This window comes from Streptococcus sp. ELY_137, from assembly GCF_058314515.1.
The window spans coordinates 1-57043 of record NZ_JBZFUL010000014.1; the positions used below are offsets into that span (position 1 = coordinate 1).

60 protein-coding genes, 1 tRNA gene and 8 pseudogenes are annotated in these 57043 nt (G+C 41.8%); 11 read left to right on the forward strand and 58 right to left on the reverse strand.

The window, feature by feature from the left end:
• A pseudogene (locus AC4HAO_RS08920) lies at positions 1 to 115 on the forward strand (IS30 family transposase); the annotation flags it as partial.
• Between the two features lie 658 nt (positions 116 to 773).
• Positions 774 to 2033 (forward strand): ISL3 family transposase, encoded by a 1260-nt coding sequence (locus AC4HAO_RS08925; RefSeq protein WP_491093869.1) that lies wholly within the window; start codon positions 774 to 776, stop codon positions 2031 to 2033.
• Positions 2034 to 2092: 59 nt separating this feature from the next.
• Here the strand turns inward: AC4HAO_RS08925 and AC4HAO_RS08930 are convergent, their stop codons facing one another.
• The 6 genes and pseudogenes from AC4HAO_RS08930 to AC4HAO_RS08955 form a co-directional block, all read right to left on the reverse strand.
• Positions 2093 to 2785 (reverse strand): GNAT family N-acetyltransferase, encoded by a 693-nt coding sequence (locus AC4HAO_RS08930; RefSeq protein WP_491093868.1) that lies wholly within the window; start codon positions 2783 to 2785, stop codon positions 2093 to 2095.
• Positions 2786 to 3499: 714 nt separating this feature from the next.
• Positions 3500 to 3700: pseudogene (locus AC4HAO_RS08935) on the reverse strand (replication-associated recombination protein A); the annotation flags it as partial.
• Positions 3678 to 4664, reverse strand: coding sequence for an alcohol dehydrogenase catalytic domain-containing protein (locus AC4HAO_RS08940; protein ID WP_491135160.1), 987 nt, complete (start codon positions 4662 to 4664; stop codon positions 3678 to 3680). The pseudogene AC4HAO_RS08935 and the gene AC4HAO_RS08940, both read right to left, overlap by 23 nt.
• Positions 4665 to 4674: 10 nt before the next feature.
• Complete coding sequence (locus AC4HAO_RS08945) at positions 4675 to 5127, reverse strand: MarR family winged helix-turn-helix transcriptional regulator (RefSeq protein ID WP_491093866.1); 453 nt, start codon at positions 5125 to 5127, stop codon at positions 4675 to 4677.
• A gap of 478 nt (positions 5128 to 5605) precedes the next feature.
• Positions 5606 to 6109 (reverse strand): cyclophilin-like fold protein, encoded by a 504-nt coding sequence (locus AC4HAO_RS08950; protein ID WP_491093865.1) that lies wholly within the window; start codon positions 6107 to 6109, stop codon positions 5606 to 5608.
• The gene (locus AC4HAO_RS08955; protein WP_491093864.1) at positions 6106 to 7080 is read right to left on the reverse strand and encodes an alpha/beta hydrolase; all 975 of its coding nucleotides are present in this window, start codon (positions 7078 to 7080) and stop codon (positions 6106 to 6108) included. The genes AC4HAO_RS08950 and AC4HAO_RS08955 overlap by 4 nt, the downstream gene beginning before the upstream one ends.
• A 148-nt stretch (positions 7081 to 7228) precedes the next feature.
• On the opposite strand from AC4HAO_RS08955, the gene AC4HAO_RS08960 reads away from it, so the two are divergent.
• Positions 7229 to 8098 (forward strand): LysR family transcriptional regulator, encoded by an 870-nt coding sequence (locus AC4HAO_RS08960; protein WP_491135161.1) that lies wholly within the window; start codon positions 7229 to 7231, stop codon positions 8096 to 8098.
• Positions 8099 to 8152: 54 nt separating this feature from the next.
• Here AC4HAO_RS08960 and guaC read toward each other — a convergent pair whose 3' ends face one another.
• The 15 genes and pseudogenes from guaC to essC form a co-directional block, all read right to left on the reverse strand.
• Positions 8153 to 9136: a GMP reductase gene (guaC, locus tag AC4HAO_RS08965; RefSeq protein ID WP_491093862.1), complete on the reverse strand. Its 984-nt coding sequence runs from the start codon at positions 9134 to 9136 to the stop codon at positions 8153 to 8155.
• A gap of 366 nt (positions 9137 to 9502) precedes the next feature.
• Positions 9503 to 10114: a DUF1349 domain-containing protein gene (locus tag AC4HAO_RS08970; protein WP_491093861.1), complete on the reverse strand. Its 612-nt coding sequence runs from the start codon at positions 10112 to 10114 to the stop codon at positions 9503 to 9505.
• A 224-nt stretch (positions 10115 to 10338) separates the two neighbouring features.
• Entirely contained in the window at positions 10339 to 10707 is a 369-nt protein-coding gene (locus AC4HAO_RS08975; RefSeq protein WP_491135162.1) for a hypothetical protein, read from the reverse strand.
• Positions 10708 to 10715: 8 nt separating this feature from the next.
• The gene (locus AC4HAO_RS08980) at positions 10716 to 10997 is read right to left on the reverse strand and encodes a hypothetical protein (protein WP_491093859.1); all 282 of its coding nucleotides are present in this window, start codon (positions 10995 to 10997) and stop codon (positions 10716 to 10718) included.
• 20 nt (positions 10998 to 11017) lie between these two features.
• Positions 11018 to 12754: a lipase family protein gene (locus AC4HAO_RS08985; protein ID WP_491135163.1), complete on the reverse strand. Its 1737-nt coding sequence runs from the start codon at positions 12752 to 12754 to the stop codon at positions 11018 to 11020.
• Positions 12747 to 13217 (reverse strand): hypothetical protein, encoded by a 471-nt coding sequence (locus AC4HAO_RS08990; RefSeq protein WP_491093857.1) that lies wholly within the window; start codon positions 13215 to 13217, stop codon positions 12747 to 12749. Before AC4HAO_RS08990 ends, AC4HAO_RS08985 begins: the two co-directional genes overlap by 8 nt.
• A gap of 25 nt (positions 13218 to 13242) precedes the next feature.
• Positions 13243 to 14517 (reverse strand): annotated as a pseudogene (locus tag AC4HAO_RS08995) (FtsK/SpoIIIE domain-containing protein); the annotation flags it as partial.
• Positions 14518 to 14547: 30 nt separating this feature from the next.
• Positions 14548 to 14723: pseudogene (locus tag AC4HAO_RS09000) on the reverse strand (IS5/IS1182 family transposase); the annotation flags it as partial.
• A 127-nt stretch (positions 14724 to 14850) separates the two neighbouring features.
• Positions 14851 to 15276, reverse strand: a complete 426-nt coding sequence (locus AC4HAO_RS09005) for a hypothetical protein (protein ID WP_491135165.1) — start codon at positions 15274 to 15276, stop codon at positions 14851 to 14853.
• Positions 15266 to 15592, reverse strand: a complete 327-nt coding sequence (locus AC4HAO_RS09010; RefSeq protein WP_491135166.1) for a DUF4176 domain-containing protein — start codon at positions 15590 to 15592, stop codon at positions 15266 to 15268. The genes AC4HAO_RS09005 and AC4HAO_RS09010 overlap by 11 nt, the downstream gene beginning before the upstream one ends.
• A 13-nt stretch (positions 15593 to 15605) precedes the next feature.
• Positions 15606 to 16457 (reverse strand): hypothetical protein, encoded by an 852-nt coding sequence (locus tag AC4HAO_RS09015; protein WP_491135167.1) that lies wholly within the window; start codon positions 16455 to 16457, stop codon positions 15606 to 15608.
• Positions 16458 to 16478: 21 nt separating this feature from the next.
• On the reverse strand, positions 16479 to 17963 hold the full coding sequence (locus tag AC4HAO_RS09020; protein ID WP_491135168.1) for a hypothetical protein: 1485 nt from the start codon (positions 17961 to 17963) through the stop codon (positions 16479 to 16481).
• The gene (locus AC4HAO_RS09025) at positions 17964 to 18350 is read right to left on the reverse strand and encodes a hypothetical protein (protein ID WP_491135169.1); all 387 of its coding nucleotides are present in this window, start codon (positions 18348 to 18350) and stop codon (positions 17964 to 17966) included. It lies immediately after the preceding gene.
• Positions 18340 to 18711, reverse strand: a complete 372-nt coding sequence (locus tag AC4HAO_RS09030; protein ID WP_491135170.1) for a TIGR04197 family type VII secretion effector — start codon at positions 18709 to 18711, stop codon at positions 18340 to 18342. The genes AC4HAO_RS09025 and AC4HAO_RS09030 overlap by 11 nt, the downstream gene beginning before the upstream one ends.
• Complete coding sequence (gene essC / locus AC4HAO_RS09035) at positions 18711 to 23108, reverse strand: type VII secretion protein EssC (RefSeq protein ID WP_491135172.1); 4398 nt, start codon at positions 23106 to 23108, stop codon at positions 18711 to 18713. Before essC ends, AC4HAO_RS09030 begins: the two co-directional genes overlap by 1 nt.
• 588 nt (positions 23109 to 23696) lie before the next feature.
• Between essC and AC4HAO_RS09040 the strand changes: the two genes are divergently transcribed.
• From AC4HAO_RS09040 to AC4HAO_RS09050, 3 genes are read left to right on the forward strand one after another with little or no spacing between them, the layout of a single operon-like run.
• Positions 23697 to 24245 carry a PadR family transcriptional regulator gene (locus AC4HAO_RS09040; protein WP_491093855.1) on the forward strand — a complete coding sequence of 183 codons (549 nt, stop codon included), beginning with the start codon at positions 23697 to 23699 and terminating at the stop codon, positions 24243 to 24245.
• Positions 24246 to 24299: 54 nt separating this feature from the next.
• On the forward strand, positions 24300 to 25013 hold the full coding sequence (locus AC4HAO_RS09045) for an ABC transporter ATP-binding protein (protein ID WP_491135173.1): 714 nt from the start codon (positions 24300 to 24302) through the stop codon (positions 25011 to 25013).
• Positions 25006 to 25716 carry an ABC transporter permease gene (locus AC4HAO_RS09050; protein ID WP_491135174.1) on the forward strand — a complete coding sequence of 237 codons (711 nt, stop codon included), beginning with the start codon at positions 25006 to 25008 and terminating at the stop codon, positions 25714 to 25716. Before AC4HAO_RS09045 ends, AC4HAO_RS09050 begins: the two co-directional genes overlap by 8 nt.
• A 204-nt stretch (positions 25717 to 25920) precedes the next feature.
• Here AC4HAO_RS09050 and AC4HAO_RS09055 read toward each other — a convergent pair whose 3' ends face one another.
• The 4 genes from AC4HAO_RS09055 to AC4HAO_RS09070 form a co-directional block, all read right to left on the reverse strand.
• Positions 25921 to 27270, reverse strand: coding sequence for a dihydrolipoyl dehydrogenase family protein (locus AC4HAO_RS09055; RefSeq protein ID WP_491135175.1), 1350 nt, complete (start codon positions 27268 to 27270; stop codon positions 25921 to 25923).
• A 486-nt stretch (positions 27271 to 27756) separates the two neighbouring features.
• Positions 27757 to 28065 (reverse strand): antibiotic biosynthesis monooxygenase family protein, encoded by a 309-nt coding sequence (locus AC4HAO_RS09060; RefSeq protein WP_491135176.1) that lies wholly within the window; start codon positions 28063 to 28065, stop codon positions 27757 to 27759.
• A 59-nt stretch (positions 28066 to 28124) separates the two neighbouring features.
• Complete coding sequence (locus tag AC4HAO_RS09065; RefSeq protein ID WP_491135177.1) at positions 28125 to 28481, reverse strand: class Ib ribonucleoside-diphosphate reductase assembly flavoprotein NrdI; 357 nt, start codon at positions 28479 to 28481, stop codon at positions 28125 to 28127.
• 9 nt (positions 28482 to 28490) lie between these two features.
• The gene (locus AC4HAO_RS09070; RefSeq protein ID WP_491135178.1) at positions 28491 to 28976 is read right to left on the reverse strand and encodes a MarR family winged helix-turn-helix transcriptional regulator; all 486 of its coding nucleotides are present in this window, start codon (positions 28974 to 28976) and stop codon (positions 28491 to 28493) included.
• Positions 28977 to 29406: 430 nt separating this feature from the next.
• On the opposite strand from AC4HAO_RS09070, the gene AC4HAO_RS09075 reads away from it, so the two are divergent.
• Both AC4HAO_RS09075 and AC4HAO_RS09080 read left to right on the forward strand, forming a co-directional pair.
• Positions 29407 to 29688: an ABC transporter permease gene (locus tag AC4HAO_RS09075; protein ID WP_491135179.1), complete on the forward strand. Its 282-nt coding sequence runs from the start codon at positions 29407 to 29409 to the stop codon at positions 29686 to 29688.
• A 38-nt stretch (positions 29689 to 29726) separates the two neighbouring features.
• Positions 29727 to 29858, forward strand: a pseudogene (locus AC4HAO_RS09080) (ABC-ATPase domain-containing protein); the annotation flags it as partial.
• A gap of 89 nt (positions 29859 to 29947) precedes the next feature.
• Here AC4HAO_RS09080 and AC4HAO_RS09085 read toward each other — a convergent pair.
• The 13 genes from AC4HAO_RS09085 to AC4HAO_RS09145 form a co-directional block, all read right to left on the reverse strand.
• Positions 29948 to 30436: a GNAT family N-acetyltransferase gene (locus tag AC4HAO_RS09085; RefSeq protein WP_004225781.1), complete on the reverse strand. Its 489-nt coding sequence runs from the start codon at positions 30434 to 30436 to the stop codon at positions 29948 to 29950.
• A 114-nt stretch (positions 30437 to 30550) separates the two neighbouring features.
• Positions 30551 to 30874 carry a carboxymuconolactone decarboxylase family protein gene (locus AC4HAO_RS09090; RefSeq protein WP_004227130.1) on the reverse strand — a complete coding sequence of 108 codons (324 nt, stop codon included), beginning with the start codon at positions 30872 to 30874 and terminating at the stop codon, positions 30551 to 30553.
• Position 30875: 1 nt separating this feature from the next.
• Positions 30876 to 31295, reverse strand: coding sequence for a cupin domain-containing protein (locus AC4HAO_RS09095; protein WP_491093851.1), 420 nt, complete (start codon positions 31293 to 31295; stop codon positions 30876 to 30878).
• 150 nt (positions 31296 to 31445) lie between these two features.
• The gene (locus AC4HAO_RS09100; RefSeq protein WP_491135180.1) at positions 31446 to 32078 is read right to left on the reverse strand and encodes a putative quinol monooxygenase; all 633 of its coding nucleotides are present in this window, start codon (positions 32076 to 32078) and stop codon (positions 31446 to 31448) included.
• Position 32079: 1 nt separating this feature from the next.
• Complete coding sequence (locus AC4HAO_RS09105; RefSeq protein WP_491135182.1) at positions 32080 to 33000, reverse strand: amidohydrolase family protein; 921 nt, start codon at positions 32998 to 33000, stop codon at positions 32080 to 32082.
• Positions 32984 to 33442: a MerR family transcriptional regulator gene (locus tag AC4HAO_RS09110; RefSeq protein WP_491093848.1), complete on the reverse strand. Its 459-nt coding sequence runs from the start codon at positions 33440 to 33442 to the stop codon at positions 32984 to 32986. Before AC4HAO_RS09110 ends, AC4HAO_RS09105 begins: the two co-directional genes overlap by 17 nt.
• Positions 33443 to 33514: 72 nt before the next feature.
• Entirely contained in the window at positions 33515 to 34033 is a 519-nt protein-coding gene (locus AC4HAO_RS09115; RefSeq protein ID WP_491135183.1) for an NAD(P)H-dependent oxidoreductase, read from the reverse strand.
• A 1-nt stretch (position 34034) separates the two neighbouring features.
• Positions 34035 to 34325, reverse strand: a complete 291-nt coding sequence (locus tag AC4HAO_RS09120) for a YciI family protein (protein ID WP_491135184.1) — start codon at positions 34323 to 34325, stop codon at positions 34035 to 34037.
• Positions 34326 to 34335: 10 nt separating this feature from the next.
• On the reverse strand, positions 34336 to 35286 hold the full coding sequence (locus AC4HAO_RS09125) for an aldo/keto reductase (protein WP_491135185.1): 951 nt from the start codon (positions 35284 to 35286) through the stop codon (positions 34336 to 34338).
• Positions 35287 to 35666: 380 nt separating this feature from the next.
• A complete protein-coding gene (locus AC4HAO_RS09130; RefSeq protein ID WP_491135186.1) occupies positions 35667 to 36290 on the reverse strand; it encodes an SDR family oxidoreductase in 624 nt (207 codons plus the stop codon).
• A gap of 13 nt (positions 36291 to 36303) precedes the next feature.
• On the reverse strand, positions 36304 to 37101 hold the full coding sequence (locus AC4HAO_RS09135) for an aldo/keto reductase (protein WP_491135188.1): 798 nt from the start codon (positions 37099 to 37101) through the stop codon (positions 36304 to 36306).
• A 17-nt stretch (positions 37102 to 37118) separates the two neighbouring features.
• A complete protein-coding gene (locus AC4HAO_RS09140; RefSeq protein ID WP_491135189.1) occupies positions 37119 to 37580 on the reverse strand; it encodes a flavodoxin in 462 nt (153 codons plus the stop codon).
• 307 nt (positions 37581 to 37887) lie between these two features.
• Entirely contained in the window at positions 37888 to 38328 is a 441-nt protein-coding gene (locus AC4HAO_RS09145; protein ID WP_491093842.1) for a MarR family winged helix-turn-helix transcriptional regulator, read from the reverse strand.
• 149 nt (positions 38329 to 38477) lie between these two features.
• Here AC4HAO_RS09145 and msrB point away from each other — a divergent pair, with 149 nt between their 5' ends.
• Both msrB and msrA read left to right on the forward strand, forming a co-directional pair.
• Positions 38478 to 38915 (forward strand): peptide-methionine (R)-S-oxide reductase MsrB, encoded by a 438-nt coding sequence (gene msrB, locus AC4HAO_RS09150; RefSeq protein WP_491093841.1) that lies wholly within the window; start codon positions 38478 to 38480, stop codon positions 38913 to 38915.
• 48 nt (positions 38916 to 38963) lie between these two features.
• Positions 38964 to 39455 (forward strand): annotated as a pseudogene (gene msrA, locus AC4HAO_RS09155) (peptide-methionine (S)-S-oxide reductase MsrA); the annotation flags it as partial.
• Positions 39456 to 39694: 239 nt separating this feature from the next.
• On the opposite strand, the gene AC4HAO_RS09160 reads toward msrA, so the two are convergent.
• The 13 genes and pseudogenes from AC4HAO_RS09160 to AC4HAO_RS09220 form a co-directional block, all read right to left on the reverse strand.
• Positions 39695 to 40804: a low temperature requirement protein A gene (locus tag AC4HAO_RS09160; RefSeq protein ID WP_491135190.1), complete on the reverse strand. Its 1110-nt coding sequence runs from the start codon at positions 40802 to 40804 to the stop codon at positions 39695 to 39697.
• A 202-nt stretch (positions 40805 to 41006) separates the two neighbouring features.
• Complete coding sequence (locus AC4HAO_RS09165; protein WP_491135191.1) at positions 41007 to 41621, reverse strand: histidine phosphatase family protein; 615 nt, start codon at positions 41619 to 41621, stop codon at positions 41007 to 41009.
• Positions 41622 to 42322: 701 nt separating this feature from the next.
• Positions 42323 to 42928, reverse strand: a complete 606-nt coding sequence (locus AC4HAO_RS09170; protein ID WP_447451237.1) for a histidine phosphatase family protein — start codon at positions 42926 to 42928, stop codon at positions 42323 to 42325.
• Positions 42925 to 43524, reverse strand: a complete 600-nt coding sequence (locus tag AC4HAO_RS09175) for a histidine phosphatase family protein (protein WP_491092975.1) — start codon at positions 43522 to 43524, stop codon at positions 42925 to 42927. The genes AC4HAO_RS09170 and AC4HAO_RS09175 overlap by 4 nt, the downstream gene beginning before the upstream one ends.
• A 490-nt stretch (positions 43525 to 44014) precedes the next feature.
• Complete coding sequence (locus AC4HAO_RS09180; protein WP_491092976.1) at positions 44015 to 44371, reverse strand: hypothetical protein; 357 nt, start codon at positions 44369 to 44371, stop codon at positions 44015 to 44017.
• 560 nt (positions 44372 to 44931) lie between these two features.
• The gene (locus tag AC4HAO_RS09185; RefSeq protein ID WP_491092977.1) at positions 44932 to 45393 is read right to left on the reverse strand and encodes a hypothetical protein; all 462 of its coding nucleotides are present in this window, start codon (positions 45391 to 45393) and stop codon (positions 44932 to 44934) included.
• Between the two features lie 320 nt (positions 45394 to 45713).
• Entirely contained in the window at positions 45714 to 45872 is a 159-nt protein-coding gene (locus AC4HAO_RS09190; RefSeq protein ID WP_491092978.1) for a hypothetical protein, read from the reverse strand.
• A gap of 475 nt (positions 45873 to 46347) precedes the next feature.
• Complete coding sequence (locus tag AC4HAO_RS09195; RefSeq protein ID WP_491092979.1) at positions 46348 to 46641, reverse strand: hypothetical protein; 294 nt, start codon at positions 46639 to 46641, stop codon at positions 46348 to 46350.
• Between the two features lie 74 nt (positions 46642 to 46715).
• Entirely contained in the window at positions 46716 to 47111 is a 396-nt protein-coding gene (locus tag AC4HAO_RS09200) for a hypothetical protein (protein ID WP_491092980.1), read from the reverse strand.
• A 575-nt stretch (positions 47112 to 47686) separates the two neighbouring features.
• A tRNA-Thr gene (locus tag AC4HAO_RS09205) sits at positions 47687 to 47759 on the reverse strand.
• A 240-nt stretch (positions 47760 to 47999) separates the two neighbouring features.
• Positions 48000 to 48137: pseudogene (locus AC4HAO_RS09210) on the reverse strand (group II intron reverse transcriptase/maturase); the annotation flags it as partial.
• A 185-nt stretch (positions 48138 to 48322) separates the two neighbouring features.
• On the reverse strand, positions 48323 to 48709 hold the full coding sequence (gene nmlR, locus AC4HAO_RS09215) for a stress response transcriptional regulator NmlR (protein ID WP_491092981.1): 387 nt from the start codon (positions 48707 to 48709) through the stop codon (positions 48323 to 48325).
• A 300-nt stretch (positions 48710 to 49009) separates the two neighbouring features.
• The gene (locus tag AC4HAO_RS09220) at positions 49010 to 50143 is read right to left on the reverse strand and encodes an LPXTG cell wall anchor domain-containing protein (RefSeq protein ID WP_491135192.1); all 1134 of its coding nucleotides are present in this window, start codon (positions 50141 to 50143) and stop codon (positions 49010 to 49012) included.
• Between the two features lie 331 nt (positions 50144 to 50474).
• Here AC4HAO_RS09220 and AC4HAO_RS09225 point away from each other — a divergent pair, with 331 nt between their 5' ends.
• Positions 50475 to 51122 (forward strand): Pr6Pr family membrane protein, encoded by a 648-nt coding sequence (locus AC4HAO_RS09225; RefSeq protein ID WP_491135193.1) that lies wholly within the window; start codon positions 50475 to 50477, stop codon positions 51120 to 51122.
• A gap of 34 nt (positions 51123 to 51156) precedes the next feature.
• Here AC4HAO_RS09225 and AC4HAO_RS09230 read toward each other — a convergent pair whose 3' ends face one another.
• From AC4HAO_RS09230 to AC4HAO_RS09260, 7 genes and pseudogenes are all read right to left on the reverse strand, one after another.
• On the reverse strand, positions 51157 to 52491 hold the full coding sequence (locus AC4HAO_RS09230) for a GHKL domain-containing protein (RefSeq protein WP_491092984.1): 1335 nt from the start codon (positions 52489 to 52491) through the stop codon (positions 51157 to 51159).
• Entirely contained in the window at positions 52488 to 53816 is a 1329-nt protein-coding gene (locus AC4HAO_RS09235) for a hypothetical protein (RefSeq protein WP_491135194.1), read from the reverse strand. Before AC4HAO_RS09235 ends, AC4HAO_RS09230 begins: the two co-directional genes overlap by 4 nt.
• A 244-nt stretch (positions 53817 to 54060) precedes the next feature.
• Positions 54061 to 54582: a DUF2798 domain-containing protein gene (locus AC4HAO_RS09240; protein WP_491135196.1), complete on the reverse strand. Its 522-nt coding sequence runs from the start codon at positions 54580 to 54582 to the stop codon at positions 54061 to 54063.
• 508 nt (positions 54583 to 55090) lie between these two features.
• On the reverse strand, positions 55091 to 55558 hold the full coding sequence (locus tag AC4HAO_RS09245; RefSeq protein ID WP_447451223.1) for a GNAT family N-acetyltransferase: 468 nt from the start codon (positions 55556 to 55558) through the stop codon (positions 55091 to 55093).
• A gap of 470 nt (positions 55559 to 56028) precedes the next feature.
• The gene (locus tag AC4HAO_RS09250; RefSeq protein ID WP_447451222.1) at positions 56029 to 56397 is read right to left on the reverse strand and encodes a VOC family protein; all 369 of its coding nucleotides are present in this window, start codon (positions 56395 to 56397) and stop codon (positions 56029 to 56031) included.
• 61 nt (positions 56398 to 56458) lie between these two features.
• Positions 56459 to 56899: a VOC family protein gene (locus AC4HAO_RS09255; protein WP_491092988.1), complete on the reverse strand. Its 441-nt coding sequence runs from the start codon at positions 56897 to 56899 to the stop codon at positions 56459 to 56461.
• Between the two features lie 31 nt (positions 56900 to 56930).
• A pseudogene (locus tag AC4HAO_RS09260) lies at positions 56931 to 57043 on the reverse strand (IS30 family transposase); the annotation flags it as partial.

Consider the following 57043-nt stretch of genomic DNA (forward strand, 5'->3'; position numbering starts at 1 on the left):
AAACACCTTATCAGCTATAGCTGATAAGAGAAATAGAATTCCTAGAAAATCTTTAAATTATCAAACCCCTTATCATGTTTTTCTGAGTCAGGTGAAACTGTCCAACTTAATTTGACAATTTAAGATAGATAAATCTGGACCATCAATCTGGTACTTTATTAAAACAGCATCTTAGTATGGCTAAATAGCTGAAGTAAGACAATCCTTCGTAAGCCTAAACACCCCTCATGATTTACCACTCACTTCCAGTTACATCAGGCATCGCTATACCTCCTCAATTCAAACTACAACTGTAGTTTTGTTTACATTTGTAGTTTAAAACTGATATAGCAGAATGTCAAGAATTCTAATCGGTTCTAGACGAGTAAGATCCTAAAAAAGAAGACTAAAACATTTCAAAACGTCTGTCCACTGGCTTTATAGCAGAAATGATTAAAAGAGGTATAATGAAAATCCGCTCCTCATCTAGTCACAAGTCTGTAAAACGAGGATAGCTAGAAAACTCGAAACTGATAATAAAAAATTATTAAATCATACCTTATTTGTTAACAAAGTTCACATGAGCATTAAGCACTGCACTCATTATCAATCAGGTAAATAAAAAGCACTCCTGTTAGCATCTAGTACCCTAGAATCAGAAGTGTTTTTTTATGGCTCTATAATTTCTGTAGTGGGTAACTCCACTTAGGAAGTTATAGGGCTTTTTGAGTACAAAAAAAGTCCCACAAGACTTATAATGAAAAGCATTCAAACAACTCATTAGAAAGACTCTTATGGAACACCTCAATCATACCACACAACTCATCGGAATCAAAGATAAAAATATTACCTTAAATCATGTCATTAAGCACAATACTCATATCGACGTCATGGCAACTCTTGACTATCACCCTCCGAAATGCAGACATTGCAGAGGAAAACAGATCAAATACGATTTCCAAAAGCCTTCTAAAATCCCCTTTATCGAAATTGGTGGCTTCCCTAGTCTCATTCGTTTGAAAAAGAGACGATTTCAATGCAAAGTCTGTCGTAAAGTCACTGTATCTGAAACCAATCTTGTTAAGAAAAATTGCCAAATTTCTGAGATGGTGAGACTGAAGGTGGCTCAGCTATTACTCAACAGAGAAGCTTTAACCCATATCGCTTCTAAGTTGGCTGTCTCTACCTCTACCGTCTATCGCAAGCTCAACCAATGTCATTTCCAAGAGGATTACGCCACGTTACCAGAAGTTCTCTCCTGGGACGAATTCTCTTATCAAAAAGGCAAACTAGCTTTCATCGCTCAAGATTTCAAGACCAAGAAAATCATCACTATTCTCGATAACAGAAGACAAGCAACCATTCGAAATCATTTCTTTAAGTACTCTAAGGAAGCCAGAAATAGGGTCAAAGTCGTCACGGTCGATATGTCCGGAAGTTACATTCCTCTCATTAAACGACTATTTCCTAAAGCTAAAATTGTCCTCGATCGCTTTCATATTGTCCAGCTCATGAGTCGTGCGCTCAATCAAACAAGAGTCCAGATCATGAATCAATGGGATAAGAAATCCCTTGAATACCGCGCTCTTAAATATCACTGGAAGCTCTTTCTAAAAGATAGCCGGAAACTTTCTTTTAACACTTTCTACTCTCGGACTTTTAGAGAAACGCTGACGCCTAAACAATGTCTCAATAAGATGATAGTCAAGCTAGTCCCTGAACTAAAAGGCTATTATGACCTTTACCAGCTGCTCCTTTTTCACTTGCAGGAGAAGAATACCAAGCAATTTTTTGACCTCATCTATGATACGTTACCGTATCTCAATCACACCTTCAAAGTTGCTTTGAACACTGTCAGTCGCTATAAGGATTTTATTACCAATGCCATTGAACTTCCTTATTCTAACGCCAAGTTAGAAGCTACTAACAAACTCATCAAAGACATCAAGCGCAATGCTTTTGGATTCAGAAACTTCGACAGCTTAAAAAAACGCATTTACCTCGCTTTGAACATAGAAAAAGAGAAGACAAAATTTATCTCCTCTCGTGCTTAGCTATAAGTCACCCACTACAGTTGACAAAGAGCCTTTTTTATTTGTTATCTCTGCTATATCTAATCTTGCAGAGATCTTTTCTGTTGGCCGTTGGCATCAAAATTATCGGGTGAGAGCCACCGCTCAAAGCGTACTTTCTGAGCAGGCCATTCCTTATCAAGAATGGAGAACCAATTCGTATCACGGCTGCGTCCCTTATAGACCATGTGCTGACGGAAGGTTCCTTCGAAGGTAAAGCCCAAACGAAGAGCGGCCTGATGCGAACGCTGGTTGAGAGCATCACACTTCCATTCATAGCGGCGATACTGCAACTCTTCAAAGACATAAGACATGGCCAGATATTGAGCTTCTGTCGCTGCGATGGAATGCTGCAAGACCGGAGAATAAACAACACATCCCATTTCAATAGTACGGTTGGCAGGATTGATACGCATCAGAGAAAAGAGGCCGACGACTCTATCCCTTTCTTTATCTCGAATGGCAAAGAAATAGGCATCTGTCTTGTGCGATAAACTCACTAGCCAATCAGACACTTCGTGACGCGTTTCAAAGGGACCAACAGGTAAATAGGTCCAATCTTGTGGCTGTCCATTGGTAACAGCAAAGTCATAGATATCATCCAAATGCTTCTCAACATCCAAGTGCTCCAAGACAACTGTCCTTCCAGTAAGCACCGCAACATCTGGAAAAGCACCGGGAGTGAAGTTCGGGAGAGACTCTCCGATTTTTTGATGAAATTCATTATAAGGCATAGCAGTCCTCCTTATACTAAGATACAAAGCCGTTAAGCGACTCAAAGGAAAATAGGAAAGTCGACGCAGATGCAGTAGGCATCTAGGAGACTTTATCTTTTTCCACAGAGTCGTAGGCGTGTTCAGTTACTAAGATACAAAGCCGTTAAGCACTCCAAAGAAAAATAGGGAACCTGACGATGAATCGCTAAAGATTCAAGGAAGGTGAGTCTTTTTTCGCAGGAGTGTAGGCGTGTTCAGTCGCTAAGATACGGTAGCAACTTGTTATCTAAGAGCTTCGCACTTGATAACTAGGTAACTTGGCTACCTTTCTCCCTCCTCTTTAGAGAATCCATCCGATTTGCTCATCATTATAGCACCCGATCATTAAAAAAACAAGTAACCTCACTAGAAGCGCTGCACCTGTCTTACATTAAGCAGGCCAAGCTTTTAGGGCAGGCAATGCAGATGGTTAAGGAGAAAATGACTTTTAATCTCTTAGTCGACGCGATACCTTTTAGCCGTTATCAAATGATACTTTTGCTATTCCTATTACCGCTACTATAATAGGTTTTGCAAAGGAAAGCGATCTAAATGAGAGCCGTTTCCTTCTACTACCCAAAAATTCGTCGAATGACTGTTTTTCCAATCTTTAATAGAGTTCAAACGCTGTTTAATCCTACTTCTGGCGGCTTATAATAGATGTGACCGTTGATGCCTTTCAGGCCTAGTTTCCAAGGTTGTCTTACCAACATCAGGCGGCCCCCAGAAGATCATCGACGCAATCTGATTGCTATCGATCATCTGGCGTAAAAATTTACCTTCTCCCACCAAGTGTTTCTGGCCGATAAAATCATCCAAAGTCTTTGGGCGCACACAACTAGCTAAGGGGGCAGTCGCTTCCATATCTTGATCAAATAGAGATTTTTGTGTCATTTTGGGCCTCATCTAATAAAACAACATGTTTTCCAAAATTGTGGCTATCATCCATTTGACGATGAATATCTGGAAGGTCTTCTAAGCGGTGAATTCCCGCTGGCTTGACATCAAGCTGATAATAATCAATGAAAGCAAACAGTTCCTCTACAGTCCCTTCATCAACAAGGCCTGAATAGGCCGTTGACAGATACTTATGATTTTGCAGAGCCATAATGGGATCAAAATCTTCTAAAAACCATTTACCACCGAGTTGGCCGACACTTGAAACAATACCAAAAGGCTGCAAGTGACCGAGGCTATCCATAATCGTTGCGGGACCAACCAGTTCCAGTATTTTGCTGTAGGTTTGCTCGGTCTGCAGCTGACCATCCCTATCCTCAATAATATCTGTAAATCCCAGCTCTTTCAACTGGGGCTTTTTAGACAGGACTCTCGTCGTAGCCGTTATGATCATCTGTGGATATTTCGCCTTAGCTAACTGCAAAAAGGCCAGACCTAAACCGCTCGTACCACCACGGACTAGGACGGCATCCTCAGCCTTTAGCTGTAGATTTTTCATCGCCAGAAACGCGGTATAGTAAGTTTCAGGAACGGCAGCTAACCGTGTCCAGTCTAACCTAGTCTCAATAGGATAGATTTGATGATTAGGAACCAACACATACTCTGCGTAACTGCCATCAAAATCTCTGCCCATCTCACCCATAAGTGATACCACCGTTTGCCCAACTGGTAAACGTTTTTCATCGGTCGTTTGCTCTATTAGTCCGACCACCTCTATCCCTAAAATTCTCGGAAAGGTGACACTGGGTGAATAACCCTGCCGCGTAAAGATTTCTGAGCGATTGACACCGAATCCCTTCACCTTAATCAGCGACCAGCCTCTCCTTAGCTTAGGTTTAGAAACTTCCTTTAACTGAAGAACCTCAGGGCCGCCCGCTTTTTCCACAACAAATGCTTTCATAACTTCCTCCTTAGTGCCTGCTGTACCTTTCTTCCTCAGATTCCAGATTATTGAGGATACGTTGAAGATAACCTTCAACAGCCGTAATTTCCTCTTCTGTAAAACCTCGATAAAAGACATCACTCAATTTTTGACTGACAGACTGACCCACTTCTTGCTGACTCCGTCCCAGTGAGGTTGTTTCATAATAGCGCTTGCGCTTGTCACTTTCAGAGGCAAGGCTTGTAATCAAGCCTTGTTCTTCTAAGTGCTTTAGCATCAAGGATAAGCTGCTGGCAGCCAGTCCTGTCACCCTCGCCAAATCCGTTGCTGTTTGGGGCTGCCGCTCCCAGAGAGCAGATAAAATCTTCCCTTGCTCTGCCTTATACAGCGCTCGCTGATCCATTGCGAGATAGCGATTAAACAGTCGCCCATTTAATAATCGTATCTTGAGTGTCAGATATCCCCCATCCTTACCCGGCATTTCCAATCTCCTTTATTTCTATCTAAAATAAGTTAGTCACTTAAAAGCAAACTATTAGGACTAAATTTCTATCATAATTACTTTTATCTAAAACTTATTGCCATTTAAATCATAGTACACAAAAAGACCTTTGTCAAAGATTTACCCAATCAGCAGAACATTGAAAAGGAAACTTTTTCAGCTGTACTAATTTTTCAGAATTCATCAGAACTGCTTTTAATTATCTTATTGATGATAATTTCAACTAGAAAAGGCAACTACTCTCACCCTATGCTAGACCAAACAAATTTTAAAACTTAATAGTAAATATCACATTACAGCTGAAATGCAATTTTTAGTGACTTAAGGTAAGTGGAGCAATTTGTCAGCAGTCTAAAATTAAACGGAATATAGCAAATACCATAAAAATAAGGACTGGAGCCAGTATGGTTCCAATCCTATTTTACTATTTATTAGTTAGGTAAATTTCACAACACCTCTAGTCCTTTAAAGACAAGCTGAGGGTCACCTTTCCTTGCCCCAACTGCTGCTGCAGCTCCTTGCCTGAGTATCCTGAAATGTGACCAAGTTTCGTATAAGACCAGCTGTTAGAACCGTAAAAAATCACCAGTTTATCCCCCTGATAGAGCATGACATCGCCGCTTTCAGCTGTTTGGTTGGTGTCATCGGCTGGCAGAGAAAAAGGCAAATCTCCAACTTTTTCAAAACCGCCGTAATCGGATAGAGAAATTTCGATATCCTTCTGCGATAATTTATCTACTAAGGTGCGAGTAGCTTGATTATCCTCCAATTCCAGAGAAATTGTCTGATTTTTGAGTTTCAGAGTAATGTGATCTGTCATTTTATCCCTTTTCTCTTCTTTGGTCGTACGAGATTGATGCGCCGCTAAATCAGGTTCTGCTGCTTTTTTGGGCTGCTGACAGGCGCATAAGCTGACAGCTACCCAGCAGATGAGACCTAGAGTAAAAAAACGCTTTATCATAGGTTTTCTTTGACAAAATTTTCGATGTCATCAAACGGAATCTTATCCTTTTGGTCATAGAGATCAACATGGCTTGCCCCTTTGACAGTAATCATCTTCTTGTTGTCGCCTTTGAGTTTGGCAAAAGCATCTTTACCCATATAGTAGGAGTGGGCAGCATCTCCATGAATAAGGAGAACGCTATTTCGGATTTCATCGCTGTAGTAGAGAAAACGTGTATTAGCAAAGCTGGTATTGGCTTGAATAGCCCAGCCATCGTTTGAGTTGACACTGCGGGCATGGTAACCACGCGGTTGTTTGTAGTAGGCGTAATAGTCTTTGACAAACTGCGGTGCATCCTCAGGTAAGGGATCCACAACCCCGCCGGCAAGGGCATAGCTGCCATTTTTATAGTCAGCTGTCCGTTGCTTAGCTAGGCTCAAACGTTGTTGGTAACGAGCTTCTTCATTATCTGCATCGTCAAAATAGCCGTTTCCAGCCACTCGCGACATGTCATACATGGTTGAGACGACCGTCACTTTGATGCGAGGATCAATAGCTGCTGCATTAAGGGCAATCCCGCCAAAGCCGCAGATACCGATGATACCGATTTTTTCAGCATCAACCAAGTCACTGGTACTCAAATAGTCGACTGCTGCTTGGAAATCCTCCGTATTGATATCCGGTGATTGCATAAAACGTGGAAAACCACTGGATTCGCCAGTATAGGACGGGTCAAAGGCCATAGCTACAAAGCCGCGCTCTGCCATTTCTTGAGCATAAAGTCCTGAAGACTGCTCTTTGACAGCCCCGAAAGGTCCAGCTACTGCCAGTCCCGGCAATTTACCATTAGCATTCTTGGGAACATATAAATCCGCCGCCAAGGTGATACCAAAATGGTTTTGAAAGGTCACCTTTTGGTGATTCACGTGATTGCTTTTTGGAAAAACCTTATCCCATTCCTGTGTCAGGTTAAAACGTTGTTCAGTCATAATCATTCTCCTTAAATTCTTTGTTGGTAACTATAGTATAAGCCAACAACTATGCCATTACAAATACTTATATTGTATTTATAGAATACCTTTTAAGCATATATTGAATTTTCATGGTATACTAGCTTAGAAAGGACTATGACTAATTATGGATATACGTGTTTTACAATACTTTGTGACCATTGCTGAAGAAAAATCGATTTCCAAAGCCGCCCAGAAGCGTCACATTACCCAACCAACCCTCTCACGTCAAATGAAGGATTTAGAGGAAGAACTTGGTACCCAGCTCCTCCATCGCGGGAGTCGTGAAATAAGCCTGACTGAGGACGGTCATTACCTCTACAACCGGGCCTTAGAAATCCTATCTCTAGTTGATAAAACCACCAACAATCTAGTCGATAAGAGCCCCATCTCAGGGCCGATCGCTATTGGTGCTGCTGAAGGGCGATCTATTAAAATGGTCATCGACCAAGCTAAAGCTTTCCAAGAGGAATTCCCAAATACTAGATTCGATGTGACCAGCGGCAACGCCGATGACATCATCGAAAAAATTAATGCCGGTATCTTGGATTTAGGGATCGTTACGAGAGATGTCAACCATGAACAATTCAAGAGCATGCCTTTGCCATCTCAGGAAACTTGGGGTGCTCTCCTGCCAAAAGCTCATCCATTGGCAAATCAAAAAAGTCTTCAGTTGAAGGATCTTGAGCCTTACCCTCTTATTATCACCAATCAGAAGGAAGCCAGACATTTATTTCTTGAAAGGATTGGGAAAAAAGCAAAGTTGGCTGCTACATTTAATCTCGTTTATAACGCCAGTCTTATGGTCGAGTCTGGTATGGGAATCGCAATTGCTTGGCCCAATCTCGTCAATACTGATAGTCCAACTAGTCCCTTAACATTCATACCGCTTACCGATGACTTACCAGCTATCAGCCTCTACCTGATCTGGAAGAGGCACAGTCAGTTGGCACGAGTTGTTCAAAGCTTTCTGAGCTTCCTCAAAGAAAATCTTTAGATAATTGGAAAAAGCTCGCTTATTTGAGAAATAAGTGAGCCTTTCTTATATATCCTAGATAGCGTCGCCATTCCAGATTGAGTTCTTGACAATGACATAATCAACATGCAGCAAACTCTCCAAATCGCGTCCACCGGCATAAGAGATAGCACTTTGAAGATCCTGCTCCATTTCAAGCAGAGTATCTTTAAGAGAACCTTTCGTTGGCAGAAGAATCTTTTTTCCTTCGACATTCTTGTGTTCACCCTTTTGGTACTCCGAAGCAGAGCCATAATACTCTTTGAAGGTCTCTCCATCTACTTCTACCAGCTTACCTGGGCTTTCGATATGGCCGGCAAATAGCGAGCCAATCATAACCATCGTGGCGCCAAAGCGGATTGATTTAGCAATATCACCATGGGTGCGGATACCGCCGTCCGCAATAATGGGTTTACGGGCGGCTTTGGCACACCAGCGAAGAGCAGCCAACTGCCAGCCACCGGTACCAAAGCCCGTTTTGACTTTAGTAATGCAGACTTTGCCCGGGCCGATACCGACCTTGGTCGCATCTGCACCTGCATTTTCCAGTTCACGAACCGCTTCAGGTGTTCCTACATTACCAGCAATAACAAAGGTTTCTGGCAGCTCGGACTTGATATGCTTAATCATCTTAATGACACTATCCGCATGCCCGTGGGCAATATCAATCGTGATATAATCTGGGGCATCCTCTTTTAAACTGCTGACAAAATCATACTCATAGTCCTTGACCCCAACTGAGATAGACGCTATCAGCCCTTGAGCGTGCATGCGTGCGATAAAGGGCTTGCGTCCCTCTTCATCAAAACGATGCATGATATAGAAATAGCCTTCCCTTGCCAGTAGCTCCGCCGCATCTTCATCAATAATGGTCTGCATATTGGCAGGGACTACGGGGATCTTGAACTGATGTTTCCCCAGAGTTACTGTCGTATCAGCATCGGATCGACTGTCGATGATACATTTATTGGGAATCAGCTGAATGTCTTCATAGTCAAAAACAGGCAAATCATTGTACATAAAAATCCTCTTTCGGCCGCTAAACTGACAGAGGATTTTTGAGTATATCAAAAGGTCATCTTCAGCCTGCAGCATTAATATGATGACCTTCCTATAACTCTGATAGTCGTTATCACTTTCAGAGCATCGCTAGGCAATTGCTTACCCTTCCATCATTATATTATAAAAATATACCTATTCTGTCCAAAAAATAATATTGTAAACGAATAATGTTCGTATTTTGCTTTATTACTAGATTAAACCGACAGAACCTCAATGGTTTGACGAATTCCTGTAGGAAATTTGCCGTAGAAGAGATTAGCGAAAAACAGCACAGGATAGCTTTTTAAAGATTGCACCATTACCTTTTCCGCCGGCTTGAAATAGCTACATATTCGGTGCCTGACCATCGTGGGCAGCCCACTGGCACTCCGTCAGGCTAAAATCTGAGAAAACAGCGGTAAAAGAAGAATCCTCTGGCGAGCAGGCGTAAATCCCGATATGGACAGTGCCTGTTCCCTCGTAGAAATGACAGATCCGCATCTGACGAAAAATCTTGCCATCCTCAGAGCATTCGATCAGAAAATCGCTTTCCCTGCGACTGAGCCGATACCACATACTTTTGATACTTGCCGGAATCTCAGTCGTCGCCCAGTCTGAATAGCCGCGGTTGGTCACCACACTGCCTAAATGCTGAAAATCATCATTCTCATATTCAATAGAACCTTTGATCCAATTTTCACTGTTTTGGTAAAGCACAACCCCACATTGGTCAAAACGATGGTGGCTGTCCGCAAAGGTCGTCTTAACCGTAAATGAAAAATACTGGTCGTCAACTGGCACCAAAAAAACAGGGGCATTATCATTAATAAAGTGATAATAGGTCTTTTGCCAGAGATCTGTACGCGGTGCTGTGGTCACCTCCACGGCATCAGCGGTATAGCTAACATCTGCCGGCTGACCTGTCCAGGTAAAGTCTTTTAAATCAAGTGTTTTCATAAGCCATCTCCAATCAACCACTGCGTCATTCTGGTAACTCTAGAACAGTGCTAACGCGTCTGAACTCTTGTCCTAGCCTCTTTCTTGCTTAGTCTACCACAAAAAATAGAATCTGCGTCCTGCGGACAGAAGTTGACCGCCAAACTTAAGCGGTAAAACTGGAACAACTCCAACTTCTCAGAGTTGATCATCCCTGCGATGTGACTGTGCGACCGTGTGACCGCTCATGTGTCTTGACTGTCGGAATCATCGTTTTGATCTTGGCGGGCTTCCTCATAAATTTTATCGACCTGTTTGTCATAGTCTTTTTTCAATTGAGCTTGCTCCTCATCCAGTTCAGCTATTTCTTGCTGAAACGCTGACTTAAAATCATCGCTAGTAATATCCATTTGATATAACTGACCCTTTGCGTCTGGCGAAAGTTCTATGTCACGCTTGAGAGTGGCTTGGTAAACTTGTTCTTTCAAGTCATCTGTTACCCGCATAAAACGCTGGTAATCCTCCTCTAAGCTGTCTCGTTTGCTTTGAATAGCCTTTAAATCACTTTCATATTGGTCATCAAGTTCCCTAATTTTAGTATTAACCGTTACCATTTTATTCCCTAACTAATCGGATTTCCCAAGGTAGGCTTAGGAAGCTGGATTAAAAAATCCGAAGCCGCCTGAGCCGCTTGACCTTCTAATCCATCCGCAATGTTCTTTTTATAAGTTGAGGCATAATCCTTCAACGCTTTAGCATCTTTATCCAGCGTTGATTTTAAGCTGGTTCCCTTACTTTTGATGGAAGAAGAAGCTGCCGAAACGATAGCTTTAATAGCTGCCCGCTCCTGTTTTTTTATGAATTCTTCTAGTTCAAAATCATCACTTTTTTTCTTTTTTGACATATAGTGTTCCTTTTTTTTCGCTACTGTGAAAGATTGTCAAAAATCTCCCCGGCCTGCTGGTTATCAACCGCTTCGATATTTTGTGCCGCATATATGAGATCTGAGCTAAAGGTATCCATCTGACTCTTATAGGCATCAAGGGCCGACTTAGCCGCCTCTTCTGTCCCCTCATCCCAAACATTGGACATCTCTATCTCAGCTGTCAGCTCTTCAATCTCACTGTCGCTGAGGTGCGCCCCTAAGGCTCTTGACGCCGCTATCGCTGCCTCGGAAATGACCTTAACCTCTTCCTTAACATCGCTGATATGCTTCTTGGCTGCTTCAACTTTATTGTTAATATCTTCCTCAGCCAGCTGGGTCGCCATATAGAGCAACTCTGTCCGAAGCAGGATCCTCTGTGCTCCTGTCGCATTTTTTATCTTAGCGTGGAAACTGTCGATGTTCTCCCGAGACCATTTGATCGATTCAGCTTTGGCGTCTTTGATCAGCTGGCTGTATTCCTCCTGGAAATTGGTCCAGATTTTTTCAATATCCTGCCAATGGACAGCGGCATTGCCAAGAAAAGCGATAAGGTCATCCTGACTGATCCCAAGATTGTCGGCGACTACTTTAATGGTCGCTTGTATCTCGTTCGGCAGCGAAGCGATATCGGATAAGCTGACGCCATCCTTGATTTTCCCAATAATAGCCCCCATACTTTGAGCCACTGTTTGAAATTGATCAGGGCTGAGGTTGACGAGACCGTCAATAATCGTATCAGGCACATATTTTTTTAGCCCCTCGATACTTTCTTTTTCCAGCTTGGCCAAGTCCCGACCCGCCGTCAACAACTCTGGATGATAGCTTTTGGAAGCGATAAGGGGCTTGCCGTCACTCCCCATTTGGTAGGCCCCAAAGTCATGGGAGGAATGGCCATCTATCATACTGGTATATTCCATCGGAACGATCACATGGACGGTTCCCAGCTGTTCCTTATAAGGCTTGTCCCGATTGAGCATACTAACGGGATCAAAGGGATTGACATAGTAGGTGGTTTTACTTCCGAGCTCTTGGATATGTGCCTTACTATAGCCCGCTTTTTGGAGGCTCTTGGTCGCATCGGGCCCATTAAAGAGAACAATCTCATCCACTTTTTGCAGCTCGTCATGGCTCAGTCCCGCTGCCCCCTGAATGGATACCATGGTGCCCAGCGAGTGACCGGTGATACTCATCTGAGCATCAGAGGCTGCTTTTTCATTCAGCTCCGCAATCTTGGCTTTCATGCCTTTGGTGGCTTCTTTGGCTTGGGGAACGATTTTATCCTGTAAGGCAAAGGCCGCATCATTATTTATCCAATCTTCGGGGTGTTTGAAATTTTCTGGGTGCTCCAGACTGGGCTGCCCAAAGCCATCACTGCCCCGTACCGCAAAGTAAGTCTGGTGGGTATCCTGATTGATGGTCTCGTTTTCAGACAGGTAATAGGCATTGTAGCCAGACTCTTTGTCCTCTAAAAGCCCTTTCTGGTCAGGCTGGAGATAGACAATGCCGTCGTTGTTGGGATCGGTACTGTCAAAGTGCTGACCGCCTTGGGTAAGATTTCCATCTTTGTCTCTGGCATCTTGAGAAAAGTTGAATCTAACAGATTTTCCAGAATCAAGTGCCTTTCTCTGGTCCCTATTTAGTTGATTATAAGAAAAATTCTCTGGCCTATTATTATAAGCAGATTCCGCTAGATCTGCATAGAGGTAATTAAAGTTTTCTAAATTCCAGTTACTCAATTTCTTCCCCTCCTATACTAGCTCTATGAAGCAAAAACATACTGCCCATATCAACTGTACCATCTTTTTTCGTCGGTATTGAAAGGGTCCAACCAGAATCCTCAATATCATTTATACCTCCAAAAATAGTGATACTTTCAGTTTCTTCAAACATCCCAGGCTCTTCCCATTGTGTTTCATCCCAAGCAATCTGCACGGATTCGATTTTAGCATTAGATTGTTTCACAAAATCCACAATTTCCTGCTGGTGTTTTTTGAGGTAGGCTAACTGCCGTTCATGTGGTGTCATCTTTTCTTCTCGCTGCTTTTTCTCAGCTTCTTTTGCTTGTTGCTCTCGTTTGGCTTTGACAAAGGCTTCAAAGCGGCTGTTAAAATCATTGGCTACCATTAGAGTTCCTCCTATTCCTGCTAAAATGGCTAGTGTGGCTAAACTGATTAATGTGATCTTGGTGCTTTTCTTCATAAAAGCCTCCTTAGGTTGGTTGCGCTTAGAATGTTTCTTCTGTGAGGTTGCGACTGAGCTTCAATTTATAATAGGTTTTACGATTATGGATATAGGCCTCATCCATGGCTGGGTGCTTTTCTTTAGAATCGTAAGCCTTATCCAAGAAATTCTGATCATTGAGTTTCATACCGATAAAGTGATACTGGCCGTTTTCCTTAAGATACTTTGGCACTGGATTAATGCTCACTAAATAAGAGTAAGTCGTCCCTACTATGATGAAAAAGCCAACTTTCGGGCCTCTCGTCATAAGCACCGCCAACTCGGTCTGGCTTAATCCAGACACTTTCTCATAGCTCTCTAAATCAGGAATAAAGGCGGTACAATATTGGTCCCAGCCATTCGTTTCTCGATTCTTAATTTCTGAAACCATAAAATCCGTCATATCACTCAGAAGAGTCGGATCATTGACATAGTGCGATACCTTTGACTCGTAGTTTTGATAATCCCCGTTAACATCTAGCAGGAGGGCTGTGATCTTCCAGCTTGACTGACTCACAGTCGCGATGAGGCGATCTACCATAAGGCGGATCTGCTCTGAATTATCCGAGAAGACAACGAGGTGCCTGAAGGTAGAAAAATCAAGGGCAATCGTTTCGACTGCTGTCACGTCCAAACCAAGCGGTAAGGCTGGCTTGGCTATGGCATTTTTCGTATCTGCCCGCTCCATAAACTGTGCCAGTGACATTTCTTCTGGAACGATTGGGATTTCTGCAGGTCTGTCGCCCTGCCAGAATTGATCCATTTGGCTAATTTCTTGACGCAATGCTTGAAGCCGTTGGACCGGAGTTGCCCCTCGATGAGAAAGGGCGGCTTGGAAGACCTCAACTTCTTCTATTGTGATAAGTCCTCGACCTGCGATACTTTCCGTAGCCATGGTAAAATGCCCCATAATCGTTTTGATCTCTGACTCATCTGTTAATTTTAAGCTCAGGCGAGTCTTGAAATTGGCCAGTAAGACTGGACGAATAGCCGATAGACGGCCGCCGCTGACCATAACCGTTATCCCCAGACTGTTACCGTCTCTGGCCAGTGTTTGGGTAAAGCTATCAAAATTGTTTCGCAGCTGTTCGGTTTGAATGTCTTTATAGCCTTCGTAGTTATCTATGACGACAACGATTTGGGGCAGGGTTTCACCGGTGACAGCTTGATACATCTCCTTCGAATTGACATGATGACGGTTAAAGAGCCGTTTGCGTGACTGGATTTCCCGCTTCATGAGATCCATAAACTTTGTCAGCTTTTCTTCTTGATCGGAAGTGAGGAAATCAGCCGTGTGCGGTAAGTTTTTTAAGGGGTAAAGAGCGCTCGTTCCAAAGTCAAAACGATAATTCTTTTCCAATTCGTCATAAAAAAGCCAAAATCACAAAGTCCCGTCAACTGGTGTAAAAAATGAGTCTTTGGAACAACAATATTATATAGTCTCCGATAGGGACTAACTTCTAAAGTTAACTGATTATCAAGCACACCATCATCTTAATTTTAGTATAGCAAAAAAGCCATCATTTGATGACTTTTTCAGTGAGCTCCGAATCTTCCTCTCTCATTTAAGTCATAAGCTCCTACAGTTGATAAAAAACTTAATTTAAGATAATTAATTCTGTGTGTAATAAGTAACATTACCCTTTTTATAAGATTTATACCAATAACTGCCTTTCTTTACAAAATTATATTTAATTCTGGCATTATCATCGCTTAGGTATATTTCCCCATCTGATGAGTGATCCATTTGATAATTATTGTTATTAATAACCAACTCTTCTTTTCCTTGTTCATAAACTAATTCTTGCTTTTTGCCATGGTTTATATAAGTAATCTTGTTTTCATTAACCACAAGTTGCACTTTTTCGTCAAGGGAAGCTGTATGTTTTTTAGAATTGGGGACAACTAAGACATAAGTCCCGTTGATTTCTGGATCTTGCTGGATTATAAGCAGCGCCATCAGAATTCCCCAAATAAAAATTGGTATCAGAAGTAAATACCTCTTCTTAAAGCGACGAGGTTTACGCTCACTTTTCAAGATTATTCCCCCTTGTTGTTAATCTCTTATAAGTCATATTTTCAACCAGTTCTTCATACTTGGAAGCAAATTCTTGATAATTTGAATCAACATATCCTAGAAATAAAATTTGCTTTATATCTTCTCTATTAAAGAAATATTCTCCTTCAGTCGTCAAGCCTATTGGAAGAGTGACAGCACCAAAATCAAAATACCCCTCTTCACCATTCACTCTTGTAACTGGAAATTGAGTAATAATCATCAAAGGTATAGAAGAATTATCAAGCATGACCACGGTACCTATAGGCAAGGGCTTATTTTCAATATTCTTAGACATTTTTATGCACTTTCTATTCTATTATTTTAGTTTGTTGAGCGTTTATATAGGCCTCAGCTTCCCTAACAAAAAATAAGTCAGGATTTTCTTTTGAAAGCTTTTGATAAACAGAATAAACCTTACTATCATCACCAAGTAATTTAGCATTCAGACTTTGATAGTATAAAAACTGTAAGTACTGCAACTTGTGGCGATAGGTTTTGTTTTCATCAAAGTAATTATTACTTCTCTGATATCTCAAAATATCATTTAAAGCATCTAACTCGTTTAAAATAGCTAACTTATTATCTTCATCTCTCACTTGAAGATCAACGATAGATTGTCTAATTATGCTATAGTCAATTTCTTGAGAAGAGAAAAAAACCGCTAAACATTGATAATGTAAACAAATTAGTTGGACTTCTGGATGCAGAGTATCTAACGGAAATAGTTTTGATATCTTTGACAGGCATTCTGTAAACTCTCCTTCTAAAAAATCTGTATAGATATTCACTATATCAGCAGACAATTTAACAGAAGGCTTACTGGATTTGCTCGCAATTAAATTATAATAATTCTTATTTTTTTCTAAATCAACAGTCTCGAAAAACACATTTGATAGACTTCGATCAAATATTGGAACCCCAGCCGACGAAAAATACAGTGCCGTGAAAAAGGAAACTAAAAATGGGCCTCCTAAAATAATAGACACAAATAAGGGAATTTTACTTGCCAAATTAAACCTTTGAAATAAAAATATGATAATCAATAAAGTAACAATAACGATATGAGAAATAATCGGGATCGATTGCCGAATTGCAACAATTTTATGTACAGGTAGGTTACTAATTTTAGTAAACCGCCTTTCCTTAGTTAAATTAGTCATTTTTCTCCTCTCATTACTTTATTACGGAGTTACAGGATTAGGGGAATTTGTGAATACAGACGTATCTCCTGTGGTTAGGAAATGATAAATTGCACCCAATTGTAAACCATTGCCTGTCTGATATCCACTTTCATAACTTTGAACAGTCGTCGTAGTATTATCAATTGTTTTGTAAGTATTATGCCTCTGATAAGCTCCCAAAATCCCATTAGAAACATCAGTACTTAATTTCAAGCCATACTCATTTTCATATTTACCTTTCTCACCTTCGCCAGCAGAGAAAGTAATTTCAGGCCACCAATTTTGATTGCTCACATGTCCCAAGCCAATATTCACGCTATATTCATGACCAAAAAGGGAGACTTTGGTTTGTAATGTACCATGATTACCAATTTCCTTTATATTTGCGGATAATAGGTTTAAATCAATACCCACTCCTTCAAGTACACCGTTATTAAAATTAAATTGAAAAATGCCATCTTTACTTGTTTCAGTTAAAGTTGCGTATTTTTGATAAGCTGAATATCCAAAATAATTGTTATTACGGTGATAATACTTCGGTGATTCAATAGTATTTGTTCCGCCTACCCACTCACTATCGCTTTCATTAGAGCTTACACCAACATTTGTACTAAACATCCCCGAATTATATTGATTTACAGTTGGCTGCGGATGCCCGAAATCAGTGTTTCCTGCTGACCTAGTTCCCCCTGGTAAAGCAGTGTTGCTTTGAACTAAGTTAACTTTGCCGTCGTGTCCCATTTGTTGCCCATAAATACGTGATTTCACTTTATCTGAAATCTGAGCATCTGGGTGGTTAACGAGGTAAGTTCGCATCCATACAATATCGTCTGCTGATAAATCTTCGCCATTTTCTGCTTTTGTACGAATGCTCTCATAACTCTCCTTAGAATTTCTTGATTTCATGTGACTATCAACAGTTTTAACCCATTCAGGTGACTTCTTATAGGAGGGAAATTTGTGATTCTTACTGGCAGATTTAAAGTCCTTTCCTATTTGATCAAGTCCTTTATCAAGAGCGCTGGCTAAACTGTCATAGTCGCTATAGTAATTTGAAGTCGCACTTTCAAACTCTCGTAATTTTTCTAGTTTACTTTCTGCTTTCGTTTTGCCATCTTCTGCTGCTTTGTAAGCTGCCGAGTCAGTTTTATGCTTATCCATCGTAGATTGGTAAGTTTTGATTTGATCTTGGAGATCATCTTCATCTAAATCCTCTGAGCAGTAAGAGCTATAAACCATAGGAATTTTAGAAGTCTCTTGCTGGACATAATCAGACAGACATATTCCTCCTTGAATGAGAGGAATCAAAATTGCATCTGCGTAGTTTTTAGCACTTGTATAAGCCTTCCCCTTTAATTCACTCTCATTATAAAATGACATCAAAGCAGACATGGCTTCCTTATAGGCAGAGACACGACTTGTCATATTATTGGTAACAGAGCTAGATTGTGCTGAGCTAGATCCTTGTACCATTTTTAAACCCATCTATTTTTTCTCCTTTTCTTTCAATTTTTCTTCTTCTTCCAAATAAAAGGCCTTAGCTCGCTCCTGCGATAAATAATCAATCTTTTCTTCTAAATTTGTCAGTTTACTTTTTAGCATAGCTTCTTTTTTATCATAAAACTTCCGACGTTCAATGAGGTAATATCTGGTCACTTCTAAAAGATAATCAAATTCTGCTAAGTCGCCGGCACTCATGCCCGTCAAAGGCATCTGATGCAACTCCAATTGATTTTCTTCTAGTTGTTCAAGTTCCTCTTCACGCTTGCGATAAAGACGCTTTTTACGCTCCTCTATTTGTTCTATAGTCCGGTAGGTAGCTGATATTTCAGAAGATAGCTGTTCTACTGTTTTATTTTTTTCATTTTTCATTAGACTTTCCCTTATTTTTCTTAGGTTCAAAGTAACCAGAGGTTTTGTGCTTGGAATTACTTGTTAAATCTGGAGCCTCCGTTAAACTATCAATCCCTGCTCTTGCTTGAGCATCTGCATCCTCAAAGCCTTTAGCAATAGAACCAAGTGTCGTGATAAAAGAATTGAGATGCTCTTGGATTTTTCTAGCGCCAGCATCTTCACCATCAATAACACTACTAGCAGTTGTATTGGCTGTAAACTTGCTATCTTTATCCTTTGTAGTACCTGTTCCGTTGACAGAAGCAATACTGCTTGCAGTTTCTCCGATATTTGTGGCTATCTGAGATGCTGTATTTGAACTACTCTGAATAGTTCCCATTAAAATATCTCCTCTTCTAATAAACTTGTTAATTTCAGCTTATGGTAAGTTTTACGATTATGAATATAAGCCTCGTCCATTGTTGGATGTTTTTCCTGACTATTGTAGATTCTCTCTAGAAAAGTTAGTTCATTTAACTTCATTCCTACCAAGCTATACTGACTATTCTCTTTGAGGTATTTGGGAATAGGATTTGTACTAATAAGATAAGAATAAGATGTTCCAACGATCAGGAAGAAGCCTACCTTTGGCCCTCTTGTTATAATCATAGTTATTTCTTCGATTGTTAGGTTTGATGTCATAACATAACTATCCAAGTTAGGAATAAAGACTATGCAGTAGTCTTTCCAACCTTCTTCTTCACGCTCTTTAATATTAGTGACCATAAAACGAGCCATATCACTAAGCAAATCTGGATGAGTCGCATAGGTTGTAACCTGTGATTCATAGTGGGCATAATCTCCCGTCGCATCTAAAATAACAGTTGCTAGATTAAACCGAGAAGCCTCTACTGTGTCCAATAAACGACTTATCATTATCCTAATTTGTTCACTATTATCTGATAATACCAAAAGATTTTGAAAGCGTGACAGCTTCAGAGCGGTTACCTCAACCGTTTGCATATTAAGACCTAAAGGCAAGGCCATTCCCTGTATAGCTGCTTGCGTATCTTCTCTCTCGAGGAAAGTATCTAAATCAATTTCTTCTGGAACAACAGGAATTGGTTTAGGGTAGTTACCAGTCCATGATGTCGCCATTTCATCAATTTCTTTACGAAGATTGCTAAGTTGTTCAACCGATGTTTTACCCTTACTGAATAAAGCAGCTTGAAATACTTCCACTTTATCATCCCATCGGATCAACCCTTGACCAGAAAGAGTTGCTGATTTAATGTTATAGCTACCCATGATAGTCTTTGTTTCCGATTCATCTGTCAAATTCAGTACCAATCTAGTTTTAAAATTGGCCAGAAGAGCGGGACGAATAGCTGCCAAGCGGCCACCACTAACAATAACAGTGACTCCTAAGCTATTTCCGTCCTTTGCTAGGGTTTGAAAGAAATTATCTAAAGCCACCCTCTGATTTTCTACTTGAATATTCTTGTAGCCTTCGTAGTTATCTATGACGACAACGATTTGGGGCAGGGTTTCACCGGTGACAGCTTGATACATCTCCTTCGAATTGACATGATGACGGTTAAAAAGCCGCTTACGATTCCGAAGTTCTTGTTTGATTAATCCGACAAACTTCATAAGTTTTTCCCCTTCTTCTGAAGTGAGGAAATCAGCCGTGTGCGGTAAGTTTTTTAAGGGGTAAAGAGCGCTCGTTCCAAAGTCAAAAATGTAAAAGTGAACCTGCTCCGGTGTATTTTGCCTGGATAAGTCCATAACGATGGTCTGTAAGAGCGTTGATTTTCCCATCGCTGGGCCACCAAAAATCGCTAAGTTCCCATCGTCCGCTAACTGATAAGTTCCGACCGTTTGCCTTTGTTCACTCGGAATATCGACCATACCGACGATCGCTTCCAGACGGCTGTCGCCTTGCCAGAGGTCTTGGAAACGGTCTGGCCGTAAATCTTGTACAAAAATCTCAGTACTCAACGGCGGCAGCCACGGCTGAGATAGCGGCGCGATCTGCTTTTCTTGCGTCACCTGCTGGATATGCTGGACGACAGCCTCCAGCTCTGTCGGCACTTCACGAATGTTAGTCGCTTCATCGAGTCCGGAAAGATCCTGATTGAGCGCTTCGTACTGCCCTAGGTCATTGATGGCAAAAATAGTCCGATCGTCGATGCCTTGCTCGTCTTTGTCCGGCCGGTATTCCGCCCCTGACCAGGCACTTTGGAAGAGTTCATAGACCTCGTTGTTGCCCACCTGCAAGTAAGCGCGACCGGCTTGGTTAATCGCGGCCGCATCCGGCGTGTGCAGCATCTCCTGTGAATCCGCCTTGTCTGCCACCTTAAGGGCGATCCGAAAGTTGGAGTTGGACCAGATCTGGTCATTAACCACCCCAGCGGGTTTCTGGGTCGCTAGGATCAGGTTAACCCCTAAGGAGCGACCGATCCGAGCGGTTGAGACCAGCTGGGTGATAAAGTCGGGCTGCTCATTCTTGAGCTCCGCAAACTCATCACTGATGATGATCAGATGGGGCAGGGGTTCGGAGACGTCCCCCTGCTCGTACTTCTTCTGATAGGCATGGATATGGTTGACCCCCGCTTCATTAAAGAGGCGCTGACGGCGCTCATTCTCCGCTCGGATAGAGGCCAAGGCCCGCATGGACTGGTTCCCGTCTAAGTTGGTGATGGTCCCTAGGACATGGGGCAGGTCTTTAAAGAGATTGGCCATACCCCCACCCTTATAGTCAATCAGGAGAAAGGCCACCTCGTGCGGGTGGAAATTAACCGCTAGGGAGAGGATATAGGATTGGATCAGCTCCGACTTCCCAGACCCCGTCGTTCCGGCAATCAGGCCATGCGGCCCGTGCGCCCGCTCATGCAAGTCTAGCTTAACATAATCCTCAGATCCTCGCAAACCCAGAGAAACTGCCAGCGACTGGTGGGGAGCGTGCGACTGCCAGCGCTCGAAAATCCCCAGTTCCTCCACGCGATCAACTTGGTACATCTCTAAGAAGGTGACCGCCTCTGGAATAGCCGACTGCAGGGTTTCCAGATGATTGAGGGGCGCCAGACGGCGGCTGATCTGCTCCTTATCGTACCCTTCTGGGAAATGATCCAAGGCAAAGGTCTGTTCCTTAAAGCGCCGCTCTTCCATGACCAGCTCGCCAGTAGCCGGGTCTTTCAGATGGATGACCGTCTGGACATTCTCTGGCAGGGAGCGAATGGTATCCTGCACAAAGATCAGGCTGCAGCCTAAGGCGCTCGGATCTTTGGCGAAGAACTCCATGATGACATGGTCCGTGATCAAGCTGGCCTCCGTCACCAGCACCACATAGTGGGGCAGATAGCGCAGCTCTTGATTGGCCCCCGCCTCTTTTTGTTGGAGCTCACGCTGTCTCAGGGTTTCCATCAGCCGGTTAAGGATTTGATCGCGAGTGCGCTCATTATAGATAAAACCGCGGACGTTGATGTCCTGCAGGGTCGCATGGGGCAGCCAGCGCAGCCACTGCCACTGGTCTTTTTCAGCCTCAGGCATGATCGTAATCACCTGAACATCGTGGTAGGAATGAAAGACGGCCAGCTGGTGAACGAGGAGCTGGAGCTGCTCCAATACGAGCGAACGCTCCCCGACATAGCCGACTGGGCCGTTGGTGAGCGTCGCCACAACCGGCATATTCGTCAAGGTTTTGTGGGCCTCATAGAGGGCAAACCCTTCTTCTTCCAGAGGATCTTTCACCCCTGAGCGCTCCTGCTGCGAGTAGTCAAGGCGGTAGCTGGTCGGCACTTCTCCCAGCCCTAAGCGGTAGGAGAGAAAGTCCTCGTCTTGGGGGATCTTTTCATAAATGCGGCGGGAAAGGGCCTGCACGAGGGTATCCAATTCCTCAATGGCCGGATAGTGATAGAACTGCCAGCGGCGCTGAGTATTCGAGAGCTGGGTCAGCTGGATGGCCTTGTCAGCGAGGTAGGCTCGGTAGGCGGATAGCCGATCCGCTAGGCTCTGCTTGTACTCCCGCTTATTGCGAAAATAGTTCTGAACAGAGAAGATCGCCGTCACGAGACTCATGGCCACAGCCATCAGGATATAGAGCCCCCGCGGCTGAAAGACGGTAATCAAGATGACCACCCCGATCATGACCAAGGGCGGTACCAGCATCCGGAGCAGTTCATTGCGCGGTTTGTTGGGCTCTTTCGGCGGCGCAGTGACCGTTAGCCGGTCCTCATTGAAATGGTAGATCAAGCGCGGCGAACGGTGATAGTCCGGGTAGCCGTCGTAGTATTGGTAAGCGGAAACAGCGACCTCCAGTAAGGTGGCGTTTTGGACAGCACCTGACACCCAGATTTCCTTGGGGAAGACCTTGATCAGACTGTTGCCAAAAGCCACCTCTGCCCCGAAGGGGAGGGAGTGGTTTTGGTCAGTGAGATGGTTATTGAGGTAGATGGGTGCTCCGAGATTGCGAAGCTGCCAGTCGCCTCCTTCAGTTTTCGTGATCAGGAGGCTAATGACCGGATTGCCCGACAGGAGATCGCTCCCGCCGAGGGAGCCGATGACCACACGGGACCAGCCATCGATACTGTAACGCCGCTGATGATCCGGCTGGGGATAAACGACAAGCTCCCCGACACGAATGGCTGTGGTTAGGGGAGCGGTTGTTTCTTTGGTGTGATAGGTTATCCCCTCACTGGTCTGTGAGAGGCTGAGCTGATCGCTGAGGCGCAGGGCGCCTGTTTTAGGGACCGTCAGGACCTGACGGTAGGTAGACCGAAGGACAATGATCTCCATGGTAGTTTTGACATTCCTTTTCTTTTCAAAGATAGCGCCTATTTTTCTGGCATGATAAAAGCAGGAAGGGGACTGTCCCTTCCTGCTCCCTTCAAGCCTGCTTATGCGTTGGTTTCTGACTGGCGCAGCCATCCGACTTGGGGCTCGCCAAGCTCATGAGCTGACGCCTCATTACGGGGTCTGACCAGACCGAATTGTTAATCGTTTCTTTCCTAAAGCTACTTATTATAGTATCTTATTGAAAAAAAAAAAAAATCAAGGGTATTTTGATGACAAATGATTACAATTTTGTTTCAAGAGTTGACTGAGAGCTGGCATTCCCTCTGAAAGACCGCTAGAACCACGCGATTTATCGCCAACCTATGGAATTCCAAAAATCATGAAAAAGGACGGCAGACTCGTATAAAATCAAAATGAATGGTTAAGGCGTCAAGGTAAAAATCCAAAGGAGTTGGCCTCATTATCCACTACTACTTTAAGAGTTTATTTGATTTTGGTCTTAAGATTTAACTTTTATATCTTGACATCTAAGAAAGAAATTGCTAAGCTATAAATGTTCAACGTTGAATAAACAAAGGAGGTTATTGAGTGATTAAGCTTTTAGTTCTGGCTATTTTAAATGTAAAACCCATGTCTGGTTACGATATTAAATCACTATTAGAGATCAGCGATACACAGAGGTGGGCGGGGGTGTTACCTGGATCCATTTACAATGCCCTGCGGAAACTCGAAAGAGATGGCTACATTGAAATCGAAAGTATCGAAGCTAACGGAAACAGACAAAAGGCCATTTACAAAATAACGGAATCGGGGAGAAAACACCAAATAGAACTCGCCAAAGAATGTCTGACAGCTAACAAAATTCACTACCCTACTCAACTTTACACTGGCATCTCTTTTGTCGACCAGCTTCCTCTGCAAGAAGCAATGGACGATCTGCAAAAAAATAAAGAGCAGCTTGAAAAGGAGTATGGCATGTTAAGTAAGGGAATGGACAGTAAGAAAAAATCAATGGGCAATCATATTCCAGAACTGACGCAAATTATTTTTGAACATATGTTTGAGACGGTCAGGTCTCAGATCGAGCTAATTGATAAAACTCTGACTATCTTGAGCCGGCAAAAGGATGAGTCGTAGGCCGGCTTTCTTTTTACTAATATAGTCAAAGTTGATTATACAAAGGAGAGTAATATGAATCTAGTTGAATTTCACCATGTTTACAAGCAGTTTAAAGATCGCAAAATCATCCAAGATATGAATTTTACCATCAAAGAAAATGAGCTCCTTGCCCTACTAGGAAAAAACGGAGCTGGGAAAACAACCACCATTCGGCTCTTGCTTGGGATCATTAAGCCGGACAAGGGGCAGATCAGCTCTGGAATGCCAGACTTTAATAAAAAGGTTGGCGCCCAACTGCAGACAACACCTTTCTTTGAAGCGCTGAATATCATCGATAACCTCAAATTATTTGCAACCTTTTATGCTGTTTCTTTGTCTGAAGATGAGATTGAGCAGTTACTAAAAGAACACAATCTCTATGAAGCAAGGAAAACCAAGGCTGCTAAATTGTCACTGGGGCAGCAAAAAAGACTGGCGATTATCATTACAACGATTCACCAGCCAGACTTGGTGATTCTGGATGAACCCTCAGCCGGTCTTGACCCAAGCGGACAAAGAGAGGTTCAGCAAATGATTCAGCGCTTAAAACAAGATGGGAAGACTGTCCTTTTTGCTTCTCATGATATGACTGAAATCAAGAATACAGCCGATCGCGTAATGTGTCTTCATGAAGGAACCATTTTAGAAAGCGGGGCGCCCGATGAGCTAATTAAAAAATATCAAGTCACGAATCTAGAAGAACTATTCTACGAACTAACAGCTAACAAGGAGGACACCCATGTCTAACGTATTCACCATTTCACTAAAAAACAGTTCAAAGGATATCGTCCTCTTGTTCTGGTCAATTTGCCTGCCCTTGGCCTTTATTGTCGGACTTCATTATTTCAAGGTCGCACTAAGCGCAGACACTCTCTTTGGCATCATAACCTTTAGTATTTTTTGTCAGGCCTGTATCACACAGTCCTTCTCCATCTTTTCGCAAAGAAAGCGGGGTGTATTTGAATTGCTGTCTGTCACCCCCTTTTCTATCTGGAAGTATCTAAGCGGCATTGTTCTAAGTCAGGCATTGCTGGCCAGCCTTGTTGCCTTACTGCTCTTAACCATTGAGGTGAAATTGTTTTCACTAGCCATAACTTTTGGAGAAATATTAGCTTTCGTTCCTCTATTTTTGACAGAAGCTATTCTGTTTAGTTTATTTGGCTTTGCCTTGTCACGGTTTCCAAAAGACGAAGCGCATTTAAGTACCTTTTCCAACTTAATCATGTTTGCTTTGCTTTTACCCAGCAGTATTTTCTGGTCCTTGGATCATGCTCCCCAATTCGTTCTGGCAATCTCATGGATCAATCCCTTCGAATGGCTCCAAAAGGGCTACCGAGCTATTTTTAGTCATGAAATTTCAGCTTATATGCTCGCCTTCGGTCTACTGGTTACATCTGTTCTCTTAGCGTCATGGCTTGCACAGAAGACTTTCCAATTAAAAGAAAGATAAAAGGAAGCGCCCCAAGATAAGGATCGCCAACCAACCACTGCGCCTAACAAATAAAATTGACCAAATAAATAAGGCTGAGGACTTTTGACTCAACCTCTAAGGGGGCGCCTGAAAATGAGGCTGCACCTAAAGATAAGGACCACCACTGCTTAAGAGTCTATCAAAAAGGACTAGACGCATTTGTCCAGTCCTTTTTGAGTACAGTTATTCTGATTTTAAGAGGGGCTTCAAGGCTGCCCATAGCATATAGGTTTGAGTTGGGAAGGACATAATCATGCTGTTAAGATCTTTAGCCGTCATTTTTTTCTCAATGATCGGCGTTAACCAATCTAGCCATGAACCAGCCTGACTAGAAATGGCTGCTGCTCCCACTAAATAATTTTCACGGTCAAAAATCAAGGCTAGTTCTGAATCCAATTCATGGTTGTTGACCCAGTCATTTTGTTTGCCCCATGGAATTTCAACCAGCTTGTATTGCTCAGGCTTAGCTTTAGCCTCATCAATAGTCACACCAACCTGTCCGATACGAGGAAGGGTAAAGACCAGATTTGGCACGACTGGATAATTAATTTCAGGTTCATCAGGATTTAGAATATCACGCCCGATATAATTGGACTCAAACTCAGCTGTCGGAGTCAATTTAGGAATGGCTTTATCGACAACATCACCTGAAGCGTAGATATTAGAAACAGTGGTGCGCATATGCCTATCTACCTTAATACCGCGTCGGTTGGCTTCAATACCAAGTTTCTCTAAGCCGATATTTTCAATATTGGCCACACGTCCTGTCGCATCGAGAACAAAATCCCCGACGGCACTGACACCGTCCTTGCTGGACACCCGCAAACCGCCGTCAACTTCTTCTACAGAGGATACTGCTTGGTTAAAGTGGAATGCGGCACCTTGTGATTTAAATTTGTCGACAATCTTCTTCACGTATTTTTCTGGATAGGCGAGCAGAGGGCGATCAGCGTATTCAAAGAATGTCACTTTCTTCCCTGCTAATAAAGCCATAGAAGCAAATTCCATTCCGATAATACCTGCTCCAATCACTATCATGTGGTCAGGCAAAACGTCTAAATCTAAAAATTCTGTACTACCCTTGGTTAATTCCTTACCAGGAATATCGAGCTTAGCATTGCGAGCACCTGTACCAATAACAATGTACTCTGCTGAGAACTTCTGATCGCCGACAGCCACAGTATGAGCGTCTTCAATACTGCCGCGACCGCGAATAATATCAACTCCCAGTTCCTTAAACATAGCCGCAGAAGACACTTGGAAACCTGCTAAGGTTTTGCGCTTATGTGCCATAAGTTCTGTCCAGTCAATCTGCACATCTGCTTTGAGGCCTAAATCCTGATAATTAAGCAGACCATCTAAATATTCAAACGGCCCATCCAAAAGGATTTTGGCATCACAGCCATAATTGGTACAAACACCACCAATTTTATCCGCTTCGATCATCGCAACTTTTTTACCTGCTGCTGCAAGAAGTCTGGCACCGTGATTATTGGCGTGCCCGCTTCCAATAAATAATACATCATAATCCATGATTAGTCCTCCATATTGCTGTACATTAATTGCTGGATTAGCAAAATCCTATTTAGGAAATTCGCTGAGTTTGGGACAAAAGTCCAAACTCGTTAGCATTGTTATTGTTCTAGATTTACCAGATTGATGCAGTGGTTGAGAGTAAGACTTGTTAGCTATGCCAAGAAGTCTTACCCCTGCACAATTTATTAGGTGCTTTAACATCAATGAACCACTGCTGATTGACTGTCCTTACCTTGGGGCGCTTTCCTATCTTCAGGCGCCCCCTTAAACAGTCCACCGGACTGTTTAACGACCACGCAAATGATAGCTCCAAAGGTCCGATGGACTTTTGGAGCTGTGCGGGGCAGGTCACCACCTTAAAATTAGGGAGTGGTGAGAACAAAAATTTTCAATTTTAGGTTTGAACTCACTCCCTGCCGATTTTTGCCCCACTCTCTAATGGTTCACTAAGTTATGCCATATTGTTTTTTTATGTTCAGCAGCTTAGTCTGCCAAGACGTGATAGCTGTTAACTTTACGAGTAACATGCTGACGAACTTCTTTTACCTCAGGCTTTTGGTGCCTTTGAGCATGCTCAGGACGGTTGAGCCAAGCTTCGAAGTCTTCCTTTTTATTCCATTTTGACAAAAGGACGAAGTCAACAGTGCCATCTTTGACTTCACCCTGCCAGCCTTCGGCAGCAAGGTTGCCTTCCCAGGCTTTAAGTGATGCTACATCGCGTTTAATTTTTTCAAGAAATTCTTCTTGATAGTCTTTTTCTACTGTAAATACTGCGGTTTGTACGATTGCCATAATCTTATCTCCTTACTTTTATATCATTTTCTAAAATTACTAATGACTTGGGCTTTTCCTTATAAATTCTCCAAAGCTTGAGACAAAGTCCTCAAGTCTTCTTCAGTACCCACACCATCAAGCTTAGCTAAAACCGGTACTCCGTAAGCCTCGCTGATATTATCAGCCGCGTAATTAAAGGTTTCAGCATGTTTTTCTATTGAACCACTGCCAACGACTGCCTGAACACCCGGATTATTGCTCAAAAACTCTTCAACTGGTTTAGGTGTTTGACCCTTTCCAGTAGAGTAGGTAAAGATCACATAGTCTCCATCAATGCTCTCATTTCCTTTTTCAATTTTCAAGGCATCAGCGTAACCTAGCTGGTTCACAATCTTTTCTACATTACCTGAACGACTGGCATAAACAATTTTCATCTTATCATCTCACTTTCTTTTGCGTTCTTGCTGAAAGAAGTCCATCATCTCTTGCAGGGACTGCATCATATCATGCATCTCGCCCATGCCCTCAAAACCCTTAGCAATTTCTGCTTGAACAGCTAAAGCCTCTGTCTTAAGAGCCTGCCCTTCTTTGGTAATGGCGACTACCAAATCACGGGCATCTGTCTTTGAGCGGACTTTGGTAAGGAAGCCTTTATCTGCAAGCTTTTTCAATACTGGTGTTAAAGTACCACTATCCAAAAATAGCCTATCCCGAAGCTCCTTAGTGATAATCTCCTGTTCTTCCCACAAGACCATCATAACCACATATTGGGTGTAGGTTAAATCAATTGCGGCCAACAAGGGGGTATAACGGTTGATAAATTCCCTTGAAGTCACATAGAGTGAAAAGCAGAGATTATTTCCCAGTAACAAAGATGACTCCTTTGCGCCAACCAACTCATCCACCTCACTTTGTATATTAGTAGTCACATCATCCCCCTCTGCAATCGGTTGAACTCAATCGATTTTATAGATTCAGTTTAGCACAACCGATTTACTCTGGCAAAAAATTTGCCTGCCCTTGGCCTTTATTATTTCAAGGTCGCACTAGGCGCAGACACTCTCTTTGGCATCATAACCTTTAGTATTTTTTGTCAGGCCTGTATCACACAGTCCTTCTCCATCTTTTCGCAAAGAAAGCGGGGCGTATTTGAATTGCTGTCTGTCACCCCCTTTTCTATCTGGAAGTACCTAAGCGACATTGTTCTCAGTCAGGCATTGCTGGCCAGCCTTATTGCCTTGCTGCTCTTAACCATTGAGGTGAAATTGTTTTCACTAGCCATAACTTTTGGAGAAATATTAGCTTTCGTTCCTCTATTTTTTGACAGAAGCTATTCTGTTTAGTTTATTTAGCTTTGCCTTGTCACGGTTTCCAAAAGACGAAGCGCATTTAAGTACCTTTTCCAACTTAATCATGTTTGCTTTGCTTTTACCCAGCAGTATTTTCTGGTCCTTGGATCATGCTCCCCAATTCGTTCAGGCAATCTCATGGATCAATCCCTTCGAATGGCTCCAAAAGGGCTACCGAGCTATTTTTAGTCATGAAATTTCAGCTTATATGCTCGCCTTCGGTCTGCTGGTCACATCTGTCCTATTAGCGTCATGGCTTGCACAAAAGACATTTCGGTTAAAAGAAAGGTAAGGGGCATGACCATGACTGATTAGCAGAAAAAATTAGAGGCGATAGACGGCAAGGGATGGGGCGCATATAAGCAAATCAGTGGGATTTACGCCTATCATGAATTTACCTTCTGCATTGAGCTGGGGCAAATTGATCCCTATGCTCAGCCCTCAACCGTTGCTGAGGGCTGATCGTACGAGTCTCAGTGGCTATTTGCTGACTGTCATTTTTTAGATCCAAAAAAGCGCCATTCACTCTTTTCAATGGCACTTTTTTCGTTTTATAGTTTTTTAAAATACCTTGCAACCGGCCAAGGTTCAAAGCCAAAAGCTTCGTAAGTTTGGCGGGCGGGTAAGTGTCCCGGATCTCCGCCAGTTTCCACCATAACCATCTTCATGCCAGCTTGAGTGATTTTCTGACAAGCAGTTTCCAGCAGCCTTGTAGCAATGCCCCTACCTTGGTGTTTTGGTGAAACGGCCACAACATAGATTTCCCCCATCCTATCTTCTGGGTGTATGCGATAAGCAAGCCAGCCTGCTAGTTCGTCATCTGAAAAGGCCAGCAGAGTCTGACTGCTTGCTTCATCCAAGACCTGCGACAAATCTGCTGTTTGACGGGATTCCCACCCTTGAGGATAAAAATTATCATAGACAAAAGCCGGTACAGCAGAGCGCATTTGGTAAAAGACCGTTGCCCAGCTTTCAATTGACAGAGATAAGATTGCGTCTTTGTAGCGATGTTGGTAAGGTTTGATGGTAATGGTCATCATATCATCCTCCTCTTTTTTGACGTAAATATGTGCTGGTATTCTATAAAACTTAAGCCGATGAGTTATGAAAAAATGAGACTTTGTCTTCAAACTCAAAAGGCCTACTGGCCTTTTCTATTCTTCCCCCCAGATTTCCTTAGCCAAGTTGAAGACAGCCCAGGCTTTTGGCCAGCCGACATAGAAGGCTAGATGAGTGATGATGGCTGAGATTTCTTCCTGCGTGACACCATTTTTCTTGGCATTTTCTAGGTGATAAAGCAGTGAAGAATCTGTGATGCCCGAACTCATCAGAGCTGTCACTGTAATGATACAGCGGGTTTTCAGGTCGATGGACTCATTGTTCCAGTTTTCGCCAAAGAGAACATCGTCATTAAAATGAGCAAATTCGGGAGCGAATTCTCCCAGCTGGTCACGGCCAGCCGTTTGTTTGATAGTCATCCTAGTCTCCTTCCTGATTGGCATTGAGGTAGTCCTCATCGCTGACTGGTTCATAAAATTCACCGGGTCCGGCCGTAATAGCGATATGGCTGAACCAAGAATCCTTAGCAGCACCATGCCAGTGCCGAACACCCTTATCAGTCACTACGACATCACCGGCTTTTAAGTGACGCGCAGGCTTGCCTTCTTCTTGGTAAAGTCCTTCCCCACCTGTCACTAGTAGGATTTGATAGCCATCCAAGTGGACGTGCCAGTTGTTGCGGCAGCCCGGTTCAAAGGTTACATTTCCAACATTAGTATAACCATCTGGTGCTTGAGCTAACATAGCTAGGTAAGATTGTCCTGTAAAACTAGCACCATAAGGGTTTTCTTCACCAAAGGCAAACAAAGGATTTGTTTTCACGTCTTCATGTTTAACCATGAATCATCACTTCTTTCTCTAAATGTATATTTTTTCGCTATTAGTATAGCTCTGCAAGGAAAAATCTACAAATACCAATAACGACTAACTGCTATGCTTTAAAGGCATGCTATTCGGGCTTAATAACTTGCTTGATTAAAGGATTGGACACTAGCCCCTATTGACCAGCATATCGGCCGTCAGAGTTTGCAGGCTCTTATCTAAAACGAAAGCGGCACTGCGATCGATATAGTCTTTAAAATGAGGAGTCTCACGATGCGTCTCATAGGCAGCCTCATCTTTATAGACCTCAAAGAAATACCAAGTATCTGGATTGTCGACATCAGTCCCTGCATACATGACAAGGACACCTGCTTCCTTGTCCATACTGGCCTGCATCTCTGGTAGAACGATAGCTGCAAAAGACTGACTGTCACTCACTGTCACTCTTGCTAGACGCACTGAAAAATCGTTTGGCTCCAAAACTCTCAATGCTGTTGGTTTTTGGAGAAAAATCTCAGGCGTCAGTGTGACTACCTCACGACTGGTAATGGCCTTTTGCGCCAAACTGGCAAAGGCTTTAAAATGCGGTGAGGCAACATGCTTCTGATAGGCTTCATCACTGGCATAGCGTTCAAGGACAACCTGCTGACTCTTGTCACCGGGGACATGACTGCCATACATGGCCAAGGTTCCTGGCTCCAACTCCATTGACTGGGTAAAGTTATTGTAGCCGATTTGATTAAAGTCAGTCTCATAGGACAAATCAAGTCCCAATCTAAACAATCTAAAAATCTCTGTCATCTTAATCACCTAATCCGTATAATTTCTGGGCATTGCCTGTGAAAATCTGTTGCTTCTCCTCATCATTGAGCGCAAGAGTTTCAATCGCTTGGGCAATGACCTCTGTCGCACCGGCTGGTAAAATCCCTAGTGGCGCATCTGTACCAAAGAGGACATGGTCAACACCATAATAGTCCACACAGAGATCAAGGGCCTTTGGATTGCCAAGAAGAGCGGTATCCACATAAAACTTCTTAAAGTCAGCCGCCTGCTCTGCTGGCAGAATCCGTTCAATACGACCAGCAAAGTAGGGAACCATGGCACCACCGTGGTGGACCAAAATTTTCAAATTTGGTATTGCCTGAAAATAACCAGCTTGCACAAGCTCAAGCATGGCTTGGGTCAGCTCATATTCCCAGCTGAAAATAATATTGTTGTCTGGCTTGCGGGCATCAAAAACAGGATGAAGCCAAATGGGCACATGGTGCTTAGCCGCAGCTTCAAAGACCGGTTTAAATTCCTCATCAGCCACAGACTTTCCTAGATGACGGGTAAAGAGCTGAATGCCTAGTATCTCAGGATGAGCAGGGACAAACTCTTCCACCACGCGCACAGCCTCTGGGATATTATTCATAGCGACCATAGCAACACCGCCAGCAAAAATATCCTGATTGTCTTGTGCCGTTTTCAAGAGCTCTTTATTAGCCTGTTCCACAAGTTTAGCGGCCTCATTAGCTTCCAAGTAATCCTCTGGGTTGGCATTGACATAGCTGATAATCTGCTTGGTGTTCGCTGGCATGGTCGCACAGCGCTTGTCCATATCGCTCAAGACTGGATTTTGGATAAAGGGCATCTTCTGTGCTAACACCTCATCCAGCGTGAGCATCTTCTCATAAAACTCTGGCAAGAGCACATGGGCAAAGGCATCAATTTTCAAAGTCATCTAAGCGCTCCTTCCAGCTGCCATCTTCATCGAAGATGATTCCGTATTCCTCATAATAGGTGTCTTTATTGAGAATTTCCCCAGACTCGTACAGTCCTATCTTATGGGTCAGACGATCAATCGAGCGCTGGAGATTCTTTTTCTTGGTCTCAAGGAGAGCTAACTGCTCACGAAGGAGCTCCTCACGCGCCTCGACGGTCTTATCCCCCTGCATGAGCAACTGGCAGTAATCAATTAACACCTCGATAGAAACACCTGAATGACGCAGACAAATGACCATCTCTAACCACTTGTTGAGATCATCTGTAAAATAGCGATTGCCATTCGCCTGACGGGGGATCTCAGGCAGGAGCCCAATGCGCTCGTAATAACGCAGGGTATTGGGTTTAATATCATACATTTGAGACACCTGAGTAATGGTGTAAGTTCCTTCTTTTGGCATATTCGATCACCTTTCAATACAGATATGTAAGTTTGATTCTCTCTTCAGTATACACAATTTTAAAGACCTTGACTATGATTCTTGTAAACGGCTAGCATAATCAGCTGCCTCTTGAGCCAGCTCCTCATCTGACAGATTGAGTACGCCAGATAGGACAAAGGGTTCTTCAAAGACGAGACCTGTATGGTACTGGATGGTCTCTATGGGTTTGAGCAATTCCTGTGTGGTCACATGGAATCGGCCATCAGCTGTGTAGTCATCCGCACCCGCACCTTGAGTGACAGCGAGAAGGACTTTCTTGCCTTGAAGGGCATTACCAGATGAACCGTAAGCCCAGCCATATTCTAGTACCTGATCCAGCCACTCCTTCATCAAGGATGGCATGGAATACCAGTACATTGGAAACTGCAAGACAATGCGATCTGTAGCTGTAAGCGCAGCCTGTTCTTTTTTGACATCAACCTTACCGTCAGGATAGAGGACATAGAGATTACGGATATTAATCCCCGCACCTTGGGCAGCCTTAGCCAAGGCTTTATTGGCCCTAGAAGATGCTAAATTGGGATGGAATAGAAAAATGTTTGTTGTCATCTCAATCTCCTGTAATATCTTCTGCAACCAGATTAGCTTTAAATTCTGCTACATCATAAGTCGCAAGATTTGGATAGTAGGCGTCTTTTGCAATTATAGCATCAAGTTCCTGACGGGAATCCGCCTTAGCAATGACAATTCCTGCCATACCACGATCTTTGAGAGGGCCGACAATCTTGAAGTTGCCGGCATCAAATTCTGACTTGAACCAAGCTCGGTGCTTAGCCAAAAGCTCTTCTGCTTGATCTTTAGGCACTTGATCTGATTTGATGGTAATAGTGATTAAAAACATAAGAACCTCCTTAGGCTTGACCTTCCCAGCCACCACGTGTATCAACACCTGATTGAGTCGCTAGATTTTCAAGATTAGCCATTTCCCCATCTGTAAGATGCACGTGACTAGCCTGAGCAGCATCGTCGACTTGCTCGACCTTTGTCACACCAAGGATCGGTGTCGTGCCGCGTCCGATAGCCCAGGCGGTCGCAATTTGAGCTGGACTGACCTTGTAATAGTCTGCCAAACGTTTCAGCTCAGCCAGTAGATCACTCAAAGCCGGGAACAGTGGATTATAGGTTTTACCACGGTTAGAGTCAGCAGGCATTGGATATTGGCTATCATACTTACCAGACAAAGCCCCTTGTTCCAAGACCATATAGGAGAAGAATTGGATATGATTTTCTTTACAGTAGTCGAGAAGACCATCATCAATTGAATGACGATAGAGAAGGCTAAAGTGGTTTTGTACAGCTGAGATTTGAACACCAGCAGGTTTCAAAATGTCTTGGACACGTTTGATTTGCGCAAGACTGTGGTTAGATACCCCGATACGCTTAACACGGCCTGATTTGACCAAGTCAGCCAAGAATGGTGTCCAGCGTTCAACATCTGCTGAATTGTGAATCCAATAAAGATCAATGTAATCAGTGCCGAGACGTTTGAGGCTGCCTTCCAGCATGTCCTCTACAGGATTTTCCTTGGTATCATCCTGCATACCGGGAGTAAACTTGTCTGATAGGATTACTTTTGAGCGATCGTACTGACCAGCAAGCTCACCCAAGATACGTTCTGACTCACCATTAGCATAGGCGAAAGCCGTATCAAAGGTGTTGAGCCCTTCATCCATAGCTGTTTTGAAAACATCCTTAAGGTCTGCGGTGTCAAGATTATTTCCAAAGACCACGTTTCCACCGGCAAATCCGCCCGTTCCCCAAGACCATGTTCCAAGTACGATTGGTGCTGTATTTTCTGTCATCTTAATGACCTCCTTTTTATGATATAAAGCCCTTAAGCAAGGCAAAGCAAAACAGATAAACTGATGAAGACGCTAAGCTAACATATTTAGAAAGGCTTCATCTTTTTGCAAAGCATTGCAGGTCTATTCAAATAAAATGGTACAAGTTCTCAATCATGATTGTACAACTTCCATCATTTATAATGATACTTTATCACTTATAGTTCACTATAAGTCAAGCCTTTTTTCTCATTTTTTTGAAACAGATAAAAGGCACATGAACTTCATTAACCAGATCAAAGATAAACACCACCTATTTCTGTAAACAAGTGGCGTTTATTATACCTTTAGTTGTTCATTTAGGATGCGCTTCTTCCTTATCCATTGATTCACATATTTCTTTACGACTTAGTGAAAGCTTCAGAAATAGGAAGCGTTCCCGGATGAATTTCAATCACTTTTAAGCTCATTGCCGGAGAATCCACAAGGGTAGCTAAAACGGCACCGACATCAGCGATTGGAATACTGGTAAATCCTTCATCTCCTAACGAGATTCGACCGGTTCCCTTTTCCTCTAACAGTCGCCCTGGTTGAACAATAGTATAGTCTAAGTCAGTCTGGTGAACCAAGTAATTATCCGCAAAATACTTGGCGATATAGTAATCTTTTAAACGGTCGCCCCATTTCTCTGGAGTCAGACTATAGAGCGCGCTGAGCATGATGAAGCGCTTCAGACCTGCAGTTTCAGCCGCCTGCATGAGTTTAACCGCACCGTAAGCGTCGGTCTGCAAAAGATCCCTGCCCCGTGATCCTGCTGCAAAAATTACAGCATCACAACCCTTGACTAGTTCCACCAGAGATTCGACAGGGGCATGCAAATTCATAGTGACCGGCGTTACGCCATCCATAAGGGCAATCCTTCCAGACTGTCTAGCTCCTGCGATAACCTTATGCCCCTTTGCTACCAAAGCTTTAAGAGCTTCTGTAGCGACACGCCCAGTCGCTCCAGCTAAAAATACTTTCATTTTTTCCTCCTTTTTAGCCATTCCAGCCAAACAATCCTTGACCGGTATCCATCTGACGGATTGTTGCCATATCATCATGAGACAATTCAAAATCAAAAATAGCAAAGTTTTGAGCCATGCGATCTGCATTGGCTGATTTGGGAATAGCCACGATACCCTCTTGCATCAAGAAGCGCAAAATGACCTGAGCTGCGGTTTTTCCATAGGCTTGCCCGATCCTTGTTAGCATGGGATCTGTAAAAATGCCCTGTTTTCCTTCCCCAAATGGTGCCCAAGATTCAAATTGAATCCCTACTTCCTGACAATAGCGACGTGTATCAACTTGCTGCTGGAGGACGTGCATTTCATTTTGCAAAACTGATGGGGTCACGCCAGAATACTGGCGGATTTCTTCGATCAGATCCGGCTGGAAATTTGACAAACCAATAGAGCGAATTTTACCAGTATGATAGGCTTCGGTTAAGGCGTCCCAAGTGCCTAGATAGTCAGAAACCACCCAGTGAATCAGCATCAGATCAATATAATCCGTTTGCAGACTTTTTAAGGCTTTTTCAATCTGTTTTTTGGTTGCTCTATATCCCGACGTTCCTAATTTTGTCGTGATGAAAAACTCTTCTCTAGGAAGACCGGAAGCCTTGATGGCCTTACCCACCCCAGCTTCATTGCGGTAATACTGGGCCGTATCAATATGGCGGTAACCTGTTTTGATAGCCTGAGAAACTACTCTTTCAGTATCAGCCGCCGGCACTTGGTAGACCCCAAAACCGAGCTGAGGCATCCTCTCCCCTGTGTTTAGTGTGACATATTGCATATTATCCTACCACTCCTTTAGTTTAATCCTTTTAGCCAACCTTTCATGGCCGCTGTGCTATTCAAGACATCACCTGCAATATGATGCTTAGCTGCGTATTGGTTAAAGATCGGCTGGGCTTTTACATAGGTTGAACCGCCTGATGTCGAAAAACTGCCTAGGATCTTGTCGGAAAAGTCCATTTGATCCATAACCGTTTGGACAACCCTCGGAGGAATTCCCCACCAGGTCGGATGACCGACTAAAATGCGCTCATAGTGTGAAATATCTGGCAGATTTCCTGCAAAATCAGGTCGGCAGCGCTCATCGTATTGCTCAAGATTGCAGCGGCTGGACTCATTGTGCCAATTCCTGTCTTGACTGGTGTATGGAACTTTTGTTTTAATCTCATACAAGTCTGCTCCTATCTCGCGCGCTATAGCTTGTGCTCGCTCTCTAGTCGTCCCCGTTTCAGAAAAATAAATAATAAGTGTTTTCATGATGAACCTCCTGTTAGAAAACAAATAGACACAAAAGACTAACGGTGATCAAATCACCCTATCATTTGTCTCTCAACTTATTACGATCTTACTATATCACTTATAGTCAACTATAAGTCAATAGGTTTATAGTATTTTTTTCTATGTACAGGGCACACTAATTTTTTTAAGATCCTCATAAAAAAAGAATTTGAGACAGACCCAAATTCTTCTAATTTATTTTGTCTATTTATAAAAATGCAACGCGACACCTGCTAATAGCAAGCTTAGATATGTTAAGCACAACTGCAGGGGGAGCTTTCCTCTATTAAAGTAATTTTTGAAAAGCCTGATTGATTTTTTGATTCGCAAAAATTAGTTGGTGAATCTCCTCTTGGCTAAGTGGAAGTATTCCGTCCAAACAGTCGTGGAGGACCGCTTCGACCTCTGGCTGAAGTTTTTTCCCCTTATCGGTCAATGCGATTGTAAGAAAACGCTGGTTGTCTTGGCGTCGATTGCGCCTAATATAGTCTTTTTCTTCTAAGCGCTTTAACAGAGGCGTTAAGGTATTGCTGCTTAGACCAATTTCCTCACCGAGATCTGAGAGTGAGCGCTTGTCTTCTTCCCAGAGCGCCAGTAAAACAATATACTGTGTATAAGTCAGGCTAAAAGGTTTTAAAGCTTTTTTATAGTACTGATTGAAAAGTTTGCTGCTTTCATATATAGAAAAGCAAAGTCGATTAGTAAGGACTGAAGTTTCTTCTGCCATCTTATCTCTTCCTAGGCTAATAATTGCCATCATCATAACACAAATTCAAATCTTTGACAAGGAAACTAGAAAGCAGTAAACTACTAATAAATCGTGTGCGATATAACGGTTAAAAAGCTAAATGAACGTGCACTAGAGGAGGTAGAAATATGACACAGAATGATAAGGAATTTTTGCGCGAGCGTATCGGTGATTTAGCCTATGAAGTCACTCAAAATGCTGCAACCGAGCGTGCTTTCACAGGAGAGTACGATGAATTCTTTGAAAAAGGAATCTACGTTGACATTGTCAGCGGCGAGCCCCTCTTTTCATCAACCGATAAATACGATTCTGGTTGTGGCTGGCCGGCCTTTACTAAGCCGATCGAAAATAGGATGGTAACCAACCACGAAGACCGATCTTATGGCATGCACCGCACCGAGGTTCGCAGTAAAAAGGCCAACTCTCACCTAGGGCATGTCTTTAATGATGGCCCAATCGATCGTGGTGGTCTACGCTATTGTATCAATTCTGCAGCCCTCAAATTCATTCCTTATGCGGAAATGGAAAAAGAAGGCTACGCAGATTATATGGACATCGTAGAATAGGATATTGCTTAGCAGTTATTTTAAGATTAGAAAAGGAGATAATAATCTATGAAAACAATTTATCTAGCAGGTGGTTGCTTTTGGGGTGTTGAAGGATACTTTGATTTGATCGATGGTGTCGTCAAAACCCGTGTCGGTTATGCTAACGGTCAGTCTGAGGTAACTTCTTACGAGTTAATTGATGCCACAGACCACGCTGAGACCGTAGCTGTCACTTATGATCCAGCGCGCATCAGCTTGCATGAAATTCTTCTTCATTACTTCCGTGTGATCAATCCATTTTCGATTAATCGTCAAGGAAATGATTTCGGCCGTCAGTACCGTACTGGTATCTACTATGTTGACGAAGAAGATAAATCAGTCGCTGAGGCAATTATGCAGCAAGTCAGTCAGGAAAACAGTGGACGTCCTTTGGCAGTTGAGCTAGAGCCACTTCGCCATTTCCTAGATGCCGAAGAATACCATCAGGACTACCTCAAGAAAAATCCGAATGGCTACTGCCATATCGACTTAAGATTGGCTAAGCAACCATTACGTGATTATAAACAAGCTTAGATATTAAGGCCTACTTGAGTAGTGAAGGAATCTCCAATCGGAGAGGTCTTCACTACTTTTTTTATGGCAAAAGCAATATTTGGTTAAACCGAAGATCCTTTAGGTATTAGATATCCTATATCAATAAAAAGAGGCGGGACTTTTGTCCTGCCACATTCCGAACTGAAAAATGAAAAATTGGGGAAGAACTCAGCTCGTTTCTGATTTCAACACTTACCCATTATTTAAAGATTCCTATTCAAGGGCAGACGGTACCAGACCACAGCAAACTGCCCCAAACCCGCTAACAACCCAAGGCTCAAGAATAAGACTGGACTATTTCCATAGAAAAGCATAAGGGCGAGAGTCAGGATCAAGACTCCTAGATGTATCTCTAGCCATTTTGGAGTCAGGGCGAGATCTTTACGATTATAGGGAGACAAGAGCTGCAAGCTGCTGTAGTAAATCCCAATTCCAAGCAAGCCCAATACTTTAGCATCGTGAAAATGGTAGGTGCTCTCCACCATTTCAATCGCCAAGGTCATAAAGAGCACACTCAATAGCAAGACAGTCTGAACATACATGAGACGCAGTCCCGTCCGCTCTTGATGGTGGTTCATGATTACAGCTGTCTGTGTGATATAAGCTATAAACATGAGGCCAATAGCTGCAAAGCTGATCACAGCTTCAAGCAAGTGACTATCTAGATCAAAGGTTTTAATACTGGCTATAATAGCTTCCCCGAAATAGATAATAGTAATCAGCTGCAAACGTTCTACTAGGTGGGGAAAATTAGCCCTGTCTTCATCCTTCTTAGACCTCGTTAGATAAATAAAGAGCAGACTCAACCCATATAGTAAATAAACCCATAAAATATTTACCACAATATGACATAGAAGCAAGGCAAACCAAATCATCTGAATGATCATGTCTACTATGATATCTCTCATGTGAGAGCGCATTGTTTGACTCATGCTCCCCTGCTTACGTGCCCTCAAGAAATACTGCAGTAAGACAGAAATGTTACTCAATAAAAATAAAGTATTAAAGGAAATATAAGTCTTCTCCCAGTCCAAGGTCAGCTCGCTTGCCATATATCCAATCGCAAACATATTGAGAATAATAGTCACAATATCCATGAGATCACGCTCACCATATTTATTGAGGTACATAGTCTCATGATACCAGAGTTTGACAAGCATGATAAAGGCTAGGCCAAACTGTAAATAGCTAGAAAGGGTGAGATGGACCCCTTTACCATGCATCATTCCAGTCAGCACAGAAACGGCAAAGACAAAAACAAGATCAAAAAAGAGCTCATAATTAGAAACTTTTTTAGGAATAATACTTCTCATACTATCATCTTAACACTTTCCTTTGGTTAGGGAAAGTCAGACATCTCCTAGATGATAAATGGATGTTCAAAAACAAGGAAGCCACCAGCTTAGCTAGTGGCTTCCTTGTTTTTCTCAAAGAGAAGACTGGCTTGAAGCCATAATAAAAGCATGTACCCGTTCTATATTTTAGATACTACTCTGTAAAAAGGCGCCTTTCCCCCTACTTACTGCTTTCTTCTAAGCGATAAACTTGCCTTTTGAGCGGATCGATCATCGCCTTAAGCGTAAATTGTCCAGCCTCAAAAGTATAGTCAAAAACAGCACAATTATGAGGGAAAATGCCATATTTTTCAAAATCAATACCAATAGCCCGCATAAAATGCATGAGAGCACCTGCATGGCTAACAGCTAAAACACTTCGTCCGTCATTATCCTGAGCAATCTGAGTTACAGCTACTTTCACACGCTGCTGGACATCACTATCGCTTTCGCCACCATGAACAACATAATAATTGCCAACCGCACGACGAACCTCACGTGGGGGATGGAGGTATTCCTGCTGACCTTCAAAGCGACCAAAGTTCATTTCCTTAATTCCCTTTAATCGAGTGTACTCAGTCGCACCAGTTACTAATTCTAAGGTATCTGAAGCACGCTCAGAGGTTGAGCAGTATAAGCGATCAAACGTCATGCCATGCTCTTTGAAATATCGTCCAGCCTGTCTAGCCTGCTCAATACCTAGATCCGTCAGAGGGGAATCCGACCATCCCTGAATTCTCTCCTGTACATTAAACAGGGTCTGACCATGCCGCATTAAGTACAATCGTGTTGCCATACTTTCTCTTCCTTTTTCTAGTTAGATCTGCCATTATTATAGCGCTTTTTAATATAAAAATCTTCTTTCCTTTTGTGAAGAATGAGATAATTATATCCAAGACAGCTCTTTCTTCTACTTTTTGCCACCAACCTATTCTAGGTCATTTGCTATTTAAATCAAAGTTAATCTGAAAGAGAAGACCACCTAATTGGTCTTGCGGCAGACCACTCAAGATAGCATGCTTTTTAAGACCGATCTTGGCAGCCAGACCCAGACAATGCTCTTTATTGACCGCTAGGGGCCTTGTAAATCTCGTCCTAATTCTAAATCGTCTTTCCTTGCCGCATCTCGGATTTTTATGATAAAAAACGTATCGCGCACAATAGGGTTATTCATTTCTCCCTCTTAATGACAAGATTTTTTAAATAAAATGCAGATCCCTTTGTTTTGGTTATCTTTTCCTGTCTTGATAAGAGACAATCAGAGACTAGATGGACTTACTGAGAAACTGTCAAGACAAACCTAATTGAATTGTTCCAATTTAAACACTAAAGAAACTGTCTCACATGGATGAAACAGCTCCATAGATTTAATAATAAAGCACAAACCTTATTAAAAATAATGAAAAACACAATCCTGTATTTAAGTATCTCTGTCTAATTTCAAAGGTATTAAGCATCTTCTCAAGGGTTAGATTATCAAAATAGCCTTCCTTAAAGCTATTTTCGATAAAGGAAAGTCTCCTGTACTGGGTTGTAGATATACGCCATATCAAAACTATTCTTATCATCATAAGTGAACTTTAGGATAGCACAATTTCCCATACCACGAATCTCAGGCGCATTTTCTAAGGCTCCTCGGAAAAACTGGGCGATAGCTGCACCGTGGCTGACTGCCAAAACAGTTGTATCATCTGGTAATGACATCATCAATTCTGTAAGCGTCTTAACCAAGCGCGCTCGAACCGCCATGCTATCTTCACCGCCGTAATGAACAAAAGCATCACGATAACCTGTTCCATCGCGGTGAAGGGGAGGATTTAGGTACTCGGGCTGGGCTTCCATAACGCCAAAATCCATTTCCTTCAATCCCTTGAGCCTGATGATATCGGTCCTTCCAGATACAATCTCTGCTGTATCACAGGCACGCTCCTGGGTTGAGGCATAGACAGCATCAAAACGAATCCCATTATCTTCAAAATACTGCTTGGCTGCTCGAGCCTGCTCAATGCCCAAGTCAGTCAGAGGCGAGTCTGATGCCCCTTGAATCCGTTTTTGCACATTAAAACGAGTCTGTCCGTGTCTCATCAGATATAATATCTTCATACAACCACCTCTGTCTCCGTAATAGGATCAACAACGCGGTTCAACGCTAATCGGTCCTTGTCATAGGTGAAGTCACAGATAGCACAGTTACCAAAGCGAGTGCCTTTGGGAAAGGAAATGTTTAACTGCAAAATCATGCCCCACAGGGCAGCCCCATGGCTAACCATAATAATGCTATCAGCCTCTTCTGATGCAGCTACATCCAAGACTGCCCTCTGAACGCGTTGCCCAACTTGGGCTATATCTTCGCCTCCATAAGGTACTAATAGATCTTCAAAAGAGTGTGCACCCTGCCTAAATTTAGGCAGGAGCTGCTCGGGCTGGGCTTCAAATTGTCCAAAATTCATCTCCTTAAGCCCTTTAATAGTCTTAATATTATCATGTTCTGCAATAATATGAGCCGTATCAAAGGCTCTTTCCTGAGTTGAAGCATAGACGGCCTGGCGTTGGATCCCTTCTTTTTTAAACCAGACACGCGCCTGCTCGGCTTGCTCAACACCTTTTTGTGTTAAGGGGGAATCACACCAGCCTTGCACACGTTTTTGCACATTAAAGAGTGTTTCACCATGTCGCATAATATATAAATGTTTAACCATATTCATCTCCTTGTATTAAGCTAGATCAGAAACTTGCAGTTATTTGCACAAGCTTATGATTATGGGACAGATCAGGGACAATGGACAAAGTCCCAAAACCATTCAAAGAACTCAGTAAACCATTCGAGGATGCAGTTTACAAGATTGGTCATCTGTTTAGATAAACAGCTATAACGTCCTGCCATCACCCACCAAAACCACCTAATTCATAAAGTGACTAAGACCTGCTCCAAAACTTAGACTTTAAAGCCGGGGTCATGGCATACAATCCTACGGTAGATTATAAGCCTGTCAACTAAACTTTTCCTATCACATCCTACTTAAAACTGATACTATAATACGATTTAAAAAAGTCCAAGTAATCTATCTTCCACCTAAATCCAATTCCATCTTTTCCCAAAAGTGAATTAATATCCGTTCAGATAAGCTAAAAGGCTGAGACATAATTGACCTAGTCTCAACCTTCAAAAGCGACCTATTAAACAGTCGACTACCACTCAAAATCCTTAAGTTCTGCTCTCATTGCTGCAATATGACTGTCATCCAGAATGTTCTTTTCCTTAGTTGCTTGATCCAAATCCTGCAGATAGTGGATAAAACGATCAACCAAAAGATTGTAATGGTAATTATTCAGTGTCTTCATTTGGCCATGAATAAATTGGGCAGCGTCTTCAAATTTTTCTGCATTGACCAGATCATCCAAATACACATTCCCCTTGATTTGGTGACCCTCTTCGTCCTCAGTCGTTCCTAAATCAATAAAAGAAGGCTCAAGGTGAAAAGCCTTATCAATCATATTGGCTGTATTTCTAATCTGATTCAGCAGCCGATCATTATTAAAAACCATAAGCAACTCCCTTCTCTAATCACAAATATATTGTGTTAATTTGCAAGCAATCCCTCTATATACCAATTATACCATATACTTCCCTAACCCAAAAAGCTGAATAAAAAAGCCGTGAGTGAGAGTGGGACTCAATCGGTAAATCATGATAAAATCACGATTTTGATTTTGTTGTCCCACCTCCACACATTTGAGTAGGTTGGCCGCTAAGTTAAACAGTCCAGTGGACTGTTTAAGGGGGTACCTAAGGATAGGGAAGCGTCCCAAGATAAGGATATCCAGCCAGCAGTGGTTCATTGGTGCTAAAGCACCTAATGAACTAACTGTGCAGGGGAAAGACTTCTTGGCAGAGCCAACCAGTTTTTCTCCCAACCACTGCGCCTAGCAAATAAAATTGAGCAAATAAATAAGGCTGAGACATTTTGTCTCAACCTCACTCACGCACTGACACAATACAAAAATCAAAGGTTTCTTTTAAATCGACAATAAAATGAATGACGTTTACATAAAAGCTAGTACACAGAGGCAATAAAGTTAATTAGATTTTCGCTTCAATCTTCCCCTTAACCATTGGCGTTTAACTTTCTAGCTTGCAGATACGTTGCGATATAGAGAACGGCATAAATGATTGGGAAAATCAGTCCCCAAATCTTAAATCCACTTATAGCAAAATTGACAAGATAGATCACCAGAAGACCAAAACCTAAATAGTAGGGCAGATAGCTAACGTATTCCTGCGCCTTGATAGCCTTGTGGTTTCTAATCGCCAATACCAAGATAGCAATACCAACAATAAAGAAGATAATGCCACTGACCAACACCCAAGGAGTTGTTCCTTGGCGTATAGTTTCTATCTGCTCAGATGTAAACCCTTGTTTTTCATAGACCCCATTTTTTAAATTAGCCATATTTATATAATAACCAACAACCGAAAGTACACCACCTAAAATATGCAGACACTCTAAAATGAGTACTGTCATATTCAAAGACTTAACAGTATTCTCAAGTTTTTCAATAGAAATCATAAAATATCCTCCAAATATATATTATATATTTTTGTACTATTGTAACAGAATATAAGCAAATTGCAAGACAAGTCATTCACTTACTAAGGTCCACAAGCGAACAAGACAGTCATAAATAGAAAAAGTAGGTCAATATGGAATGAAGATTGTCAGTTACCTAACTGGCTTTCGACCAGACTCATACAACAATTGGTTCCTGTCATAAATTATTGTCAGCGAGATTTCGTTAACTATTCTTCTTTATCTCCTAAGGACAAACAGCATTCCACTTATACCATAAAAAACCGACTGACTGCTAACTTGACTACCAAGAAGACGACTCAGTGAATCAAATAGTACACGGCTCTCCCCAGAGCACTGCCTAGTTCGTAAGAACAAAGCATGGTCACTATCACCAATAAAACAATGTAGAGTGGTGTTAACTTTGTAAACTGCAGCTTACTTCGCCCCAGTTTATTTTGCAGCTTCTTCCGTTTCATTTGATCGTCTCCTGTTCTATTTCGTAAGTTAAGCAGCACAGCCAGCATCCTAAGTATACTTTATTTTAGCTATTGTACATGTCCATATCGTGAATGGTTCTTATTTTGTCGTGAACGGTAAAAAATAAGAATAATTAAGTAATTTTCAGAAAATACCAACTTTACTTATACTTACTGTCAATCCTTATTTGTCTCTTTATATAAGGCTAAGAATAAAACAATGGTAAGTAAGGATAAAATATCCCAACTCCCTCGAAGGGTTTCAATAGCAAAATAACACGTTAAAAATAAAATATAGGGATTTAGACCATGGTAATGGCGTGTGATATAGATATCATAATAGAGATACACATAAGTACAACCAGAACCTAAATATAAAATCCAAAAACAAACAGCAGACAAATCTTTTCCCCTTTCCGAATTCGCATTTGATATTGCCGATGAAATTACCGACAAAACTGTACATCACGCGGAGTTACCAATCACCGATGGTGCGATAGTTTTCGTCAAAGAACTTACCTGAAATGATACGCCCATTAGTATAGTCAATTACATCACCAATTTGGGCCGTTTCATACATCCCATAACCATAGTAATGACTATCACTAGCCCAGTTAGGGTCTAAAGCCGGAATCAGTACCTTGATACTTTTACTGCCACACCAAGTTAAACGGTGTTTTTTAAAGGCTTCTGCTACCCAGGCTGGATAGGGCCTTAGCTGGCTAATACGCCAAACTTCCACTAATCTTCCCTTATAACTCGCTTTCATCACTTATCTCCATTAATACCATTATTATTTTTACTTCGTGAACTAAATGTTTAACCACTTGAAATAATATAATCCTAATTAACTTTCTTACTGTGGGGGCCACAGTTAAAACTAGAAATAAAGAAAACACCATAATTAGCTACCATCAAGGTAACCCAAAAAGAAGCCGCTGGATTCGACTGATAAATAGATAAAGGAATGACCACCATAAACAGCACCAAGTGGACAAGCCCCAGCTTTGATAGGACATAGGTTTTAAAATTAGCAAGCACCTCTCTAAAGTTACTAACTAGGGGCTTACCATCTTTAGGAAGAGTCATAACAAAAATGATTCCTTGATAAATCAGGTTCATCACGCTGAGTATGACCAACTTATATACCGGACTATTCATCCAAGTTGCTGTTACCACTATGACAACTGTTGTTACCGTGAGTACTAATAATAAATAGAACCACTTGCGCTCAAACACTGTCTACATCCTTTCCATACGTTTCAAAAGCAAAAGGAGGATCCGTCCTCCTCTTGCCAACGGGAGTAGAGATCTATCCAGACCTAAAGTAGCGAACAGTCCAGATAAACCTATGTAAGATGGCAACATCAAGACCAGAAGACAAAATTACCATCTGTCTCTTTTAGGCCATCCAACGCTATTAGTATAACTTATTTTTTCATCAGTGCACGTCTATGTCGTGAACGGTCGTTTTTTCACCCTGAATGGTAATTTTTTTCGAAAATACGGATTTTTTACCATTCGCGACAAAATATGAACCAGTCATGACATGAATCAACAATAACCCAGTAATTAATACATAGTGGTAGATTACTACGATATGAGAAAGATCTGGAAGACAATTGTCTTTGCATGAAAACTTATCAGAATTCAGTAGCCAACAAATTAGATAAGTCCATTTTAGTCTTGGATAAGTAATTATTCTCAGCTAACTAATCGTTTCCATTGTCCAAAAGTAAACAGCCGCCGCATAACTGTTGGACAATATAAAAAGAAACGCTGACATACCAACGTTTCCAACAATCTTTTTATAATGCCGATTGCAGGAATTGAACCTACGACCTACGCGTTACGAGTGCGTTGCTCTACCTACTGAGCTAAATCGGCTGACTACGGTAATTATTCTAACATCTTGTATAGGCTGTTGTCAAGAGAAAATCCCTCTGTATCCACGACACACACATGAAAATTTTCACTGAGAGTTTTTGGGAAAAAAGAAAATCCAATAATCATATCGGAACAGCCATTAACTGTTATTGAAAAACACTTATGTAAGTTCCCAATCGAGTAAAGACTAATTTCTAGCCCCTCTCACACCACCGTGCGTGCCGTTCGGCACACGGCGGTTCAATTAACTTTTAACGCATGTCGTTCTAAGTAATAATCTAAGCACGAAACCAGTCCACGTTTAGCGAGGACTGGTTTTGATATAGCGCTACTTAGTACTGACTTTTGTGCCACAAATTGATAATGGTCGCCCCATCCGATACTTTATCCGCTATCTTTTCCTCTCCCCGCTACCTCACGATAGTCAGGCTTGGGAGTCGCTTTTGGGTTCACCGGTAGCGGGTGCCCTCAGAAGACTTTAACCTCAGATGTACGACATGCCCATCGTACCTAATAAAAGCCAAGCCCTGCGACTTGACTCTTTATACCACTTTGATATGACCTTATGCCTTTCTATCAAATAGCTCCTGCTCTCTGGGAACAATCTTACTCTCGTAGTTCTCGATTTTGTAATTAAGTCTGTCCATAGCTTGATGCAAGCCGTCCAGTCGCTTTTGTAGCTCCTCACGCTGTTCAAGTAGGATGGCTAAGCGTGCCTCGATGTTATTATCGCCCGCCTGTAACAGGCCAATATAATCAATTAATGCCTCGACACTCAGACCTGCCTTCTTAAAATAGAGAACAAACTTTAAAATACCTATATCCTTATCTGAGAAATCTCTCATTCCTGACTGATTTCGCCGAATCGGCGGTAAAAGTCCTATACGTTCGTAATAGCGAATAGTATCAGCACTAGCTCCTGTCATTTCACTAACTTTTTTGATATTCATATCTCACTCCTAGTCATATTTTAAAATTGAAGATCCATAGTCCCTGAAAAGAGCTTATCTGTAGCTAAAACTCTCTCTCATATTATAAACCTTAGAGTTAACTCCAAGTCAATTCATTTATTATTCACTCTTTTCATCCACTGCTTCTCCTTGCCCGATTCAGAGAATCTCATTCTTATGTCGGCCGTTCTAGCTCTTCGCTCAGTCTGATTTGATTTTCTTTGAGAATAAATTTTTAAAAGAAAAACAGCCAAGGTGCCATTAATTGATGCGCACTTCAGCTGTTTATGTTAAGAACAATTATTTTTTCTTTTTAAGCATCAAGTAGCCTGCTAAAGCCAGAAGAGCCACTCCTAGGATTCCTAAAATCGATAGGGCTTCACCTGTTGATGGCAAATTGCCATTTTTCTTATCTTGCTTATCTTCCTTCTTATCAGTAGCAGCAGACGTTTGAGATTGAGTGGCTGTGGAGGAGCTGCTAGAATTTGAAGAGGTCGACGAAGAATTATTCTGCTTTTTATTAGCATCTACCTTGGTATATTGACCGCCTAAAGTGGGGCTGCTGTAGTCAATAGCAGCATTTTCACTTGGAACGCGCCAGAAAGCAGGTTGGAAGACGCCATCTTTGAGAAGGAAACCAGTTTCCACCTTGCCACCTAGGCTTGATAAATCAGAAATTTCAGAGAAGTAACCCGTTGCATCCACAAGCACATATAATCCATCACCAACCTTTTTCACCTTATTGATAGTGAACTCTGTTTTATCCACCGTGCCATCAGCATATTCCTTAGTTTTAGTGACATGGCCATCCTTAGTAATCTCAGTAGTCATCGTAAAAGTTGTGTCTCCTTGATAAGTGCCGGACCATGTACCAACCAGTTCAGGTGGAAACGCCATCTCTTCTTCAGTTTCTTTGTCTTGATTTTGTTTGGCGTTCACTTTACTAAAAGGGCGGTCATAACTGAGTGCGGTTTCGTTTCCAGATTGCCAAATTTGAGGATAAAGAATCCCACTTTCTAAGACAAAACCGACAGTAGATTGATCAGACACACCTGCATAATCACTATCATTGAAACCGAAATACATCGTATTGCTGCCGTCAATAAATTTATAGCTTGCAACACCATTTTGTTCAACATTGTTAATATTACCGCTCTTGGTGGTTTTTTGACCATCAGCAGACACAAAATCCGTAGTAAAGCTACCATCTTCATTAACAGTAATGGTGGTGGTTAAGGTCTGCCCATTTGCATCCGTCATCTGATTCTGCCATGTTCCCACTAAACCAGATGGGAAAGGCTGAATGTTAGGATTTTGTGCCTGTGTTTCCTCCGCATATGCAAAAGAGCCGGACCAAGTGGCATAGCCAGTATAAGCTGCTGAAAACAGAGCCAAAACAGCTAATGAACCGTAAATAATTTTCTTCACTTTCATGATAGTGATCTCCTTTATTAAGATACAGGATGTTAAAAATCCGATTAGAAAACAGAAATCTGACCAACACTCGAATTTTAAAGTAGGTTATGCTCCGGAGCAGCTATACCCTATGAGATTTTTTGTCCATTCCCATTTTCTGCTATTATTTTATCACAAGAATATTACAAAATCAACAAAATATGTAACATTATAGAAATATTTTTAACAGAGTTATACTTCCTAATAGCATAATTCTATTCAAGGGCTTAAAATAAAGGATAAAGTCCTACTCAAAATCAACCTTTTATGGTAGGATAGTAGCTGATTAAATTAATGGGAGAGATAACTATTGTCTGTTACACAGATCTATCGTAGCTTTTTGGGTTTCTGCGGATTCATTGGTGTTAGTTTGCAGATTGCTAAAGATGGCGCAGGAATGTTGCTCTATTACACTGTTCTGTCCAATATTCTGGTTTTTACCTACTTTTTCTACTCTATCTACTATGAGTATAAATACGGCAGCCTCAACGATAATCGTAAGCTTCTTCGGCTCAAAGGGGGCGTGACTTTAGCAATTGCGCTAACATTTCTGGTCTACCATTTTTTATTAGCTCCTAAAACTAGTGCTGATGATTTCTGGAATATTCGCAACTTTTTAGTCCACTATATCGCTCCACTGGGTATGATCCTCGACACAATTGTCTTTGATCGCCGAGGAAGTTATCGCCGCTATGATCCTTTGTTATGGACAATACTTCCCCTTACCTATTGCCTATGGGCTCTCGCCAATGGTTTCCTCATTAAGTGGTCCATTCCAGGGGCAAGCAGCAGCCCATTTCCTTACTTCTTTTTGGATGTTTATCAGTATGGATGGATGACCGTTGCGGCTTATATTATCAGCATTTCCTTATTCTATATCCTTATCGGCTACCTGCTTTTTGCTCTTAAGCATTTTGTTGGTTTTAAGCAAAATTCAGTAACTGCAAAAGCTCCTTGAGAAAAACCTCAGGGAGCTTTACTTATGGCTTAATTCACAGCGAGTGCCGCCGGTCGTTCATTGATAAGGTCTGGCGAAAAAGATAGTCATTAGACATGGTGGCGAGACTGACGTTTTCGTACTCAGAAATAATACGTTCGACATTAGCCAATCCAATACCACGATCAGGACCTTTAGAAGAATAGCCATTATCAAAAATATGGCTGATTGGTACCTGTTCCTCCTTAGTCGCATTTTCTACAACAAAAAACTGCTGGTTGTCCACTTTGAAATAAGCGATGCTTAAGGTTTTATCGGTCGACTCTTGAGCGGCTTCAATGGCATTATCGCATAAAATTCCAATAATAGTTACTAAGTCAATGACTTTCATTGGGATCGTCTCAATCTCATCAGGTGCTTCAATAGTAACATCCAAGCCAGCCTCTTGTGCTAAAATCATTTTAGACGATAGCATACTTTTAATAGGAGAAATATGAATAGAAGCTAATTTACCAACATCGACCTTTTTAGCCAAACTAGAATTTTGAGCAGCATCTCCTAGAATCTCATCATAGGTCTTCTTGATTTTAACCATATCCTGACTGGCAATACTCTTGGCTAACTTCTCCAGAGCCCGTTGGTAACTGCGTTTAAAAGTATTAAGTTCATCATAGAGCGATTCTATTCGACGATTGTAGCTTTCCAAGTTGGCGATATGGAGTTCTCTATCACGCTCGATGTCTTGTCTGAGGTTACTACGAGCCCAACGTGCGAAACCAAAAAGATACCAGCAAAATGCAACAACTCCGACGAGAATGACCTTATTGCGATTAGTCGAAATCCACTCAATAGCAGGATTGTGAAGATGGCTGAGCAAATAAACAATGTGCAGGAGTATATAAGAGGCAAACAAGGCTATGGTAACTCGAACTAAAAAACGATTTACTCGTTTATTATCCGACTCTGTAATCAATTTAAAGTCCATATTAAAAGTTTTATGAACTATCCAATACTCTGCAATAGTGAGCAAGTTAGCGATAATTAGGAGATAAAAAGGCTGACTTTGAAGATCAATCTGATTAGGATCTGTCTGGAAGATTAGGAAGTAAGAAATCCCCAGTAAAAACTCCATCACCATGGTTGTATAAAACGCATAAAAAAGGAGTTTACGTTTGGACTGATATTTGAAAAAGATAAATTCAATTAAGAGCAGGTGGGTAACATCTACAATAGTGCCGCTACCTAAATTAAGCGTAATAATTAAAGCAGATACTAGCGAGACTGGTAAAAGTTTCTTTAGCGGAAGGCTGAGCTTGCTGACCCAGTTAAAGACATACCACCCCGACCAAAATAGGGTCCAAGAATAAAGGAAATAGCATATATAAATCATTCTTCTCTCTCTCTTCTAATATGTAATTCCTGGAAGAAGGTTTGATCGTGAACTCCTTGGGTCAGGCTTAATTCTCGGTAATGGTTGAGCATTTTTTGGCTATTGTGGGACAGCTCTCCCAACTGTTCCACTTCTGTCTGCTTATAAGGAGTAAATTCTAAGCTAAAGTGCTGCACCCCTTGACTTTCAACGATACGGACTGTCAGTACAGCATTAGGATTACTGTCAAACCAAGGAGTCACTCGGTCAAACATTTCGCTAAAAATAGCTAAACCTGCACTGCTGTGCACCCCACAATCAACAATAATATCAGGAATATTCAGAACCAATTTTCTTTTCTGACGTTCAAATTCACTCATTTTAATGTAAAGAAAAGATTTGACCTCAGGGACTGTAACATTGAGCAGCTTAGCCTGACGATCTCTGGATTCTAAACCAGCAACATTGTCCTGAAAAATTTCATCAAATACTTCAGTCACTAGTGCTACATCACCACTATCAATGCTGCCACGTAAGCTAAGCAAAATATTGTTGTAGTCATGTCTAAACGAGCGCACTGACTGATAGAGATTTTCGATTTGTTGACTGTAGCTTTCCAAATTTTCCAGATAATGCTTTTGCTCCTGTTCACGCAGATCTTTCAGATATTCTCGTGAATAATAATCCGTTAAAATGAGGACCTTCATCAAGATCCCCAGATAAAAAACGGTCACAATAATATATAAGGCCGAAAGGGAAATACCTAACACACGCTCAACTTGCAGTTTTCCCAACAAAAGCAGAATATGCAAAATAAGATAATAGCTAGTCATCTCAAACAGCGTTACCCAGAAATTGCGTTTGGTACTGCTATCTAACCAAATACTCTCACGCAAGGCTAGATAATCAATCTGATAGAATTCCCTTAAAAAGCGTTCAAAGAGGTTAGTAGCAATTAGCACCAACATTGCCCAAACAAAATTAGTAGTAAGGTAATGAACAGACTGGTTAAATACAAAAGGGAAGACCACTCTGACTAAAAAATTCCATAGAATAGCGTAAAAAACTGGAGGATAGAGAGCAAAGAAAAGATTTTCCACCAGCGGCCGATCCGATATTTTGTAAGAAAGAATTCCCAGATAAAAAAGCGCACCAACTGTCACTTCACCAATCACAGGGCTGAGGAATAAAGACAGTACTATATGTAGACCAATCAACAGTCCCACTTTATAAAAACGCGGCTTAATACCTGTCACATAGGTAAACAGAGACCAAAACGATGAACAGATGATGAGCTTTAACATCAAAGGCTGCAATAAATCAGCAGTTAGCATTGACATGGACAAAAATTGTCCTTTCCAATAGTGATTTAGTAATATACCAATATTTTACCATAATACTAGGTGTAAAGGAACCTCAGTAACTGTTAAATAGGGAAGACGGTAAAATTTGTCTCACTAAAAAACAGAAATAACCAAGAAAATCAAAATGATGAATAAATGATTTTCTACTGTCACTCCTGCTTCCTGCTTTAAGTTTTTTATACTTGTTTTATGCCATTATATTCAATTGCCTTATCTGCGAAATCTTTTAGATAATAGTTGGTAACTCATCATCATCATCAAAGTCTTCAACAGTTTCTTCACCTGGCAAAGGCTTTTGTATGTGACCTAGGATAAAGCGAGAGATGGGTCCTGCTACCAGAAAATTCAGGGGCAGGGCAAAAATAAGATTAGTCAGCCACGCTTGACAATAAGCCGAAAAAGTAAGCGGACGACCATTATAGAGCAGACCATAGATTGACATACAAGTCACCATAAAGAGACACATAGTTCCAGAAATGGCTAAAATCTTAGCCCAGCGCTTATCATGTGCCCTAAGATGGTGCAAAATACGAAAGGCAATTCCTTTTGCTAGGGGGCCTACAATCAGCATATCTGAAAGAAAAGCAACAGCAAATCCTGGTAAAAAGCCAGTTAGAAAATGGTGCCAAGAAAATTTTGCAACACCTACCAAATCAAGAACGAATAAATTCCACAGACTCATACCGCAGACCATTAATCCACACATAAGACAAGTAAATAATACTGCTTCTTTAAAATTACGGGGCATCCTACACTCCACTTCTAATAGTTATATTTAAAAGCCTAACTCCTTTAATGTTCCTACTCAAAGAAAATCAAAAGTAGCCTAAGCGACGTGACATCTTAATAATCTAAAATGCTCTGGAAAGAGACTGTTTAAAGCCGCTGTCTAGAAATTAGAAAACAGTCCCTGATGTCTCATTAATTAAGGGTGGTGGCTAGGTTGTCATTGCGAGGTCGCTTAGCTACCTTACTAGTTGCTGGTTACCTGCTCAAGTGTATTTAACTTCTATGACTCGTGTCGCAACAGCCCTAAGAAAATCCACTGATGTTTGATTTTCTACGCCAAACCCTAAAAGGTCAACGAAGCTGGCTTTGTAAGTAAAACATGATGTTGATGTTAAAGAGTATCAGCTTTTCTCGGTTATTGACCCTCTACCAGTCTAGCATAAACAAAAAAGTTTTGTAAGCTATTTACAAAACTTTTTCACTTTTTACCATACTAGTAAGGGGGGGCTTAGATCATACAGATAGGGCTATAAAATCTCTTCCATTGAGGTGTATTGGGCTTTCAACCCCTGTCTTTCATAAAAGCGTAAAGCTCCTTCGTTAGCGTTCCAAACGTGAAGAGTCAAATTATAACATCCACACTGCTTGGCATAGGCACGCGCAAAATCAAAGAGCTCTTGACCGATCTGCTGACCACGCGCTGCTGCTGCGACACAAAGATCATCAATAAAAAGCGTCTTACGCGGTTGATCGGTACTGCCGTCATGAGTTTCAAGAACCATAAAAAGATGACCTATAATCTGCCCCTGGTCATTTTCATAAACAAAAATCGGCTTTTGATCATCAGGGATTAAAGCTTCTAACTCTTGGTGGGAAAACTTTTTCCCCTCTTGTCTGAATAAATCTGGGCGTACAGCATGATGTACAAGCAGAATTTCTTCTAATAGCTTTTCTAAGGCCGGAATATCATTTATCTTAGCACGTCTAATAACCATATAACCAACTCGCTTTCATAAGAAAATGAAGGACTTCCAAGATTCGAAGAGATTTTGGAAGTAGGAGAAATAGGACTGGGGAAGATTGAGCTCCATATTGGCTCAATGAATAAACTTGAAGAGAATCCGCACGCTCTTTGGACGAAAAATATTTATATCCCAGAGTGAGCATATTTTTAGGTGGCTGCTGTCTCTGCTTCTTAAGTAATCTCAATCCATAATATCATTACCAGAAAAAGGCCGTTTAGTGGCGACCCCCTTTTTGCATGCTACTCACCTAAAATAAGAAGAGCAATGCTTTAATATTGGTTGCTGTCTGATCTTCTTATTCTTTTATACTAGAGGCAATCCTAGTATAAAAGAAGGATACTGATAAATCAGCCTCTTTTAGCCCACCTGCTGGATCTTTAAACCTTTAAACAGCGTTACTTTCTAGCATCCAAGGGGTATCTCTACCCTATTAAATGGATTTAGATACCCTTGACGGCGTAGTAATGACCACTAGGGCTAGCAAAATTAAAGCTAGGAAAAGGCTCCGTCTGAAGCGGACTGATCTGCTCAGTCAACTCAGATATTTTAGCATGTAGCTGCAAAAGTTCTTCACTTTCAAAAAGAAGACTAGGCTGATTATCTACAAGCTCTGGCGATACTTGACGAATATACTCTTTATCATAAATCGTAAATAACGCTGCACTGTCCATCGTCGGCCGCATACTAAAGGTTTCGAAACCTTGAATTCTTGATTGGCTGACAATCTTACACCCGATAGCCTGCCAAAATTCTTTTTCTGCTGCAACATCATCCACGTAGAGCATAATCTCTACTTCTTTGTTTAACATTTTCTACCTCCATTATAGCATAAGGAAAATCGGATCGTCCCCAATCACCCTCTTCATTGTCCTAAAAGTTAACGTTATCCGACACAAAACCTTCAATATCTGTATTGATTTGCCAAATCATACCAAATTTATCCACAATAATGCCATAAGCTGGACTCCACGGCGTCTCTTGCAGTTCCAACTCAATTGCACGGGCATCTATCGCCAATTGGTCATAAAGCTTGCGAGCCTGCTTCTCATCTCCAAGCTGCAGGCAGGCCGAAATATTATTTCCCAAAACATAATCAGCTTCAGGATTATTATCCGAAATCTGCAAGCGGATGCCATTAATATCTAACTGGGCATTGAGGAGCAGGTCCTTATTTTTATCAGGAACATCAGGAATTGCTTGGCCAAAGGTTGTTAGATTAAGAACCGTGGCATCAAATACCTTCTTATAAAAATCAACCGCTTCTAAGCCGTTTTTATCCGTTACTAAATAGAGTTCAATCGCTTTAATCATTTCTTTCCTCACCTTTATTGTTCTTAAATTGTCAAATTAAGTTGGACAGTTTCACCTGACTCAGAAAAACATGATAAGGGGTTTGATAATTTAAAGATTTTCTAGGAATTCTATTTCTCTTATCAGCTATAGCTGATAAGGTGT

Coding starts and splice junctions, on each gene's coding strand:
- AC4HAO_RS09165 (WP_491135191.1), bottom strand. CDS start 41,621: ATGGCAACACGATTGTACTTAATGCGGCATGGTCAGACCCTGTTTAAT.
- AC4HAO_RS09010 (WP_491135166.1), bottom strand. CDS start 15,592: ATGTCTAAGAATATTGAAAATAAGCCCTTGCCTATAGGTACCGTGGTC.
- AC4HAO_RS08960 (WP_491135161.1), top strand. CDS start 7,229: ATGGATATACGTGTTTTACAATACTTTGTGACCATTGCTGAAGAAAAA.
- AC4HAO_RS09160 (WP_491135190.1), bottom strand. CDS start 40,804: ATGAGAAGTATTATTCCTAAAAAAGTTTCTAATTATGAGCTCTTTTTT.
- AC4HAO_RS09015 (WP_491135167.1), bottom strand. CDS start 16,457: ATGACTAATTTAACTAAGGAAAGGCGGTTTACTAAAATTAGTAACCTA.
- AC4HAO_RS09125 (WP_491135185.1), bottom strand. CDS start 35,286: ATGACAGAAAATACAGCACCAATCGTACTTGGAACATGGTCTTGGGGA.
- AC4HAO_RS09115 (WP_491135183.1), bottom strand. CDS start 34,033: ATGACAACAAACATTTTTCTATTCCATCCCAATTTAGCATCTTCTAGG.
- AC4HAO_RS09065 (WP_491135177.1), bottom strand. CDS start 28,481: ATGAAAATTGTTTATGCCAGTCGTTCAGGTAATGTAGAAAAGATTGTG.
- AC4HAO_RS09180 (WP_491092976.1), bottom strand. CDS start 44,371: ATGGTTTTTAATAATGATCGGCTGCTGAATCAGATTAGAAATACAGCC.
- msrB (WP_491093841.1), top strand. CDS start 38,478: ATGACACAGAATGATAAGGAATTTTTGCGCGAGCGTATCGGTGATTTA.
- AC4HAO_RS08975 (WP_491135162.1), bottom strand. CDS start 10,707: ATGGTAACGGTTAATACTAAAATTAGGGAACTTGATGACCAATATGAA.
- AC4HAO_RS08980 (WP_491093859.1), bottom strand. CDS start 10,997: ATGTCAAAAAAGAAAAAAAGTGATGATTTTGAACTAGAAGAATTCATA.
- AC4HAO_RS09025 (WP_491135169.1), bottom strand. CDS start 18,350: ATGAAAAATGAAAAAAATAAAACAGTAGAACAGCTATCTTCTGAAATA.
- nmlR (WP_491092981.1), bottom strand. CDS start 48,709: ATGAATATCAAAAAAGTTAGTGAAATGACAGGAGCTAGTGCTGATACT.
- AC4HAO_RS09100 (WP_491135180.1), bottom strand. CDS start 32,078: ATGACAGAGATTTTTAGATTGTTTAGATTGGGACTTGATTTGTCCTAT.
- AC4HAO_RS09185 (WP_491092977.1), bottom strand. CDS start 45,393: ATGATTTCTATTGAAAAACTTGAGAATACTGTTAAGTCTTTGAATATG.
- AC4HAO_RS08955 (WP_491093864.1), bottom strand. CDS start 7,080: ATGACTGAACAACGTTTTAACCTGACACAGGAATGGGATAAGGTTTTT.
- AC4HAO_RS09195 (WP_491092979.1), bottom strand. CDS start 46,641: ATGAAAGCGAGTTATAAGGGAAGATTAGTGGAAGTTTGGCGTATTAGC.
- AC4HAO_RS09030 (WP_491135170.1), bottom strand. CDS start 18,711: ATGGGAACTATTCAGAGTAGTTCAAATACAGCATCTCAGATAGCCACA.
- AC4HAO_RS09250 (WP_447451222.1), bottom strand. CDS start 56,397: ATGTTAAACAAAGAAGTAGAGATTATGCTCTACGTGGATGATGTTGCA.
- AC4HAO_RS09170 (WP_447451237.1), bottom strand. CDS start 42,928: ATGAAGATATTATATCTGATGAGACACGGACAGACTCGTTTTAATGTG.
- AC4HAO_RS09090 (WP_004227130.1), bottom strand. CDS start 30,874: ATGACTATCAAACAAACGGCTGGCCGTGACCAGCTGGGAGAATTCGCT.
- AC4HAO_RS09095 (WP_491093851.1), bottom strand. CDS start 31,295: ATGGTTAAACATGAAGACGTGAAAACAAATCCTTTGTTTGCCTTTGGT.
- AC4HAO_RS09045 (WP_491135173.1), top strand. CDS start 24,300: ATGAATCTAGTTGAATTTCACCATGTTTACAAGCAGTTTAAAGATCGC.
- AC4HAO_RS09240 (WP_491135196.1), bottom strand. CDS start 54,582: ATGCCCCGTAATTTTAAAGAAGCAGTATTATTTACTTGTCTTATGTGT.
- AC4HAO_RS09120 (WP_491135184.1), bottom strand. CDS start 34,325: ATGTTTTTAATCACTATTACCATCAAATCAGATCAAGTGCCTAAAGAT.
- AC4HAO_RS09085 (WP_004225781.1), bottom strand. CDS start 30,436: ATGATGACCATTACCATCAAACCTTACCAACATCGCTACAAAGACGCA.
- AC4HAO_RS09110 (WP_491093848.1), bottom strand. CDS start 33,442: ATGCCAAAAGAAGGAACTTACACCATTACTCAGGTGTCTCAAATGTAT.
- AC4HAO_RS09020 (WP_491135168.1), bottom strand. CDS start 17,963: ATGGGTTTAAAAATGGTACAAGGATCTAGCTCAGCACAATCTAGCTCT.
- AC4HAO_RS09105 (WP_491135182.1), bottom strand. CDS start 33,000: ATGACTTTGAAAATTGATGCCTTTGCCCATGTGCTCTTGCCAGAGTTT.
- AC4HAO_RS09230 (WP_491092984.1), bottom strand. CDS start 52,491: ATGATTTATATATGCTATTTCCTTTATTCTTGGACCCTATTTTGGTCG.
- AC4HAO_RS09245 (WP_447451223.1), bottom strand. CDS start 55,558: ATGGTTATTAGACGTGCTAAGATAAATGATATTCCGGCCTTAGAAAAG.
- AC4HAO_RS08930 (WP_491093868.1), bottom strand. CDS start 2,785: ATGCCTTATAATGAATTTCATCAAAAAATCGGAGAGTCTCTCCCGAAC.
- AC4HAO_RS09145 (WP_491093842.1), bottom strand. CDS start 38,328: ATGGCAGAAGAAACTTCAGTCCTTACTAATCGACTTTGCTTTTCTATA.
- AC4HAO_RS09190 (WP_491092978.1), bottom strand. CDS start 45,872: ATGAAACGGAAGAAGCTGCAAAATAAACTGGGGCGAAGTAAGCTGCAG.
- AC4HAO_RS08945 (WP_491093866.1), bottom strand. CDS start 5,127: ATGCCGGGTAAGGATGGGGGATATCTGACACTCAAGATACGATTATTA.
- essC (WP_491135172.1), bottom strand. CDS start 23,108: ATGGAGATCATTGTCCTTCGGTCTACCTACCGTCAGGTCCTGACGGTC.
- AC4HAO_RS09060 (WP_491135176.1), bottom strand. CDS start 28,065: ATGGCAATCGTACAAACCGCAGTATTTACAGTAGAAAAAGACTATCAA.
- AC4HAO_RS09055 (WP_491135175.1), bottom strand. CDS start 27,270: ATGGATTATGATGTATTATTTATTGGAAGCGGGCACGCCAATAATCAC.
- AC4HAO_RS08950 (WP_491093865.1), bottom strand. CDS start 6,109: ATGATAAAGCGTTTTTTTACTCTAGGTCTCATCTGCTGGGTAGCTGTC.
- AC4HAO_RS09135 (WP_491135188.1), bottom strand. CDS start 37,101: ATGCAATATGTCACACTAAACACAGGGGAGAGGATGCCTCAGCTCGGT.
- AC4HAO_RS09175 (WP_491092975.1), bottom strand. CDS start 43,524: ATGGTTAAACATTTATATATTATGCGACATGGTGAAACACTCTTTAAT.
- AC4HAO_RS08970 (WP_491093861.1), bottom strand. CDS start 10,114: ATGAAAACACTTGATTTAAAAGACTTTACCTGGACAGGTCAGCCGGCA.
- AC4HAO_RS09255 (WP_491092988.1), bottom strand. CDS start 56,899: ATGATTAAAGCGATTGAACTCTATTTAGTAACGGATAAAAACGGCTTA.
- AC4HAO_RS09050 (WP_491135174.1), top strand. CDS start 25,006: ATGTCTAACGTATTCACCATTTCACTAAAAAACAGTTCAAAGGATATC.
- AC4HAO_RS09220 (WP_491135192.1), bottom strand. CDS start 50,143: ATGAAAGTGAAGAAAATTATTTACGGTTCATTAGCTGTTTTGGCTCTG.
- AC4HAO_RS08990 (WP_491093857.1), bottom strand. CDS start 13,217: ATGAAGAAAAGCACCAAGATCACATTAATCAGTTTAGCCACACTAGCC.
- guaC (WP_491093862.1), bottom strand. CDS start 9,136: ATGTACAATGATTTGCCTGTTTTTGACTATGAAGACATTCAGCTGATT.
- AC4HAO_RS09140 (WP_491135189.1), bottom strand. CDS start 37,580: ATGAAAACACTTATTATTTATTTTTCTGAAACGGGGACGACTAGAGAG.
- AC4HAO_RS09130 (WP_491135186.1), bottom strand. CDS start 36,290: ATGAAAGTATTTTTAGCTGGAGCGACTGGGCGTGTCGCTACAGAAGCT.
- AC4HAO_RS08925 (WP_491093869.1), top strand. CDS start 774: ATGGAACACCTCAATCATACCACACAACTCATCGGAATCAAAGATAAA.
- AC4HAO_RS08940 (WP_491135160.1), bottom strand. CDS start 4,664: ATGAAAGCATTTGTTGTGGAAAAAGCGGGCGGCCCTGAGGTTCTTCAG.